The sequence below is a fragment of the Pantoea sp. CFCC18179 genome (assembly GCF_059412405.1).
Map to the genome: position 1 here is coordinate 804,382 of NZ_JBNBPM010000001.1, position 57,671 is coordinate 862,052.

The following is a 57,671-nucleotide window of genomic DNA, read 5'->3' on the forward strand; positions in this document are numbered from 1 at the left end:
TTCAGGGCGAACCAGATGAATGGCGGCAAGAACGGACCGTGCCAGCCACCGAAGAACAGCGTCACAATCAACGCTGAAACGGTGGTGATTGCCACGTATTCACCAACGAAGAACAGGCCGAATTTCATACCGGCATATTCGATGTGGTAACCGTCGGCCAGTTCCTGCTCGGCTTCTGGTTGGTCAAATGGGTGACGGTGACAAACCGCGACACCGGCGATGCAGAAGGTTACGAAGCCGAAGAACTGAGGAATGATGTTCCACAGATGCGCCTGGCTTTCGACGATGGCGTTGAGGTTAAACGAACCCGCTTGCGCTACCACACCCATCAATGACAGACCGAGGAACACTTCGTAGCTCAGCGTCTGCGCGGAAGCACGCATCGCACCTAACAGCGAGTATTTGTTGTTACTGGACCAACCGGCAAACAGCACCGCGTAAACTGCCAAACCCGCCATCATCAGGAAGAACAACAGACCGATGTTCAGGTCTGTGACCATCCAAGTTGGAGAAACCGGGACAATGGCAAACGCCAGCAGCAGCGATACAAAGGCGATAACTGGCGCCAGTGTAAAGATGAAGCGGTCGGTAAATGGCGGAACCCAGTCCTCTTTAAAGAACATTTTGATCATGTCTGCTGCTAATTGCAGCGAGCCGCCCCAACCTACGCGGTTCGGCCCATAACGGTTCTGCCACAAGCCGAGCAGACGACGCTCGGCGAAACTCATGAAGGCACCACAAGCCACTACCACCAGCAGGATAACAATTGCCTTAACCACCTGGAGGATGATGTCGATAACGTCCGGTGTCAGCCAACTCATTGCGCAGCCTCCTGCAGTTTGTCAATTTGCGCGCCTGAGAGGAACGGAGGAACGCCTGGCATACCGAGCGGTAATCCGACCTGCCCTGCTTGCAGAGAAGCCGAGAAACGCACCGGCAAGTGCAGCGTTTCACCAGCACACAACAGCTCAACTGACGCGCCATTGTTCACGCCCAATTTCTCCGCATCAGCCGGGTTAATCACCAAGGTCGCCGGTGACATACGCTGCTGGAAGGTTGGAGAACGCTGCGTCATCTCCTCGCTACCAAACAATTGGTAGTAAGGTGCAACACGCCACTGGCTGCCTTCCACGAAGCTTTCTGGAATCGCGGTGAACCAAGGCAGAGAGCGATCGCTGGCTTCAAACAGACGTACACCTGGATCGCCATGACGCAGTTTGCCACCGACTTCCGCCTGGAATTTGTTCCATGCTTGCGGTGAGTTCCAACCTGGCGCCCAGGCAAATGGAATCTGCGAACGTGGTGCGTTTGGCTGGTTGTTACCTTCCATCGAGAAGGCAAACATGGTGTCGTTATCTTGCGGCTGACGCGGTTCGTGCACGCTAATGTTGGCACGCATCGCAGTACGGCCACTGTTGCGATGCGGTGAACGCGACAGTTTTTGCCCACGAATACGGAAGCTGGCATCTGGCGCAGCATCTTTAATGCCTTTCAGTTGTGGCAGCGCCGCAACCGTGGCATCGATAACGTGATCCAGCAGCGTCCAGTCAATTTGACGACTTTCCACCGCGCTGTGCAGCGAATGCAGCCAGCGCCAGCTTTCCAGCATCACAACGCTGTCATCGTAATAAGATGGATCGTAAACTTGGAAGAAGCGCTGTGCACGACCTTCATGGTTAATTGAAGTACCATCACTCTCCGCAAAACTCGCGGTTGAAAGCACTAAACCGGCTTTCTCCAGCGTGGCGGTGCGCTGATGATCAACCACAATCACATGTGCGGTGTTGTGCAACGCCGCATCAATCGTGGCTTTTGGCGCGTGACGATAGAGATCGTTCTCTAACACCACCAGCGCATCAGCTTCGCCTTTATCCAGCTGATCCAGCACGCTATCCAGCGTTTGACCGCCCATCAAGCCCAGACCAAAGCTGTTTGCAGCGCCCGCCAGCAAGGTAATGCCGACGTCCGCGCCACGCGCTTTCAATGCTTTCGCCACGTTAGCGGCGGCTTCAATCATGGCGGTGCTACCAGAATGCGTACCGGAGATGATCAACGGTTTTTTCGCACCTGCCAGCGCCTGAACAACCACATCCAATTTGCCGTTCAGTTTGCTGTCGAAACCGCTTACCGCTGGCGCGCTTTCATCCAGCGCATTGGCAATCGCAAAGCCAAGACGCGCCTGATCTTCAACCGGTGCGCGATAGCTCCACGCTGCGATGTCATCCAAACGGGTTTCATCAACGTTGGTCACGAACAGCGGATGTTTAGCATGCTGGCCGATATTCAGGATCGCCGCGATTTGCCAGTCAGCGACTTTTTGCGCTGCGGCCATCTCACGTGCTTTACCTTTTACCGCCTGGCGCACAGACAACGCGACGCGCGCGCCGACTTGAGTCAGATCTTCACCCAACACCAGCACCGCATCGTAGCTTTCAATCTCGCGCAGCGATGGCGTGTAGATACCGCCGTCTTGCAGCACTTGCAGCATCAGTTCAACGCGAGCTTGCTCACCGGCTGGCATGCCGGTTGAGAAGTTTTCAGCGCCAACCAACTCACGCAGCGCGAAGTTGCTTTCAATGCTGGCGCGCGGTGAACCGATACCGATGACTTTTTTTGCACTACGCAGCACATCAGCCGCCGCGTTGACCGCTTGTTCAGCATTCAAGCTGATCCAATCATTGCCGCGCAGTTGGACTGGGTGACGAGGACGGTCTTTGCGATTGACGTAGCCGTAACCAAAACGGCCGCGATCGCAAAGGAAGTAGTGGTTTACGCTGCCGTTGTAACGGTTTTCGATGCGACGCAATTCGCCATAACGTTCGCCTGGGCTGGTGTTACAACCCACGCTGCACTGCTGGCAAATGCTCGGCGCGAACTGCATATCCCATTTACGATTATAACGTTCGGAGTGCGTTTTATCAGTGAATACGCCAGTCGGGCAAATTTCAACCAGGTTACCGGAGAACTCGCTTTCCAGCGTGCCGTCTTCCGTACGACCGAAGTAAACGTTGTCATGCGCGCCATAAACGCCCAAATCTGTGCCGTCGGCATAATCTTTGTAGTAACGCACGCAGCGATAACAGGCGATGCAGCGGTTCATTTCGTGGGAGATGAACGGGCCGAGATCCTGGTTCTGGTGGGTGCGTTTGGTGAAGCGGTAGCGACGGAAACTGTGTCCGGTCATTACCGTCATATCTTGCAGATGGCAGTTACCGCCCTCTTCGCATACTGGACAGTCATGCGGGTGGTTGGTCATCAGCCATTCCACCACGCTTTCACGAAACTCTTTCGCTTCGCCATCGTCGATGGAAATAAAGGTGCCGTCTGACGCTGGCGTCATGCAGGACATGACAAGGCGACCGCGCGTATCTTCGGCATTCTGGAATTGCTTCACCGCACACTGGCGGCAGGCCCCTACGCTTCCCAGCGCCGGATGCCAGCAAAAATAAGGAATATCAAGGCCCAGAGAAAGACACGCCTGTAGCAGGTTGTCCGCTCCGTTCACATCATATTCTTTACCGTCTACATGGATTGTAGCCATAGTGAACATGCTTCCGTAAGGCTCGCCCTAAGACGAGCGTTAAACATCTAATTCTTTCCCCCAAGCCCTTACGGCTCAGGGTGAGTTCCGTGTACGGCGGCTGATTACCAGCGCGCTTTCAGCAGGTTCGGCTGAATACCGCCGATGGCTCGGGTATTGCCAAATACCTGCGGCGCAATGCCAGCTTCAAACTCTTCACGGAAATATTTAATCGCGCTCTGCAATGGCTCAACGGCGCCCGGTGCATGGGCACAGAAGGTTTTGCCTGGACCGAGCTGACGGCAAAGTTGCTGCAAGGTTTCGATATCACCCGGCTGACCTTTCTTCTGCTCCAGCGCACGCAAGATCTTCACGCTCCACGGCAAGCCATCACGACATGGCGTACACCAACCGCAGGATTCACGCGCAAAGAACTCTTCCAGATTACGCACCAGCGAAACCATGTTGATCTCGTGATCGACCGCCATTGCTAACGCCGTACCTAAACGGCTACCGGCTTTACCAATACTGGCAAATTCCATCGGCAGATCGAGGTGCTGATCGGTCAGGAAGTCAGTTCCTGCACCACCTGGCTGCCAGGCTTTGAATTTCAAGCCATCGCGCATGCCACCGGCATAATCCTCAAGGATTTCACGTGCGGTAGTACCAAACGGCAACTCCCACACACCAGGATTTTTCACGCGGCCGGAAAAGCCCATCATCTTGGTGCCAGTGTCTTCGCTGGTAGAGATGTTTTTGTACCAATCAACACCGTTCAGGAAGATAGCCGGTACGTTCGACAGCGTTTCCACGTTGTTGACGCAGGTTGGCTTGCCCCATACGCCTGCGCTCGCCGGGAAAGGCGGCTTGGAACGTGGGTTGGCGCGACGACCTTCCAGTGAGTTAATCAGTGCGGTTTCCTCACCGCAGATGTAGCGGCCCGCACCGGTGTGAACGATCAGTTCAAAATCAAAACCGGTGCCGAGAATATTTTTGCCGAGGAAACCGGCTTCGGTGGCTTCAGCAATCGCGCGACGCAGATTAACTGCCGCTTCGATGTACTCCCCACGCAGGAAGATGTAACCACGATAGGCTTTCAATGCGAATGCACTGATCAGCATGCCTTCCACTAACTGGTGCGGCAATTGCTCCATCAACAAGCGGTCTTTGTAAGTACCCGGCTCCATTTCATCGGCGTTACACAGCAGGTAACGGATGTTCATGGATTCGTCTTTCGGCATCAGGCTCCATTTCAGGCCGGTGTTAAAGCCTGCACCACCGCGTCCTTTCAGACCGGAGTCTTTGACCGCCGCGACGATCTCGTCCTGGCTGAACTCTTTCAATGCTTTTTGCGCACCGACGTAGCCGTTTTTGCTGCGATATTCATCAATCCACACCGGCTGCTTGTCGTCGCGCAGACGCCAGGTCAGTGGATGGGTTTCGGCAGCACGAATGATCTGTTTAATGGTCATTGATACTGCTCCAGCAAGTTGGCGATGCCCTCTGGCGTCAGATGAACGTGGGTATCTTCATCCACCATCATGGTTGGGCCTTTATCGCAGTTACCTAAACAGCAGGTTGGTAGCAAGGTAAAACGGCCATCGGCAGTGGTTTGACCCGGTTTGATGTTGAGCTTCTGCTCCAGCGCATCCTGGATGCCCTGATAACCGGTGATGTGACACACCACGCTGTCACAGTAACGAATTACGTGACGGCCAACCGGCGTGCGGTAGATCTGACTATAGAAAGTCGCCACACCTTCAACATCGCTGGCAGGAATACCAAGCACATCGGCAATGGCGTTGATCGCGCCATCCGGCACCCAACCACGCTGTTTCTGCACGATCTTCAACGCTTCAATCGAAGCGGCGCGCGCATCTTCATAGTGGTGCTTTTCGTGTTCGATAGCGTGGTGCTCGGCCTCGCTCAGCACAAAGACCTCAGTTGGGTCGATGGTGTGAATAGCAATTTTTTGATCGTGCATAATTAGCGGTCCACGTCTGACATAACAAAATCGATACTACCGAGGTAAACGATCAAGTCGGATACCAGGCTGCCGCGGATTACCGAAGGAATCTGCTGCAGATGCGGGAAGCTCGGCGTACGCACGCGGGTGCGGTAGCTCATGGTGCTGCCATCGCTGGTCAGGTAGTAACTGTTGATCCCTTTGGTCGCCTCAATCATCTGGAAAGATTCGTTAGCCGGCATGACCGGGCCCCACGAAACCTGCAAGAAGTGGGTGATCAGGGTTTCAATATGTTGCAGCGTGCGCTCTTTCGGCGGCGGCGTTGTCAGCGGGTGATCCGCTTTGAACGGGCCTTCAGGCATGTTGTTCAGGCACTGTTCCAAAATGCGCAGTGACTGCCACATCTCTTCCATTTTCAGTTGCACACGGGTGTACGCATCGCTGATGCCTGCGCCAACCGGGATTTCGAAATCGAAGTTTTCGTAGCCTGAATACGGACGCCATTTACGCACGTCAAAATCTAAACCGGTGGCACGCAGACCTGCGCCGGTGGTGCCCCACGCCAGCGCTTCATCCATGTTGTATGCCGCAACGCCTTGCGAACGGCCCATCAACACGGTATTGCGCAGCGCAGCTTTGTCATACTCTTTCAGACGCTTAGGCATCCAATCGAGGAAATCACGCAGCAAACGTTCCCAGCCTTTTGGCAGGTCATGTGCGACGCCGCCAATGCGGAACCACGCCGGGTGCATACGGAAACCAGTGATCGCTTCAACCACGTCATAAATTTTCTGACGATCGGTAAAGGCGAAGAACACTGGCGTCATGGCACCCACGTCCTGAATGAACGTTGAGATGTAGAGCAGATGGCTGTTGATGCGGAACAACTCGGAGAGCATAACGCGAATCACGTTGACGCGATCCGGCACGGTGATGCCCGCCAGTTTTTCTACCGCCAGCACATAAGGCATTTCGTTAACGCAGCCGCCGAGGTACTCGATGCGGTCAGTGTACGGAATGTAGCTGTGCCAGGATTGACGCTCGCCCATCTTCTCCGCGCCACGATGGTGATAACCCACATCGGGAACGCAATCGACGATCTCTTCACCATCCAGCTGCAAAATGATGCGGAAAGCACCGTGCGCAGACGGGTGGTTTGGACCGAGGTTGAGGAACATGAAATCTTCGTTAGTGGTGCTGCGCTTCATGCCCCAATCTTCAGGCTTAAAGGTCAGCGCCTCCATTTCCAGATCTTCTTTCTGCTTGGTCAGCTCGAACGGATCGAATTCGGTCGCACGCGCAGGATAATCTTTACGCAGCGGATGGCCTTCCCACGTCTGCGGCATCATGATGCGTGTCAGGTGCGGGTGACCATTAAAGGTGATGCCAAACATCTCCCAAGTTTCGCGCTCATACCAGTTGGCATTGGCGAAAATTTTGGTGATGGTTGGAACATTCAGATCGTTTTCAGACAGCGCGACTTTCAACATGATGTCGCGGTTGCGTTCAATGGAAAGCAGGTGGTAGAAAACGGAAAAATCCGCGGCGGGTAAACCGGCGCGGTTAGTGCGTAAACGCTCATCAAAACCGTGTAAGTCATACAACATGACATACGGTTTTGGCAGCTTGCGCAGGAACTCAACGATTTCCAATAACTGTTCACGCTTCACCCATACAACCGGAATCCCGGTGCGGGTGGCCTGAACGGTAAAGGCATCCGGCCCAAAACGGTTACGCAGCTCGCCGACCACTGGATCATCCAGGTGATCACGGGTTTGCCATGAAGGCTGTGCGAGATCTTGCGTGGTTAAATCAGTCATACGTTACTCACCATTCCGGCCTGTAATCAGGCACTCAAAAGAAGGCGTCAGGATGGCGGCGCACATTAAATTGTGATGTTCTGCTGCGGCCGTGGCTCCATCCGTGAACGGGAAGCTTACACTTCGTCTGGCGTTCTCAAGTTCGTGACGGCAATACGCTCACCACGTTTTCTTTCACGCTCTGGCTGCATGTTGGCGCGGTAAACACCTTGATCGCCAACCACCCAAGACAATGGGCGACGCTCTTTACCAATCGATTCGCGCAGCAGCAGCAAAGCTTGCATATACGCTTCTGGACGTGGCGGGCAGCCTGGAATGTAAACGTCAACCGGCAGGAATTTATCGACGCCCTGCACTACTGAGTAGATGTCGTACATGCCACCCGAGTTAGCGCACGCGCCCATCGAAATCACCCACTTCGGCTCCAGCATTTGATCGTACAAACGCTGAATAACCGGCGCCATTTTGGTAAATGGCGTACCGGCAATCACCATGAAGTCGGCCTGGCGTGGCGAGGCGCGCATAACTTCCGCACCAAAACGCGCAACGTCATGTACCGCGGTGAACGATGTGGTCATTTCCACGTAACAGCAGGAAAGGCCGAAGTTATACGGCCAGAGCGAGTTTTTACGCCCCCAGTTCACCATGTCATGCAGGGCATGCTCGAGCTTGCCCATGTAGACGCTGCGGTGAACGTGCTGCTCTAACGGATCGGTAACAATTTCCTGTTTTTGCAGAGGATAACGATCGTTATCGCCGCCTCCGTTCGGGTCTACGCGTGTCAGCGTGTAGTCCATCTTATTGCCTCGCTTTTACTGCTTATGAGGGTTGGTGTGGCTGTGACTGACCGGAGCGGATTTAACTACTACGCGACGACGCGCAGGAGCCCAATCCAGCGCACCAATGCGCACCAGATAAACCAGGCCTGCCAAGAGCACCAAAATGAAAATTGCGGCTTCGACAAAGCCGACCCAGCCGCTTTCGCGGATAGATGTCGACCATGCGTATAAATAGAGGGCTTCGACGTCGAAAATGACGAAGAACATCGCAACCAGATAGAATTTTGCAGAGAGGCGAATATGAGTGTCACCAACAGACTCAATACCCGATTCGAACGGAGTGTCTTTGTGTCGCGCTCGTGCACGACCACCTAACAACCAGCCACCGGTCAACATAAAGGCACACAGGCCAAATGCGATAACGATAAAAACAATAAATGCCCAGTGATGAGCGATCACTTCTGTAGTTGTCGACATACTCTTTGCTTACTCATCAAAAGTGGTAATGGCATCCTGCACTGTTGCAGCAAACTCACCACATCGATTCAAGGGAAGGATAAAAAACCTTATAAACTTTGCTGTCATTAGCATTAAAGCAGCAATTTTATAGGGGTTTTTACTCCTTTCTATAACCTTTTGTCAACTTTGACAAAAGTATCCAAACATTATTTTACACCTGCATCATATTATTAACATTCAAGCCCCGCAGCGCCAGCTAAATCGCTTCAGTTTGTGAGGTTAATTTTAGTGTAGCGGGTATTCACATGCATGGATCGTGCATTTAACAATCATATTTTGACAGGTCTCAACCGAGATTCCCCCCCCTTATCAGGGGTATTTTTTTGATCTAGAGCACATAACTGGGTTTTATGCTGCAAAAAACGGCGATAGTGATGGAAGAATGCGCGTGAAAAGATGGCACGAATTGATAAAATCATTCCATCCTGAATAAAAATGGAACACATTTCATTTTTCAAAAAGATAGGAAAATCATTTTGTGCAAATCACGCCAAAAAGCGTCAGAAAAAGAGCATAAAAAAAGCCTTAGCCGGTAATAACCACGCTAAGGCTCATTTCTATCAATTTTAACAATTCACCGGCATTCCATTTGCGAGGAATTACCGGCTAATGTTCTGCTTACTCTTCGTCGTCCAGCAGCAATGTGCCGTCTGGATTAGCACTCAGATTGTAAGGATCGTTGGTTGACTGCATGGCATTGAAGATTGCCAGCGCTAACTCATTGTCACTGTCTGGATTACGGCACAACAGATACTGCGTGTCCGGCAGCACCGGCAAACCTTCAGCCGCTCCCATCACGCGTAATTCTGGACTCATCATCTCAACAGGACGCGCAGTAACGCCCAGTCCAGCTTTAACCGCAGCACGAACCGCAGCCAGCGTCGAAGCCACATACGAGATGCGCCACGGAATGCCTGCTTCGTTGAGGTGATCAATCGCCATATCGCGATATGGGCTTGGTTCATCCAACAGCACCAATGGAATGGCTTCACCGCGTTGGAAGATATAATCCGCCGCGCAATACCATAACGTTGGAGAAGTACGCAGTACCTGATGCGTGAAATTGCCCGGGCTGGACGTGGTCACAACCAGATCAACTTCACCTTGATTCAGCATTTCCATCATGAACGGGTTGCGCTTAACACGAACATCAATGGCCAGCTTCGGATAAACTGACGTCACGCGATTAAGCAGGAACGGCAGAATGGTATCGGAGGTATCATCAGAAGCGCCGATGGTTAGAACGCCCTGAATGTTGCTGTACATTAAAGAAGTGCAAGCTTCGTCGTTAAAACGAAGGATCTTCCTGGCGTAACCCAGCAGTTGAATGCCATGCTCCGTCAGCAATTTATTACGTCCATGTCTGGCAAACAGCTCTTTACCTACCAATTGTTCCAGACGTTGCATCTGCTGGCTCACTGCTGATTGCGTCCTGCACACCGCAGCAGCAGCGGCTGCAAAGGTATTCAGATCGGCAACGGCAACAAAGGTACGCAGCAGATCGAGGTCGAGATTCAGTATCGGACGATTTGCATTAGTCATGTTTTTTCTTCACTTATAAGATTTTTTAAAACTACTACCCTGGTGTATTACCTGACTTATCAATGAGATAAGAGGTAATGGTGCTTAATGACAGCCCGGTGTAAAGGCTGCCATGAAAAAAATTGTGTCAGGCGGATGCCGACGATCGCACCACTCTGAGATCAGAGCAGCGGCGTCATTATAGACAGCAGAACTTCTGGGCCGAAGACGTATGTCGTACAGGTGCTGGAAGCTGCGTAGTTGTCTATGTGTCCCGCGTAAAATCCCTGCGGGTCAAAAAGAGATAACATCATGTTATGCAGATGCGAAGCGATAAAGTGCATCAAATAATAAATTATACTTAATCATTTTTACGCTTTAAATGGAAATGTTTTTGTTCAAAACATCGCAATTTTTGACCAAAAACCTTTTCAACGTCATCCTGCCATAATGCCGCCCGATTTTTAAGCCCTCTAGGTTCTGAAACTTGAGTACTTGCGTTAAAGTTACAGCCTAAATGCTATTTAACCTGCGTTTTACACTGAGTTAGCGCCGTTAATGGTGCTTAATCCTGCGATTGAAAATCGAATGAGAATGAACTCTATTTGATGACACCAACCACTGCTTAACCATTGCACTGCGATTTTCACCCATTCGACAAATTTTCTTTAACTGTTTCGTTAGGTCGCTAATCTCTTTTTAGGCCAATTATGACTGAATAATTGCTGAATAATGACTTAGACCCGCGCAAGCAGCAATTTACACCCCAAACGCAACGCATCAGTTATTAATACCGAAGTTTATCAGTTTACTGGATTAATGAACCAGACTCTTTCATGTTTAATCAGTTTTACGCTACCTGAAGATTGAAACATTGCTGAACGCGCCAAAACGCAGCGCTGCCCTTCTTTTGTTGAGGTGAGAAGAGTAAATTGGGCAAGTTTGATTTTCGAGGCAGGTTAAAGGACTCTGCCCATTAAGGCGGTAATGATGAATTTTCAAATTGATAAATCCGGCAAGCTGGAAAATGTCTGTTATGACATCCGCGGCCCGGTACTGAAAGAAGCAAAACGTCTCGAAGAAGAAGGCAATAAAGTTCTCAAACTCAACATTGGCAACCCAGCCCCGTTTGGATTTGAAGCGCCTGACGAAATCCTGGTTGATGTGATTCGTAACTTGCCAAGCTCGCAGGGATATTGTGATTCAAAAGGACTGTATTCTGCGCGTAAAGCGATCATGCAGCACTATCAAGCGCGTGACATGCGCGATGTTACAGTCGAAGACATCTATATAGGCAACGGTGTTTCGGAACTGATCGTGCAGGCGATGCAAGCCTTACTGAACAGTGGCGACGAAATGTTGGTGCCCGCGCCGGATTACCCACTGTGGACAGCGGCGGTATCACTGTCGAGCGGTAAAGCCGTGCATTATCTTTGCGATGAAGAAGCTGGTTGGTTCCCAGACCTGGATGATATTCGCAGCAAAATCACCCCGCGCACGCGCGGCATCGTGATCATCAACCCTAACAACCCTACGGGTGCGGTTTACAGCAAAGAGTTGCTGTTAGAAGTTGTTGAAATTGCACGCCAGCACAACCTGATTATTTTCGCCGATGAAATCTACGACAAGATTTTGTATGACGAAGCGCAGCATCATTCCATCGCCGCGTTGGCACCCGATTTGCTAACAGTGACCTTTAACGGTTTGTCCAAAACCTATCGCGTGGCGGGCTTCCGTCAAGGCTGGATGGTTTTGAACGGCCCGAAAAAGCACGCCAAAGGCTATATCGAAGGCTTGGAGATGCTGGCGTCGATGCGCCTGTGCGCCAACGTTCCGGCTCAGCATGCGATCCAAACTGCGCTCGGCGGTTATCAAAGCATCAGCGAATTCATCGCGCCTGGCGGGCGTTTGTATGAGCAACGTCAGCGTGCATGGGAATTGATTAACGACATTCCCGGTGTGAGCTGCGTGAAGCCGCAAGGCGCGCTTTACATGTTCCCGCGTATTGATGCCAAGAAATTCAATATCTTTGATGACCAGAAAATGGTGTTGGATTTCCTGTTGCAGGAAAAAGTCCTGCTGGTTCAAGGCACCGCATTTAACTGGCCTTGGCCGGATCACGTGCGCATCGTGACCTTACCGCGTGTGGACGATTTGGAAATGGCCGTCAGCAAGTTTGGTCGTTTCCTGCAAGGGTACCGCCAGTAAACCTCAATGAGTATACTGTTCGCATTTCGGGGAAGCATCCCCGTTATGCGAACAGGAATCATCCATGACTCGTAGCCATTTTTTCGCCCATCTCTCTCGCCTCAAACTGATCAACCGCTGGCCGCTGATGCGCAATGTGCGCACCGAAAACGTCTCTGAACATAGCTTGCAGGTGGCGATGGTCGCGCATGCCCTCGCTATCATCAAAAACAAAAAGTTTAACGGCAATCTGAACGCTGAACGCATCGCCATGCTAGCGCTGTATCACGATGCCAGCGAAGTATTGACCGGCGATTTGCCCACGCCGGTGAAGTATTACAACGCACAGATTGCGCACGAATATAAGAAGATCGAGAAGATTGCGCAGCAGAAGCTGATTGATATGCTGCCGCCAGAATTGCAGGACGCTTACCGCCCATTAATCGATGAGCATTTGCATAGCGAAAGTGAACAAGCGGTAGTGAAACAGGCTGATGCGCTGTGTGCGTACGTTAAATGTCTGGAAGAGTTATCCGCGGGAAACAACGAGTTTTTGCTGGCTAAAGCGCGTCTGGAGAAAACGCTGGCACAACGTCGATCGCCAGAGATGGATTATTTTGTTGAGGTGTTTATTCCGAGCTTCAGCCTGTCGCTGGATGAGATCTCGCAAGATACGCCTTTGTAAAAAACGGGCCACATAGGCCCGCCGTTTTTATGCATTGAGCGACAGCGTAAATTCGCCACTTGCCTCTTTTATTACCTTCAACGGCTCAAGCGTTGAGACGCGGAATGTGACTTCACCCAAACGCGCGGCATCATCCGGCGCATTAATCGCCACTACTGCGCTGCCAGCGTCTAAACCGGCGATGATTCCCGCTGGCGCATCTTCAACCACCACGCATTGTGTTGCGTCTAAACCCAAACGCTCAGCGCCAAGTAAGTAAGGTTCTGGATTCGGTTTGCCGTGTTGGATGTTTTCCGCGGTGATAAACACTTTCGGCATCGGCAGATTAGCCGCTTTATGGCGTGCATGTGCCACTGGAATCGAACCTGACGTCACAATTCCCCATGGAATTTGCAGTTCATTCAACGTGTTCAACAAAGCTAACGCACCGGGAATCGCCTGTACGCCCTCGGTATCTTCCGCTTCTAATTTTTCCAGCCACAGAAACTCTGCCTGAATAGCCTCTTCCGATTGGCCAGCCATAAAGTGACGTAACGAATTAATCGCTGGCTTTCCGTGGATATAGTGCAGGACCTCTTCCGCCGACAAACCGTGACGCTCGCCCCACAGTGACCATGAACGAATCACTACCGGCAATGAATCAACCAGTGTGCCATCTAAATCAAACAGAAAACCCCTGTACTTCACACGTCGCTCCTTATTCAGGCATTAATAATCTGCGCAATCTCATTTGCGCTGAGATGATACTGACGCGGACAAGTTTGCCACACCGTTAGCATACGTTGGTATTTTTCCCACATTGGCGTTTGCGCATTAAAGCCGTGTGTGCCGGAATCGAAATGGGTATAGCGCCCTTCAATATTCACCATAAAGCGCACATAGCCGAGATAACGCGCTTCGGTTGCCGCATCAAAGCCGAGAAAAGCCAAACGGCGCTCATCAATCGCGCTTGAATCTTTCAGATTCGACCAGGAAACATGCAATGCATGATGCATCTCCATAATGTCGATCAGCTGGCGGCAGGTGGCTTCAGACAGCTCACCAAACTCTTTGTCCAGTTCGCGCAACTGTAAGCCATAACCCCGTTCAATAATGGTTTGATAACGGCGATAACGTTCGGCGTTATCAGGCTCCAGCATCGCCATCATTTTGTATTGATTAGAGAGGATCAGTCGTTGTGCGTGGGTCATTTCCATGGTTTGCTCCCGGGCCAGCAAGGCCGCTTAAGATTTAAACAATGAGGAAATGATTACACAAGGAAAGTGATGCGTGTACGTCCGCACCACTTTTCTTTGATTTGAACCGGGATTTGGCGCAAATTCTCTGGCAGGTAAAAGCGTCAGCGGATCAAAGATCGTCGAGGAAGGTGCGATCAAGCTGCTTAAAGGCACGCTTTAGCACATCGGCCAGCGCCTGATACGTTGGCTTACCATTAACCGGTGCAATGGCCTGCCCCGCTTCTTCCAACTTGGTGCGCACTTCATGGAACCATTGCAGCAGCGTCGGCGGCAAAGGAGTTACAGAGCGTTTCCCCAACCACCACAAACCTTGCATCGGCAAGCTGCAGGCAAACAGCGCTGTTGCAATCGCCGGGCCGAGTTGTCCACCCATAGCGATCTGCCACGTTAAGGTGAAAATCGCCAGCGGGGGCATAAAACGAATGGCGAATCGGGTCGCGTTCACCACGCGATTTTCCGGAAACACCGGCGCCAGGCGTTTATCCGCAGGCCAGGTCTTCATGTACCGCTGTCCGCGCTGGAATAAACCGAACCAGCCGGGATTGTCTGTGTCATTCGCCATGATAGACCTCAACTAAATCTGCAATATTTAAAATAAACCGATAACTACACAACTTTACGTGACATCCTTCAAAACTTTTTGTCTTTGCGGGTGACAATGAGTATTCTGACGCCGTTTTAGCAACATTACCGGAAGCTTCAGCTCAATAAAAGAGCGGTTAGAGCCATGTTTCGCTAAGCGCTTATCAAAAATAAGCGTAAAATTACCAAAATTTTTTGCGCGTCACGGAATTTTTGACTAGCGCATGATGTTTGTCATTAACCTACCAGCTTTCATGGGCTACGCTGTTAGTCTGATTGCGTTATTTTTAGCCACTATTTAACAATAGGTACTTCCATGTCGACGAAGTTAGTTCTGGTTCTGAACTGCGGCAGTTCTTCACTTAAGTTTGCCATCCTTAACCCTGTTACCGGCGATGAATACCTGTCCGGTTTGGCTGAATGCTTCCATTTACCGGAAGCTCGCATTAAGTGGAAACTGGACGGCAGCAAACAAGAAGCTCAGCTTGGCGCGGGTGCCGCACATAGCGAAGCACTGAACTTCATGGTTAAAACTATTCTGGCACAAAAACCAGAGCTTTCGGCACAAATCGCTGCAATTGGTCATCGCATCGTTCACGGTGGCGAGCAGCTGACAAAATCAGTGGTTATCGACGAATCTGTCATTCAGGGCATTAAAGATGCTTCCTCCTTTGCACCGCTGCACAATCCGGCGCATTTGATCGGTATTGATGAAGCGCTGAAAAACTTCCCACACCTTTCCGATAAAAATGTGGCTGTTTTTGATACGGCATTCCATCAGACAATGCCGGAAGAGTCGTATCTTTATGCGCTGCCGTACAAACTGTACAAAGAGCACGGCGTTCGTCGCTACGGCGCACACGGCACTAGTCACTACTACGTGACGCAAGAAGCCGCCAAAATGCTCAACAAGCCGGTTAATGAACTGAACATCATTACTTGCCACCTCGGCAACGGTGGTTCAGTTTCGGCTATCCGTAACGGCCAATGTGTTGACACCTCAATGGGTCTGACGCCGCTGGAAGGTTTGGTGATGGGTACGCGCAGCGGTGATATCGATCCTGCTATTATCTTCTTCCTGCATGACACCTTAGGCATGAGCGTTGATGCGATTAACAAGCTGCTGACCAAAGAGTCTGGCTTGTTGGGTCTGACCGAAGTCACCAGCGACTGCCGCTATGTTGAAGACAACTACGCCACCAAAGAAGATGCGAAACGCGCGATGGATGTGTTCTGCCATCGTCTGGCGAAGTACATCGGCAGCTACACTGCGCTGATGGAAGGTCGTCTGGATGCCGTAGTGTTCACCGGCGGTATTGGTGAAAATGCCGCGATGGTACGTGAACTGGCATTGGCGAAACTGGGCCTGCTAGGCTTCGATGTCGATCACGAGCGCAACCTGGCAGCACGCTTCGGCAAAGCGGGCTTCATCAACAAAGAAGGCACTCGCCCGGCCGTAGTAATCCCAACCAACGAAGAGTTGGTGATTGCTCAAGACGCCGCGCGTCTCACCGCATAAAACACACTTCTCTCCGTCAGCTTAGGCTGACGGAGTTGTTTTAGACAGTCTGCAACACCTGAGAGGTTTCTATCGTGTCACGTACAATTATGCTCATTCCTACCGGTACCAGCGTCGGCTTGACCAGCGTCAGCCTCGGCGTGATCCGTGCCATGGAGCGCAAAGGCGTGCGTCTGAGCGTATTCAAGCCGATTGCCCAGCCACGTGCGGGCGGCGATGCACCAGACCAAACCACCAGCATCATCCGTAAAAGCTCGGCGATCCCTGCCGCTGAACCGCTGCAAATGACGCGCGTTGAATCCTTGCTGGGTTCAAATCAGCAAGATGTGCTGATGGAAGAGATCATCGCCAATTACCACGCCAATACGCAAGATGCCGAAGTGGTGCTGGTAGAAGGCTTAGTGCCGACGCGTAAACACCAGTTCGCCTCTGCGCTGAACTACGAAATCGCGAAAACCCTGAACGCGGAAATCGTGTTTGTCATGTCGCTGGGTAACGATTCCCCAGCGCAGCTGAAAGAGCGTATCGAACTGACGCAAAGCAGCTTCGGTGGCAGCAAGAACAAAAACATCACTGGCGTGATCATCAACAAATTGAATGCGCCGGTGGATGAGCAAGGCCGTACGCGTCCGGATCTGTCAGAGATTTTCGATGACTCCACCAAAGCCAGCATCGCTAACATCGATCCTAAGCAGCTGTTTGCTAACAGCCCGCTGCCGGTGTTGGGTTGCGTGCCGTGGAGTTTTGACCTGATCGCCACGCGCGCCATCGATATGTGCCGCCACCTGAATGCGGAGATTATCAACGAAGGCGAAATCCAGACGCGCCGCGTGAAATCCGTCACCTTCTGTGCGCGTAGCATTCCGCACATGCTGGAGCATTTCCGTCCGGGTTCACTGCTGGTCACCTCGGCGGATCGCCCTGATGTGTTAGTTGCTGCTTGTCTGGCGGCGATGAACGGCGTTGAAATTGGTGCGGTATTGTTGACCGGCGGCTATCAGATTGAAGCGCCAATCGCCCGTCTGTGTGAACGTGCCTTCCAAACTGGCTTGCCGGTGTTCATGGTGAAAACCAACACCTGGCAGACTTCGCTCAGCCTGCAAAGCTTCAACCTCGAAGTCCCAACTGATGATACCCAGCGTATTGAGAAAGTGCAGGAATACGTTGCCAGCTTCATTAATGAAGATTGGGTTGAATCGCTTACCGCCACGTCGGAACGCAGCCGTCGTCTGTCACCGCCAGCATTCCGTTATCAGTTGACCGAGCTGGCACGCAAAGCGGGCAAACGCATCGTGCTGCCAGAAGGCGACGAGCCGCGTACCGTGAAAGCGGCAGCGATTTGTGCCGAACGCGGCATCGCGACTTGTGTGCTGTTGGGTAATCCAGAAGAGATTCAACGCGTCGCCGCAGCGCAAGGTGTTGAGCTGGGCAAAGGCATTGTGATTGTCGATCCAGAAGTGGTGCGTGAAAACTACGTGCCGCGTTTAGTCGAACTGCGTAAGAGCAAAGGCATGACCGAAGTGGTCGCGCAGGAGCAACTGGAAGATAACGTGGTGCTCGGCACCATGATGCTGGAAAGCGGCGAAGTGGATGGCCTGGTTTCAGGTGCGGTTCACACCACCGCCAACACCATTCGTCCACCGTTGCAGCTGATCAAAACCGCGCCAAACAGTTCGCTGGTTTCATCGGTATTCTTCATGCTGCTGCCTGAGCAAGTGCTGGTCTACGGCGACTGCGCCATCAACCCAGATCCAAATCCAGAGCAGTTGGCCGAGATCGCTATTCAGTCGGCAGATTCAGCGAAAGCATTCGGTATCGATCCACGCGTTGCGATGATCTCCTACTCAACCGGTAATTCCGGTGCCGGTAGCGACGTCGAGAAAGTACGTGAAGCCACGCGCATCGCGCAGGAAAAACGTCCTGATTTGGTGATCGATGGCCCACTGCAATACGACGCGGCGATTATGGAAGATGTGGCTAAGTCCAAAGCGCCAAACTCGGCGGTTGCTGGTCGCGCTACCGTGTTCATCTTCCCGGATCTCAACACCGGTAATACCACGTACAAAGCGGTACAGCGCTCTGCTGACCTGATTTCCATCGGACCGATGCTGCAAGGCATGCGTAAGCCGGTGAACGATTTGTCACGTGGCGCATTGGTGGATGACATTGTCTACACCATCGCATTGACGGCGATTCAGTCACAGCAGGCTGAAGGCTAACCTTCCCCCGGCTGATAAAAAAGCATGCACTTCGGTGCATGCTTTTTTTTGCCCACTATTTCACTGGCATAAACCTGTTGCTGCGCTAACACTGATTGATGTCTGCTCGTTCCATCGTAGGGTCGCCATTCATGGTGACCGAAACGCTAACCAGCAAATGTTATCGGCCAATTGCGAGGAATATTATGAACAGTGATGTACACAGCCGCCGTTTGCAGGCCACGCCGCGCGGCGTCGGTGTGATGTGTGATTTCTATGCCGTCAAAGCCGAAAATGCCACGGTGTGGGATCAAACGGGTCGCGCTTACACCGATTTTGCCGCAGGAATTGCGGTGCTGAATACCGGCCATCGTCATCCCAATGTGATGGCGGCGGTGCAGCAACAACTCGAATGCTTCACCCACACCGCGTTTCAAATCATTCCTTATGAAAACTACATCCAACTCGCCGAGCGCCTGAATGCGTTGGTGCCGATTGCTGGTGCCGTGAAAACCACCTTTTTCTCTAGTGGCGCAGAAGCGGTAGAAAACGCGGTGAAAATCGCGCGTGCCGCAACCGGTCGTCCCGGCATTATCGCTTTCACCGGCGCATTTCATGGTCGCACCAACATGACGATGTCGCTTACCGGCAAAGTGGTGCCATACAAAACCGGTTTCGGGCCGTTTGCCAGCCCGGTATTCCATGCTCGCTATCCCAACACCTTGCATGGCGTGAACGTGGCTGCTGCGCTGGAAAGTCTGGAAGCCATTTTCCGCAGCGATATCAGCCCACAGCAGGTTGCGGCGATTATCTTCGAACCGGTTCAAGGCGAAGGCGGCTTTTATAGCGCGCCGCCGGAATTTGTCGTTGCGTTGCGTGAGTTGTGCGATCGCCACGGCATATTACTGATTGCCGATGAAATCCAAACCGGCTTTGCGCGCACCGGAAAACTGTTCGCCAGCGAATACTATGCAGTGCAGCCCGATCTGATCACCATGGCGAAGAGTCTGGCGGGCGGCTTCCCGCTCTCGGCGGTTTCTGGACGTGCGGAAGTGATGGATGCGCCAGAATCTGGCGGGCTTGGCGGCACGTATGCAGGCAGTCCACCGGCGATTGCTGCGGCGTTGGCGGTGCTGGATATCATCGAAGAAGAATCGTTATGCGAGCGCGCAAATCAGTTGGGCGGCAGATTAAAAGCGGCGTTGCAGCGTGCAGATTGCCAATCGTTGGTCGAAGTGCGCGGCTATGGTTCGATGATTGCGGCAGAATTTAATGATGCAGCAGGAAAACCGTCGGCGGAGATTGCCAAGGTCATTCAACAGCAGGCGCTGGAACAAGGATTGATTCTGCTGACCTGCGGCGTGTACGGCAATGTAATCCGATTCCTCTATCCGCTGACCATTCCTGATGCGCAGTTTGATGTGGCTTTGGATTTACTAACGCGCATCCTGCGCGAGCATTAACGGTAGCGAGAGTTTGGTCGCCATGAATGGCGCCCCTACAAATTCATAGGGCGCGCATTCATGCGCAACAGCGAGATTACGCTTCGTTGCTCTGTTTACGGCGTGCCGCATCGCTATTGCGGCTCAGCCACAGTGACAACGCTTTCAATGAATCATCGGTGAACTCATCACAACGCGCGGTAATCTCTTCCGGCGTCATCCAGAAAATCTCATCCACTTCTTCTTCCTGCATCGCAAACGGGCCATGTGATACGCAGCTGAACAGCCCGCCCCACACGCGGCAATGCTGATCTTCGAAGTAGAATTGGCCGTGTTCAGCGAACGGAACGGCAGCGATACCAAGTTCCTCTTCCGCTTCACGACGTGCGGATTCCAGCAGGTCTTCACCGCTCTGCACCACGCCACCGGCTGTGGCATCAAGCATGCCCGGCATGAAGTCTTTAATTTCAGTACGACGCTGCACCAGAATTTTGCCCATGCCATCGTGCACCACAATATATGTGGCGCGATGACGCAGACATTGCGCACGCATCTGCGCACGGCTGGCCTGCGCAATGACTTCGTTCTCTTCGTTAACGATATCAACCCACTCGATACCGTCACCTGCCGTTTGATCCACCATCCGTAACCCTTTTCTGTTTTCGGCGTGCCCAGCACGCGCCTGTTTGCCATGCTTTATTAGAATGAGCGGTAAGGTAAAGCGTTCTTTTCGCCATCGCAAGGCGCATCGTGCTTAGCGTGTTTTGCCCGATTCAGCTAACCACAATTGCACCGATGCACGCTGCCACTGGAACTCAGCATAGTGCTGCAATTTCACCGGTAACGTATCGCCGTGCAGCGCTAAACGATTAATCATCACCGCCAAATCGGTATCGGCAATCGACCATTCGCCAAACAGATTTTGCTGCCCATCCGGCAACATACGCTGCACAGCAGCAATCAGTTTGCTGGCCGCTTGTTCACCTGCCGCCGTCAAAGGAGCAAAGCGTTCACCGGCAAACAGCACTTCGGTAGGACGTTCCGATCGCAGCGCCATCAAGTCACTGCGCAGCCACGCCTGCACTTCACGCGCGTGGGCGCGCTTTTCCCGATCGCGCGGATAGAGTCGCTCAAACTCAGGCGCGGGAAAACGCTCTTCCAAATATTCGGCAATAGCGGAAGATTCCGTCAAGACCACCTCATCAATTTGCAGCGTTGGCACGCGGCAGGTGAGAGACAGCGCACGATACTCTTCTTCCCACTGCGCATTCTGCGATAAATCCACGCGCTTGAGGGTAAAGGGAATGCCCTTTTCGGTCAGCGCAACATACACCGACATGGCGTAAGGACTGAAGAAGGAAGCATCGGACCACAAGGTAATGGTTGGATAATTCATTGGCGCCTCGGGTAAACGTCAGGTGTGCATCATGTTTACCGATTTTTAATTATTAAGGCAATGGTGCGCTGGTCGGATCTTTGATCACTAAGTCCAACGCTGACTGCACCTTTTTATTCATAAGCGTAAGGCCAATCACGCTGCGCGCACGCTTCTCTTCTATGCTGAATCTGAGCGGATAAAAAATTACAAGGAGGCTCAACATGCACTTGCTTATCACCGGCGGCACCGGCCTGATTGGTCGCCATCTGATCCCACGCTTATTGCTGCTGGGACATAAAATCAGCGTGGTGACGCGCGATGTCGCCGCCGCACGCGACAAACTCGACGCCAGCGTGGCGCTGTGGTCTGGCATTAATCAGCAGACCGATTTGAATGGCATTGATGGCGTGATCAATTTAGCGGGCGAACCGATTGCCGACAAACGCTGGACCGAACAGCAAAAGCAGCGGCTGTGTGAAAGCCGCTGGCAAATCACCGAACAGCTGGTATCGCTGATTCATGCCAGCTCGCAACCACCGCAATTTTTAATCTCCGGTTCAGCCACTGGCTTTTATGGCGATACCGGCGATTTGGTATTAACCGAAGACGATCCGGGTCACGATGAGTTTACCCATGAACTGTGCGCGCGCTGGGAGCAGCTGGCGTTAACCGCACAGAGCGATCGTACGCGCGTCTGCTTGCTGCGCACCGGCGTGGTGTTAGCCAAAGAAGGTGGCGCGCTGGCGAAAATTAAGCTGCCGTTCAAACTCGGCGTGGGCGGGCCCATTGGCAGCGGCAAACAGTATTTGCCGTGGATTCATGTCGATGATCTGGTTAACGCCATTTTGTGGCTGATAGATCACTCAGAACTGCGTGGGCCGTTCAATATGGTCGCGCCTTATGCGGTACGCAACGAGCAGTTTGCCGCCACATTGGGCCACGTGATGCATCGCCCGGCCTTTATGCGCACGCCTGCTAGCGCGATTAAATTGATGATGGGTGAATCAGCGGTGTTGGTGTTGGGTGGACAACATGTATTGCCGAAACGCTTAGAAGAGTCAGGCTTTGGATTTCGTTGGTACGATTTGCAGGAAGCGTTGCAGGATGTCGCCAGTTAATCGTTCGGTGCACATGATTGTGCACCGAACCTTCGTAGGATTGCCATTCATGGCGACCGATTAACTGCGCTGCTGCGCAACCTGTGATTTAAGCGTCGCCGGTTCGCGCGTATGTCCCGGCTGCGGCACGCGAATGATAAAGGTCAACACGCCGGCAAACACATACAGCGCGGTATACGCCCACACCACACCGACGATATCGAAGAACGGCAACAGTACAGAAGCAATCGCCGGTGCGACAAAGTTACTTAACCCGGCCGACAGATTATAAATCGATACCGCTGCGCCTTTGTGATGCGGCTCCAAGGTTGGGAATACCGCGGTCATTGGCACGAACGCCGCGACAAAAATCCCCAACATGACCGCCGGAATCAGCGCCACCCAGAAATTATGTCCGGCATACAGCGGCAGGTAGTAAAACGCCAGGCTGGAGATCGCCATACCAAGGCAACCAAACCAACGCACCTGACGGATCCAACCCAATTTTTCGCCGGTGATACCCCAGAAAATATTGGTGAAAATGGTGACGAAGAAGAACACCGCCCAAATTTGCAGCCATTCGGAAATGCTAAAGCCCAGGCGATCAACGAACAGCAGCGGCATGATGATGGCAAAGCCAAACAGCGACAGCGTATTGATGATGCGAATCAGGCAGGCGTAGAACACGTGTTGATTGGTAAACAGAATGGTGACGGCACGCGACATCTCGGTCATTTTATCGCGCAGCGGCAAATTGACGCGAGAACGATCCACCGGCACATTGCGCAAGCTGAAATACGCCAACACGCCGCCGCATGCCACCCAAATGATCGCCAGCCACAAAGTACCGGTTTCGCCGAGCATTGGGATGGTCAGACTTGGCAAATAGCTGCCGACCACGCCGATACCGACGGAATACATCGCCCAGAACCAACCGGTCGCAGCAGCCAGTTTTTCACGCGGCAGCACTTGCACCAGCATCATCATGAACGAGTAGATAAACAGCGGATACGCCAACCCGCGAATGCCGTAGAACAGCACCATCAGCGGATAGTTGCGCATGCCCAAGCCCAGCGACATAAACAGCGTGTGCATTACTATCCACAGCACGAAACCAATCATCATCGCGCGCTGCGGCGTAATCAGTTCCGCCACCACACCCGATGCCCACGCCGCTAATGCCGCCGCTAAGCCATAAAAGGTAAACACCACCGCCGACTGTGCCGGAGTGAAACCCATATCGGTGATGTGGCGCGACAGGAACGCCATTTCGAAGCCATCACCGGCCATGAAAATGGCGATGGCGAGAAAGCCCCAGAACATTTTTTTCGGCAAGCCAAACCAGTAATCATTCGATTGCATCTCATTCATCCTCTGTTTGGAATTATTCAGGCAGCAGCGCACGCGCTTGCTGTTGTTGTGCATAGAGCGTGCGGAACAGATGCAACCGCTGTTGCAGCACTTTGCCACGCGCGGCATCGGGCAAATAGCGCGCCTGCACCGGCGGTTTCAGGCACACTTCGCTCTCCAAGCCGCCAGCGGCCAGCCACGCCAGACGTGCGGCGCCCAATGCGCCCGAAGCGCTGGCGGGATGGGTGACGATCGGCAGTTGCAGCACATCGGCGATCAATTGCGCCCACAAGGTGCTGCGCGCCCCGCCGCCGGTCAGACTGCATTGCTGAATTTGGCGCTGCGCATCGCCCAGCACCGCGAAGCCATCGGCAAGACCAAACGCCACGCCTTCAATCACCGCGTAACCCAACAGCGCGCGCGGCGTTTCGTGGCGCAGGTTGAAGAAGGAACCGGAGGCATCAGGATCGTTATGCGGCGTGCGTTCGCCAGAAAGATAAGGCAGGAAAACCGGTGCGCGACGGCGTTGTTCATCGCTGAGTTGCGCCATCTCTTCCATCAGTTGGCTTTCCGTCACCGACAGCAAATTGCACAACCAGCGCAGGCAACTGGCGGCGCTGAGCATCACGCTCATCTGGTGCCAGCGGCCCGGCAACGCGTGGCAAAACGCATGCACGCCAGATTGCGGATCGGCCAGCAAGCGGTCGTTAACCACGAAAATCACGCCAGAGGTGCCGAGCGAAATAAACGCGTCGCCGGGATTCACCGCGCCGACACCCACCGCCGAAGCGGCATTGTCGCCACCGCCGCCCGCGACACACACCGATGCCGATAAGCCCCACTCGCTGGCGAGATCGGCGTGCAGCGTGGCACTGATCGCACTGCCCTCCACCAGTTCCGGCATCTGATCGCGCGTCAGCCCGGTGATCGCCAGCAGTTCGTCAGACCAATCGCGCTTTGCCACATCAAGCCACAGCGTCCCCGCCGCATCCGACCGTTCACTGACAAAATGCCCGGTTAAGCGCCAGCGCAGATAATCTTTCGGCAGCAACACTTTGTCGATTTGCTGGAAAATCTCTGGCTCCTGCTCCGCCACCCAGCGCAGTTTTGGTGCGGTGAAACCCGGCATGATCATGTTGCCGCTGATCTGCATCATCTGCGGATGTTGCTGACTCAACGCTTCACACTGCGGCGCGCTGCGCGTGTCATTCCACAGAATGCACGGACGCAGCACCTTGCCTTGCTTATCCAGCAGCACCGCACCATGCATCTGCCCCGACAAACCGATGGCGCGAATTTCGCTCCAGGCGGACGCCGCTTGTTGACGTAGCGCAGAAATCACCTCGCCGCAGGCTTGCCACCAGCGCTCAGGATCTTGCTCCGCCCAATGGGCGTGCGGACGCTGGACCGTGAGCGTGGCGTGATTTGAGGCGACAATTTCGCCCTGCGCGTTAATGATCAGTGCTTTCAGTTCTGAGGTGCCGATATCAATGCCGAGATACATGATGCGCTCCTTACACCGCAGCCAGCGTGCGTTCGGGCTGCTTCAGCCATTGCTGCAAATCGGCCACGCTGCGCGTCACCAGCGCATGGAAGGCTTTGTCCTGCGCCAGTTCACCAAACAGCGCGCTATCGCTAAGAAACGCTTCCAACGCATCGGCGCGGGCAAACTGCTGGCGCAAGGCATCGGCTTGCAGCGCGCCATCCTGATATTGATACGGCAATTGGTCATTGGCCCAGCGTTGCAGGAACAGGAAGAACAGCGCAGGCAGCACCGCCGTTGCATGCGGTTCTGCACCGCGTTGATAGCATTCGCGCAGCGTTGGCGTCACCATGCCGGGAATTTTCGACAGACCATCCGCGCCGACGCGCTGGTTGGTGTCTTTGATGTAAGGATTACTGAAGCGCGCCAGTACCACGTCACGATAGTCGGCCAAATCGAGCGGGCTCGGCGACAGCGATGGCATCACATCCTGCGTCACGTAGTCATACGCCAGCTGATAAATCGCCGGTTGGCGCGTGCTGTCGTCAATGTAATTGAGACCAATCAGCGTGCCGGCCCAGGCAATCGCTGCATGTGTAGCGTTGAGGATGCGGATTTTCGCCTCTTCCCACGGCAGCACCGAATCAACCAGCTCAACACCCACCTTCTCCAGCGCCGGACGGCCAGCAATAAAGTCATCCTCAATCACCCATTGAATGAAGGATTCCGCCATCACCGCCGCGCCATCATCTTTACCGGTAGCCGCCTTCACCCGATCAGCCACATCTGGCGTTGGGCGTGGCGTAATGCGATCGACCATGGTGTTAGGTGATGTGGTGTGATCACGCACCCAATCCGCTAACGCGCGATCGCCTTTAGCAGCGAGAAACGCCAGAAAACCGTCGCGAAAACGTTCGCCGTTATGACGCAGATTGTCGCAGTTCAGCAACGTCACAGGCGCGCCGCCCTTTGCCACACGTTGCGCCAGGATACGCGCTAAGGTGCCATAAAGGGTGCGGATATCGCCGTTGATATCGGCCTGCACGTCTTGTTGCGTCAGGTCGAGTTGATGTTCCGACGTCAAGTAATAGCCCGCTTCGGTCACAGTAAAGCCGATTACTCGGGTTTCAGCTTTCGCGCCCTGCTGCACCAATGCACTGATTTCGTTATCCCACGGCAGAATTTTGCGCAGTGAAGTGATGGTTTCATATTCCCGCTCACCTTCTGGCGTCACGGTTTCCAACACGTATTCACCGTTTTGTGCTTGTAGTTGATTGAGCAACGGCACCGCATCGTTGCGGATGTTGCCGAGCGCAATGCTCCAGCTATCGTCACCTTGCTCACGCAACTTATGCAGATACCACGCCTGATGAGCACGATGAAAAGATCCTGCGCCAATGTGCATCCACACTGATTGATTTGTCATAGCCGCCTCAAAATAAACATTTGCCACGATTAAGGGCATTTGCCCGATTGCGTGTAGCATAGTGCGTGCGGCGACGATGATTCTGCGAGCAACGTCACAATTAATACTTTTGCTCTTTTTTGGGGCTTTTGCTCAATTAACACTTTACGACGTTCTCGCGCTAACATGGCGCACCGGTTTTGGCGGAACAGCGTGATGAGCAGAGAAGAGAAAAAACAAGAACTGGCAGCGCGTGCGGCCTGGATGTATTACGTGGCGGGTGTGACGCAACAAGAGATTGCGCGCGCATTGGGATTGTCGCGTCAGGTAGCGCAGCGCTTGGTTTCCAGCGCGCGTGAAATGGGCATGGTCAGCGTCAAAATCGATCATCCAGTTACGCATTGCTTGCATCTGGCACGCGAAATTGAAGAAAAGTTTGGTCTGAATCTGTGCCGCGTGGTGCCATCGGCCAATCTCGACGATGAGGCGATCCAGCAGATGCTGGCGGTGGAAGGCGCGGCGGTGATGTCGCAATACATCAACGAAGAGCAGCCGCAGGTATTCGGCATTGGTTCCGGTAAAACTTTGCGATCAATGATCGATGCGCTGCCGTGGGTTGAACGTCCCCAGCATCAATGCGTCTCGATGATTGGCGCGATTGCGCGTGATGATTCAGGTACGCGCTACGATGTGCCGCTGAAAATGGCGGAGAAGATGCAGGGCAAGTATTACTTCATTCCCGCGCCGCTGTATGCCGATACGCCCGCTGATAAAGCGATGTGGGTTCAGCATCAGGTTTATCAACGCGTGACGCAGCGCGCATTGCAGGCCGATGTGGCGTTTGTCGGTATTGGCGAAGTCCAGCCCGGCTGTCCATTGCATGCCGAAGGTTTTATTACCGATGCACAAGTTGCCGATCTCAACGCACGCGGTGTCGTCGGTGAGATGCTTGGACATTTTTTCAATCAGCAAGGTGAGCGTGTGTTGAGTGAAACCGATGAGTTGCTGACCAGCGTATTGCTTGAAAGCCAGACGCAGCGACAGATTATTGGTTTTGCCGGTAGCGAACGAAAATACCCGGCAATTCTTGCTGCGCTACAGGGCGGTTGGGTCGCGGGTTTGGTGACTGATGAAGATACGGCGCTGAAGTTGCTGCGGGATTGAAGCGGCTGCGCAGCTATGCGCAACCGCGGGCGTAGGGTCGCCATTAATGGCGACCTGGTCAATTACTTTAACGAACCTTTAAGAAACTGCTGCAAGCGCGGGCTTTTTGGATTGCCAAACAGCTCATCCGGCGTGCCTTGCTCCTCGATCTTACCCTGATGCAGGAAAATCACGTGATTGGAGACATGACGAGCAAACTCCATCTCGTGCGTTACCACCACCATGGTTTTCCCCTCTTCCGCCAGCTTCTGCATGATACGCAGCACTTCGCCGACCAATTCAGGATCGAGCGCTGAGGTGGGTTCATCAAACAGCAGCACTTCGGGTTCCATCGCCAACGCACGTGCAATCGACACACGCTGCTGCTGACCACCAGACAGATGCACCGGATATTTGGCGCGCGCACGCTCGTCGATACCCACTTTATCCAGATACTTAATCGCACGCTCACGCGCTTCGGCTTTGCTCAAGCCCAGTACCTGAATCGGCGCTTCGGTGACGTTATCCAGCACCGTCATGTGGCTCCACAAATTGAAGTGCTGGAACACCATGGTCAGACGCGTGCGCAGCATACGCAGCTGCTCTTTGTTAGCGACTTTCAGCTGGCCATCGGTGTCGCGCACCAGATTGATCGGCTGATTGTTGACGTTAATCGTGCCTTCACTCGGTTTTTCGAGGAAGTTAATGCAGCGCAGAAAAGTACTTTTCCCGGAACCGGACGAGCCAATAATGCTGATCACATCGCCGGCATTCGCCTGCAGTGACACGCCTTTCAGAACTTCATGTTCACCGTAACGCTTGTGCAGTTCGGTAACGCTTAATTTATTGTCGGCCATAGTGATACTCAATGCGATGAAGAAGGTTTTACGTGCGCAAGGAAGCGACGTTCGGCTTTACGGAACAGGCTAATCAACACGTAAGAGATAATCAGATACAGCACCGCAGCGATGCCAAAAGCGGTAAACGGCTGATAAGTCGCCGAGTTGATATCGCGTGCGATTTTCAGCAGATCCGGCACCGTGGCAGTAAACGCCAGCGCGGTGGAGTGCAGCATCAAAATGACTTCGTTACTGTAAGCCGGCAACGCGGTACGCAGCGCCGAAGGCAAAATAATGCAGCGATAAAGCTTAAACGGCGAGAAGCCATAAGCACGCGCCGCCTCGATTTCTCCGTGCGGCACGGCACGAATCGCACCGGCAAAAATTTCAGTGGTGTAGGCGCAGGTGTTAAGCGTGAACGCCAGCAGCGTACAATTCAGGCCGCTGCGGAAGAAGGCGTTTAACAGTTCGGTGCCTTTGACGATTTCCAGCGTGTACATGCCGGAGTAAAACACCAGCAACTGCACATACAGCGGCGTGCCGCGAAACACGTAGGTGAACAGCCAAACCGGCGTGGAGATAAAGCGATTTGACGATACGCGTGCAATCGCCAGCAGTACCGCCAGCGAACCACCAATCACTACGGAAAGAATCAATAACCACAGCGTAATCGCGATGCCGGTGAAACGATAACCGTCGGTCCAGAGCAGTTGTTTCCAATATTCCTGAATAATCTCGATCATAGCTCTGCCCTTTTCACACCTACGGTGTAGCGGCGTTCAAGCCACCACAACACGCCATTCGATAGCGTGGTAAACACCAGATAAATCACTCCCGCGACAATCGCGAAGTAGAACGGCTGCCAGGTACTTTTCCCGGCCAGTTGAGTCGCTTTCACCACGTCTTCCAGACCAAGCAGCGATACCAACGCGGTGGCTTTCAAAATTACCTGCCAGTTGTTGCCGATGCCCGGCAGCGCAAAACGCATCATCGCCGGGAACAAGATACGGCGGAAAGTTTGCGAACCGGTGAATCCAAAGGCGGTGGCCGCTTCGATCTGCCCTCTCGGCACCGCCAGGAACGCGCCGCGGAAGGTTTCGGTAAAGTAAGCGCCGTAGATGAAACCGAGCGTGATGATACCGGCGACCATCGGGTCGATATCAAACTGCGCCAGGCCAAGTGCATCGGTGAGGGTATTCAGGGCGATCTGCAAACCATAGAAGATCAGCAGCATGAGTACTAAATCGGGTACACCGCGAATCAGCGTGGTGTAACCTTCAAAAATCATCGCCAGCAGGCGATTGCGGGAAAGTTTGGCGCCAGCGCCAATTAAACCGAGCACCACCGCCAGCAACACCGAGCTGAGCGCCAGCTCCAGTGTGACAAGGGTGCCCTTGAGGATTACATCAGAATAGCCATACAACATGGGTTCAATCCTGTCGTGAGGGTAAAAAACAAACGCTGCCCAACTGACGGACAGTCCTAACCAGGAGATTTGAATCGCAGGATGGATGGCGGCAAGCGTATGAAGCCGGGCAGTTTACATAAGTAAGCGCCCGGAGTGAATACTTATGACCCACCTTCCTGCAATTCAAACAGCACGATCAGGAACAGAACTGTTAGTCGCCGTACACGTTAAAATCAAAATACTTCTTGGCAATCTTGTCGTAAGTGCCGTCTTTACGCATGTCGGTAAAGGCTTTATCAATCGCGGCTTTCAGATCGGCATCATCTTTACGCAGGCCCATACCGGTACCGACGCCGAAGATTTTGTCGTCTTTCACTGCCGGACCGGCAAATGCATAATTTTTGCCCACTGGCTGTTTCAGGAAGCCTTCGCTCGCCTGCACTTCGTCCTGGAACGCGGCATCAATACGGCCAGCATTCAGATCCTGATACACCAGATCCTGGTTAGCGTATGGCGTCACAGTGACACCTTTTGGCTGCCAGTTCTCCTTCGCATAGGTTTCTTGCGTGGTGCCTTGCAGCAGGCCGATGTTTTTGCCTTTCAGCGATTCAATGGTCGGTTGCAGCGTAGAACCTTTCGGCGCGACTAAACGCGCGTTTGCGGCGTACAGCTTCTCGGAGAAGGCGATCTCTTCCTGACGCTTTTCAGTGATCGACAGGGATGAAATGATGGCGTCGATTTTCTTGGCTTTCAGCGACGGGATCAGCGCATCGAAGTCACTTTCCACATAAGTACATTGGGTCTTGATACGCTTACAAATTTCGTTTGCCAGATCGATATCAAAGCCAACCAGTTGGCCTTGCGCGTTCTTGGATTCGAATGGCGGATAAGTCGGGTCAGTTCCGATGCGCACATTTTTCGGCACGGCGGCGAAAACACTCGCGCTACTTGCCATCGCCAGCATCAGAGAAAGAGCCAAAACTCGCTTTTTCATAGGTAACCCTCAAGTGAAGTGCTTATTGTTATGTGGTTCGTGATGTGTTGTTGGTTTGCGCTGAAAGATGTGCACGTTTCATGCCAGTTATGCGAATCGGCTAAAGCATGCGCAAGCGCACTAAATACCGCACCGATAAGCGGCGCAAGCACTTAGTTTGTGAGGGAAATATAACAGCGGTGTGAGGAAGAAAAAGCGACATTGTTAACTTTTGGTGCACAAGATGCACGAAGAGTGATCGCGCACGCGAAATTGCACACAAGCAGTGCATTAATGCACCGTTATGCGCCATTCCAGCGAGTGAAAAGATCTTCAGGTAACTCGATATCGAACTGGTCCAGCACACGATTGATGGTTTGATCAACCAGGTCACCAATCGATTGTGGACGATGATAGAACGCGGGCACCGGCGGCATAATCAGCGCGCCCAACTCGGCAGCGGTGGTCATCATGCGTAAGTGGCCCAAATGCAGTGGCGTTTCGCGCACGCACAACACCAGCTTGCGCTGCTCTTTCAACACCACATCGGCGGCGCGCGTCAATAAGCTATCGCTGTAGCTGTGCACAATGCCCGACAGCGTTTTCATCGAACAGGGCGCAATCGCCATGCCGAGCGTTTTGAACGAGCCGGACGAAATACTGGCCGCAATATCGCGCACGTCATGCACCACATCAGCCATCGCTTGCACATCGCGCAGGCTGTAATCCGTTTCCAGCGCCAGGGTTTGTCGTGCCGCAGGACTGATCACCAAATGGGTTTCCACATCGGCGAGCGGTTGCAGCACTTGCAACATGCGCACGCCATAGATCGCGCCGCTGGCGCCGGAAATACCAATGATCAGTCGTTTCATAATTCAGCCTTACCCGTTCAGATTGCGGCAATGATAGCGGCTCCCTGAACAAAAATACAAAAACAAACAGGGCGGGATTGCGCCCGCCCTGTTGATGCTATGCCACAACGTGGAAATTAACCTTCGTTATGCAGCTCCAAACCTTCGACTTCGGTCTGACGTGCAATGGCTTTGGAATCGTCATTACGCAGCGACTGCAAATACTCAAGGTACTGTTGATCGACATCTTTGGTGACGTAAATACCGTTGAACACCGAGCACTCGAAGTTGGCGATATCCGGATTCTCTTCGCGCACCGCTTCAATCAGATCGTTAAGATCCTGGAAAATCAGCGCATCCGCTTTGATCAGCTGGCAAATCTCGTCAACTTCACGACCGTGTGCAATAAGCTCAGTGGCGCTTGGCATATCGATGCCATAGACGTTCGGGAAACGAATTTCCGGTGCCGCTGAGGCGAGATACACTTTCTTGGCGCCCGCTTCACGTGCCATCTCAATAATCTGCTCTGAGGTGGTACCACGCACGATGGAATCATCCACCAGCAACACGTTTTTATCGCGGAACTCAGCACGGTTGGCGTTCAGCTTACGGCGAACCGCGCTGCGGCGCTGCTGCTGGCCCGGCATGATAAAGGTGCGGCCAACATAGCGGTTTTTCACGAAACCTTGACGATACGGCTTGTCGAGGATGCGGGCGATTTCCAGCGCGATATCGGTGGAAGTTTCCGGAATCGGAATCACCACGTCGATATCCAAATCTTCCCACTCACGCGCAATTTTGTTGCCCAACTTGGTGCCCATGCGCACACGTGCGCTGTACACCGAAATTTTGTCGAGGAAGGAATCCGGACGGGCAAAGTACACGTATTCGAACAAGCACGGATTGGTTTTCGGGTTCTCGGCACATTGACGGGTAGAAAGCTGGCCTTGTTCGGTGATGTACACCGCTTCGCCTGGCGCGACGTCACGAATGAACTCGAAGCCCAGGGTATCCAGCGCCACGCTTTCCGAGGCCACCATGTATTCAGTGCGACCATCTGCAATCACGCGCTTGCCCAGCACCAGCGGACGAATGCCGTTGGGATCGCGGAACGCCACCATGCCGTGACCGATGATCATCGAAACCACTGCGTAAGCGCCGCGCACCTGCTGATGCACCGCCGCCACCGCAGCAAAAATGTTGTCCGCTTCCAGCGGGTAATGCTGAAAACGATCCAGTTCCTGCGCGAAGATGTTCAGCAGGATTTCGGAGTCTGAGGTGGTATTAACGTGACGGCGACCCGTTTCGAACAGTTGCTTACGCAGCTCGTGTGCGTTGGTCAGGTTACCGTTGTGCGCCAATGTGATGCCGTAAGGCGAATTCACATAGAAAGGCTGCGCTTCAGAGGCGCTGGAGCTGCCTGCTGTGGGATAACGCACGTGACCAATCCCGATGTTACCCTGCAAACGCTGCATGTGGCGCGCTTCGAACACATCACTGACCAAACCATTGGCTTTACGCAAACGGAAGCAGTTAATAGCATCGATGGTACAAATGCCGGCGGCATCCTGCCCGCGGTGCTGAAGCACCGTTAACGCGTCATAGATTGACTGGTTTACTGGCATAAAACCGGTGATACCAACAATACCGCACATATTGTCTTTTCCTCATTAGCCGCACGCCCGATGGTGTCACCGGGGTAAAAAACTCGACGTACTTTTCAGGTAATCAAAGAACCACCTGATGATGTAACTGAATTCGGGGATAAGTTGCGACTGTTGCCAGTCGGGGCTTTTCGAGAAGCCGGTGAATGTATCGAGGAAAAAGAGCATAGCAGATACGATCAGTACGCCACGCAACGCCCCGAAACAGACCCCCAACACCCTGTCGGTTCCCGACAAGCCAGTTTTCTCAACCAGCGAGCCGATGACATAGTTGACGATGGCACCCACAATAAGGGTGGCAACGAATAACACCGCGATGGCGATGCCGTTGCGAACCAGTTCGTCACTGAAACCGGTAAACCAGACTGCAAGGTAGGCGTAATAATGACTGGCGACAAAGAACGCGCATCCCCAGGTAACGAGAGATAAGGCTTCACGGACAAACCCACGAATCAGGCTGACCAAAGCCGAAAAACCAACTACCGCAATAATGACGTAATCAATCCAGATCATGAACTCTTCCAGCCCAGTGCTATTGCACCCCTGCATCCAGTTCGGGGCGCATTCTAACAGAAAAAGAAAACGTTTGCGTAGGGTTTTCCGGTTCTGCATCCGTAAAAAGGGCGATGAAAAAAACTTTCCTCGCCCGATGGGATATCAATCTTTTAATTGACTGATATTAAATACTTTTTCAATTACGCTTCGCTAATCATGTGCAATTTAGTCGCGCCTTTTACTGCTATCGGCGCGACTTATCAACGCATTATCTCGCGCTATACGGCTTCACTACGCCGCCCAGACCAGAAATGCTTTGCAGCTCACTTAATGAACTCTGCAACTTGGCCTTAGAGGCATCCGGACCGACATAAATGCGGGTAATCGATCCCTGCACCGGCGTGGAAGGAACGGTAAAGGCACGATAACCGGAGAGTCGCAGCTGCGCCACAATCTCACTCACTTTCGCCGCGTTCTTCAGCGCACCAAGCTGCACCACAAATGCCTGACCCGCAGGCGCTTCTGGCTCACTCTGCTTCGGCGTTTCAGTTGGCTTGCTCTGCTCAACCGGTTTCGGTTGTTCGACCGGCTTCGGTTTCGGTTGTTCTACCGGTTTTGGCTTCGGTTGTTCCACCGGCTTCGGTTTCGGCTGCTCGACCGGTTTTGGCTTCGGCTGTTCTACCGGTTTCGGCTGAACTTGCTGATGTACCGGCGGCGGCGTCACCACACTCGGTTCGGTATTCTGCGCCGGTTGCGTGCTGCCCGTGGTCGCCGTTTTGCCACCTTCCTGATTCTGCGCCGCGCTGGCACCTTCTGGCGGTTGCGACGGTAAAGGTTGCGTCACCGGTGGCACCATTTCGCTATCCTGCTGATCGTCCGGTTTCGGCACCAGCGGGATCGCGGCGAACTCTTCTTTATAATGCTTTTTCTTACCGTCCAGCAGGCCCGGCAGCACGATGACGCCAATCGCCACCAGAATGACCGTACCGACTAAGCGATTTTGAAACTTACTTGCCACTGCCGTTCTCCGCTGTCATCGATTCCATAACTTGCGCTACGGTGTGGAAAGATCCACAGACCAGAATCACATCTTCGGGACGCGCCTGCTGGCGCGCCGCTTGCCACGCAGCATCCACATTGCGGTATGCTACGCCACCTTCCAGATGTGCTATCAGCTCATCCGCTGAAGCACCGCGCGGGCCATCAAGCGGCGCGCAGTACCAATGATTCACCTGCGGGGCCAGCGCCGCCAACGTTCCGGCGATGTCTTTATCATGCAGCATGCCAACCACCGCATGCACCTGGCCGTTGTGAGGCAACTCAGCCAAACGCGAAGCCAGATAATAAGCGGCATGCGGATTGTGCGCCACATCCAGAATCACGCGTGGCGATTCGCTCACGGACTGGAAACGCCCCGGCAAAATCGCCAGCGGCAGATGCTGGCGAATGATCGCCTCACTCACCTGCAAACCCGATGCACGCAGCGCGGTCAATGCCGTTGCCGCATTCGGCAATGGCACTTGCGGTAGCGGCAGATCGCGCAGCTCACCGTGCGCATCCTGCAACATCCAGCTATCACCGGTTTGCTGCCACTGCCAATCACGATTGCGCTGCAACAGTTGCGCGCCCTTCTCAGCTGCTACATCGGCGATGGTACTCGGCATATCGGCTTCACCCACCACCGCCGGTTTACCTGCACGGAACACGCCGGCTTTTTCACGGCCGATACTTTCGCGATCCGGCCCCAGCCAATCGGTGTGATCGAGTGCGATACTGGTGATTACCGCCACATCGGCATCGACGATGTTAGTGGCATCTAGACGACCGCCAAGGCCAACTTCGAGGATCACGACATCAAGATTGGCATCGCGGAACAGATTTAGCGCCGACAAGGTGCCAAACTCAAAATAGGTGAGTGAGATTTCACCACGTCCCGCTTCAATGCTGGCGAAACTGGCGCTGTGTAGCGCTTCATCCAGTTCAGTACCCTGCACGCGCACCCGCTCGGTATAGCGCATCAGATGAGGCGAACTGTAAACGCCCACGCGATAACCCGCGGCCATCAGCAGCGTTTCCAGTGTACGGCAAGTGGTACCTTTGCCGTTGGTACCGGCGACGGTGAAGATAAACGGAGCGGGTTTGAGCAAGTCGAGACGTTCAGCGACGCGTTGAATACGGTCCAGGCCGAGTTCAATGGCCTGAGAATGCAGGTGCTCAAGATAATGAAGCCACGTGGCCAAAGGCGACGTGGCTTGAGGGAGAAGAGAATTGTCCATGTGTCCCGTTTACTGATTTACGGTGCATTGGTAAAAAGGCGCATCGCTGCGCCTTTCCGTTGCCTGTCAGGCTTCGTTGCTCTCCGGCTCAGCCGCGTTAGGCTGATCACCATCCAGCACTGGCGCTGGCAGGTTCATCATTTTCGCCAGCAGGCTTGCCAGCTTAAAGCGCATTTCCGGACGACGGATGATCATGTCGATCGCGCCTTTTTCAATCAGGAACTCACTGCGCTGGAAGCCCGGCGGCAGTTTTTCACGCACGGTCTGCTCGATAACGCGTGGACCGGCAAAGCCGATCAGAGCTTTCGGCTCCGCTACGTTGAGATCGCCCAACATTGCGAAGCTCGCAGAGACGCCACCCATGGTTGGGTCGGTCAATACAGAGATGTACGGCAAGCCGCGCTCCTGCATTTTCGCCAGTGCAGCACTGGTTTTCGCCATCTGCATCAGGGATTGCAGCGCTTCTTGCATACGCGCACCGCCAGAAGCGGAGAAGCAGATCAGCGGGCAGTTGTCTTCCAACGCCTGCTCAACACCCCGTACAAAACGCGCGCCAACCACAGAACCCATTGAGCCGCCCATAAAGGAGAACTCAAACGCCACTGCCACAACCGGCATGCCGTGCAGCGTACCTTTCATGGTGATCAGTGCGTCTTTCTCGCCGGTATCTTTCTGTGCAGCGACCAGACGATCTTTGTACTTCTTGGAGTCGCGGAACTTCAGCAGATCCTTTGGCTCCAGCTCGCTTCCCAGCTCAACCAGCGAACCCTCATCCAGCATGCTATGCAGACGCTCACGAGCGTGCATGCGCATGTGATGGTCGCACTTCGGGCAGACCTCGAGGTTACGCTCCAGTTCGGCGCGGTACAGCACCTGACCACAGCTATCGCACTTGGTCCACACCCCTTCCGGGATGCTGGCTTTGCGCGTTGGCGTGGTAGTGCTTTTATTCAGTATGCGTTCAATCCAGCTCATTGATGACCTTTCTATTTAATGCTGACCTGGTCCAGTCTTCTCGTTACTGCTGAAATCACCTTCAGCAGGCCGTAAATGTCGCTCATTAAACCACAACCCGTTCACGCTGTGGATAAAAATCTGGTTACGGCGTTACTGTGACTTCTGCTGACGCGCCTGACGACGATGACGCCACACTTCAATGACGCCTGGCAGTATCGAAACCACGATAATGCCAACAATCAGCAACTTGAGGTTCTCTTGTACTACCGGCAAATCACCAAACAGGTAACCGGCATAAGAGAACAACAGCACCCACAGCAGCGCGCCCGTAACGTTAAAGAGCGCAAAGTGGCGATAAGACATGTGCCCCATCCCTGCCACAAAGGGGGCAAAGGTTCGCACGATTGGCACAAAGCGCGCAAGTATAATGGTTTTGCCGCCGTGGCGATCGTAGAACGCGTGGGTTTTATCCAGATAGCTGCGACGGAAAATTTTCGAGTTCGGATTGCTAAACAGCTTCTCACCGAACAGACGACCAATAGTGTAGTTCACCGCATCACCGAGGATGGCGGCGATCACCAGCAAAGTCACCATCACATGCACGTTGAGATCGTTGCCAGGCAACGCCGCTAGCGCGCCAGCCACAAACAGCAGCGAGTCGCCCGGCAAGAACGGGGTAACCACCAAACCGGTTTCACAGAACAGAATCAAGAACAGAATGGCGTAGATCCACACGCCGTACTGCGCCACCAACTCCGCCAAATGCACATCAATATGCAGAATAAAATCGATTAGAAAGTGGATGAATTCCATACGTCTCCCCGACGTCCATTAATTAACGGTTAATCTGCAAGGAACAACGGTCCCAACGCAGGCTGAGGTAATGCAAAGTGGGATGGATAATCCACCGCCACCAAATAGAGCCCCTCGGCTTTGGCGGTCGCCGCCGCCAACGTACGATCTTTCGCGGCTAACAGCGTCGCCATCCACTCTTCAGGCTGATTGCCGCAACCTATTTCCATCAGGCTGCCAACAATGTTGCGCACCATGTGATGTACAAAGGCGTTGGCTTTGATATCCACCACCACATACGGACCATGACGCGTCACATTCAGATGCATCACGTTGCGCCACGGCGTACGTGATTGGCACTGCACCGCGCGGAACGAGGTAAAGTCGTTCTCGCCAATCAACACTTGACCGGCGCGCTGCATTTTTTCCACATCCAGCGGATGGTAAAAATGGGTAATGCCTTGCGCCAGAATCGCCGGACGCAGCCGATGGTTGTAAATCACATAACGATAACGCCGTGCGGTGGCGCTAAAACGCGCATGAAACTCTTCCGGCACCGCTTTCACCCAACGCACCGCGATGTCCGCCGGCAGATTGGCATTCACGCCTAACGTCCAGGCGGCATCAGCGCGTGGCGAAGTGGTTTCGAAATGCACCACTTGTCCGGTGCCATGCACACCGGCATCGGTGCGGCCGGCACAAAACACCACCACCGGATGATCCGCCACTTTCGACAGCGCTTTTTCCAGCTTTTCCTGCACGCTACGCACTTCGTTTTGCCGCTGCCAGCCGTAATAACGGCTGCCATCGTATTCAATACCCAACGCCAGCTTAAGCGTCTTACCTTCAGGTAACATTAATAGAAATACTCCTGCACCAGCTTCTCGGCAGTTTTCACTGCCATCAGTGCACCGCCGAAGCGGACGTTGTCGGATACCGACCAGAATTGCAGCTGTTCTGGCATGCCATAATCGTTGCGCACGCAGCCGATGCTCAGCACATCGCTACCAGAAGCATCACCCACTTGCGTTGGATAATCGCTCTCTTCAGTCAGATTGATATCACCGCCACGGCCCAGTTCATCACGCGCTTCTTCCGCTGACAGTGGACGCAGATTCTCAACGTGCACGATCTGCGCATTGCCATAAAACACCGGCGCTTGAATGCTGGTCACAGCAATCGGCAAACCTTCGTCCTGCAACACTTTACGCACCTGTTCAACCACGCGGCGCTCGCTCTCAACGCTGCCGTTGCTGTCAGCTAACAGCGGCAACATGTTGAACGCCAACTGGCGGCCAAAATAGTGGGTTTCCGCCGGAACACCATTGAGTAAACGCGCGCTTTCGCCCGCCAAACCATCTACCGCGGCTTTACCGTGGCTGGAAGCGGCGATCAGGTTAGTTACCTGCAAACGGCTCAAACCGGCCAGATCCACCAGCGGTTTGATGGCGCACAGCAGCTGGCTTACCAGGCTATCCGCAACGGTGATGATGTTGCGATTACGATAATCAGCCAGCACTTGCGGATTGACGTCTGGCACCACCAGCGGCACATCCGGCTCCAGCGCGAACAGATCGCTGCTGTCGATCACCAAACAACCCTGGCTGGCAGCTTCTTCGGCATAGCGCGCCGACGCTTCACGTCCGGCAGTAAAGAACGCCAGTTGTACCTGCGTCCAGTCAAATTCTGCCGCGTCTTGCACGATTACGGTACGTCCCTCAAAACGTTTGTTTTCACCAGCACCGTTTTCACTTGCCAGCAAATACAACTCACCAACCGGGAACTGGCGTTCAGCCAGCAGTTCCAGTACAGCGTTCCCTACTGCGCCTGTTGCGCCTAAAAGCGCGATATTCCAGCCGTCAGACATGTTGGTTTACTCCAGACAATGACACAAAAACAGAAGGCGGTGAAAACACCGCCCGAGATTTAGGATTTTTCCCGCACATTATCGCAGGTGATTGAATTAACTTTACAAACTGGCGCGAAAGCCGAGTTGATTGAGCATCGCCGCCGTCTCGGCATCATCGCAATTTACCTGCAACGATGACCATTCACGACGCTCTTCATATTGTTTGCGCAGGCGATCAAACTCGCCCGGCTGCGCAGCCACTTTACGCAGCGGCGCATCATCGCGGCGCACATCATACACCAGATGCACCAGGCGTTTTAGCGTTGGCTGATCGAGTTTGCCGCGTAACGTAACAGAGCCAAATTCTGGCGCAGGCAACAGGCTATCAAGCGAGACCTGCTGCGGCTGACCGATAAATTCACACCAGGCTTCAAACACTTGCGTGGTACCGCGCGCTTTGCCCTCCAGCGTGTAACCGGCGATGTGTGCGGTAGCAATATCGACTTTATCCAGCAGATCCAGTGACAGATCCGGTTCCGGCTCCCACACATCCAGCACTACGCTGAGATCGTGACGCATTTTCAGCACTTCCAGCAGCGCGGCGTTATCCACCACCGCACCGCGACAGGCGTTGATCAGAATGGTATTGGGTTTCAGCGCCATCAGCAGCGCCGCATCAGCCAGATGCCAGCTTTTATACGGGCCATCTTTGAACAGCGGCGTGTGGAAAGTCAGGATATCGGCCTGCGCGACCAGCTCATCCAGTGAATGGAATGCTTCCTGATCGCCACGATCGGCGCGCGGTGGATCGCACAGCAGGGTTTTCACGCCCCATGCTTCAAGCCGCTTCTGCAATCTGCCACCGACATTGCCGACGCCAACAATGCCAACGGTACGTTCGCGCAGCGCAAAGCCATCGCGCTCGGCCAGCAGCAGCAGTGAAGAGAACACATATTCCACCACCGCAATCGCGTTACAACCCGGCGCCGCCGAGAAGCTAATACCGGCCGCCGCCAGCGATGCATCGTCAACGTGATCGGTGCCCGCCGTCGCGGTGCCAACAAATTTCACTGGCGTTCCCGCTAACAGCGCCGCGTTGACTTTGGTGACCGAGCGCACCATCAGGCCGTCGGCATCTTGCAGCTCGGCTTCTGGCAGCGGACGTCCCGGCACGGCGACAACATCGCCAGTGCGGCTGAACAGTTCACGGGCATAAGGCATATTTTCATCGACGAGAATTTTCACTGCGGCGGTCCTGTCTGCGAAGAATTTTGAGGCGCGTATTTTGCCATAAAGCCGGAGATTAACCTAACCGGCTGCGATAGCGATCGGGCGTGGTGCCGGCCTGTTGCTGGAACATCACAATCAGCGCCGACGCCGAACTGTAGCCCAGTTCATGCGCGATGCCCTGCACGCTGCAACCCTGCTCCAGCAAAGCGATAGCGCGCAAAAAACGTAAACGCTGCCGCCATTCGCTGAACGACATATTCAGCTGCTGCTGACAACGTCGCGCCAGCGTACGCTCGGTGGTGAACACCCGCTTCGCCCATTGTGCCAGTGTGGTGTTGTCGCCGGGATGCGCTTCAAGCGCGCGCAAAATCGGCGCGAGAAATTTGTCATCCGACATCGGCAAATAGCTGTTGTGCACCGGCGCTACACGCAGCCGATCAATCAGCACTTCACATAAACGCCAATCGGCTTGCGTTTGCGGTTGCTCCAGTTCACGGGATGCAAACTCGCTCATGACAGCATGCACAATGCCATCGACATGCAGCAGGCAGGCTTTATCCGGCATATCAGTGCAAAGATCGGCGGCAAGATTGAAGGTGCAAAAACGCGCGTAATTGTGGTTGTAGCTGCTGTGGCGATGGCCGGGCGGGATCCAGATCGGCATATCGGCGGGCGTCAGCAGACGTTCACCTTCCACTTCCATCTCCAGCACATGGCTAGTGACGAATATCGCCTGCCCCCAATCGTGCGCATGCGGCAGATATTCAGTTTTGGCATTGACCTCGTCGTAGCGCATGAAGAAGCGTAATAACGGCGCATCAATCGGCGGTTGATATTCGACTTGAAGATTCATTCTGTCCGGTCACTAACAAATATTGTCCGATTTTAACTATCTAGTTTAAACCGGTCAAACGTAAACTATTCGCGATTATCTGAGGAGCTGTATCATGAATTTACTGTTTCCGCTGATCGCGGTGCTGATCTGGTCGATCAACACAATCGTCAGCAAACTCTCGGCCGGCAGTATCGATCCGGCAGCGATCTCCTTTTATCGCTGGTTGCTGGCGCTGCTGGTGTTAGCGCCATTTTGCCTGCCGGGCGTATGGCGTCATCGTCACACCATTAAAGCCAACGGCTGGCGTTTATTGACGCTTGGCCTGCTCGGCATGGTGCTGTATCAAAGTCTGGCGTACTACGCGGCGCACAGCGTGTCGGCGGTGATGATGGGCATTCTTGGCGCGACCATTCCGCTGCTGACCATTTTGTTAAGCATCGTGGTGCTGCGCCTTGCGCCAACACGCGGCATCCTGATTGGCGGGATTTTATCGTTTGTCGGTTTGGTGTGGCTGGTCAGCGAAGGCAATCCTGCGCAGTTGCTCAATCAACGTCTCGGCAATGGCGAATTGATGATGTTGGCGGCATCAACCTCTTACGCGCTGTACGGCGTGTTGACGAAGCGCTGGGCAATTCCACTGCCGACCTGGCAAAGCCTGTTTGTGCAGATTTTCTTTGGCGTGCTGCTGCTGCTGCCCGGATTCCTGCGCGCGCCGGATGTGTCACTCAATCCGCATAACCTGCCGTTGGTGCTGTATGCCGGATTGTTTGCCTCAATTATTGCGCCATTCTTGTGGATCCTCGGTGTGCAGCGACTCGGCGCCAGCACCACCAGTATTTTCATGAACTTCGTACCGGCCTTTACTGCAATTATCGCAGTGATGTTCCTGCACGAGCAGTTGCATGCTTATCACTGGATTGGCGGCGGAATGACATTAGTGGGCGTGATCCTGGCGCAACGTCTGAAAACACCGCTTCGTAAGCCACGTAACGCCAGCCTGGCGGATCCCGCCGCCTGATTTTATTATCCGGAAAGGCCGCAGCCCCCGTGGATTTCCTGGGGGCTTTTGCTATCATATGGCCTCGTTTTTCCGGCGCACCCGGATCTGACCCGTTTTTCAAGGATTCCGCCATGCAACCTATCAGCGGTCCCGGTGTGCCCGCGGGCGATCGTTCCTCTTTAACGCCAGCGACTGGCCCTGCTCGTCCTGGCGGTCCTGCCGGTGAACAGCCGCTATCTCCTGCCCAACGTACCACGCTGGAGCGCCTGATTGTGCGCATCATGTCGTTGAGCACGCTGAAAGCCCCCGAGCTGTGGGCGGGCGTGCGTCATGAAGTTGGCGTGAAAAATGAAGCAGAGCTGCAATCACGTCATTTCCCGGCGGCAGAACAGCACCTGAATGGTCGCTTGACTCAGGTACAAAACAGCCTTGCCACGCGTCAGTTATTGCAACAGTTGCTGGAAAAATTGCCGCAGGGCAACAATCGCCAGGCGGTGAGCGAGTTTATTCGTCAGCAGTTTAATCAAACGGTGTTAAGTGCGCTGTCGCAGGATCAACTGCGTCAGGTATTGACGATGTTGCAAAACGGGCAGATGACGATCCCGCAGCCGCAGCAAACGCGCGTCTCGGATCGTTCGTTGTTACCCGCCGAGCAGCAATCACTGAATCAGCAGGTTACGCGACTGGCGGCGAAAACCGGTGAATCGCCGGTGAAATTGCTGGCTGATACCTTGAAGCTGGTGAATTTGAAAAGTGGCGATCCGATTCCTTCCCGCCACTTCCCGTTGCTGACGCAATATTTGCAGGTGCGCCAGACGCTAGCGCAGCACAGCGCGCCCACCTTGCAGATGCTGGAAACCTCATTGCGTCAGCCACTGACCCATGATGAGCAGCGTTTGCTGGAGGATTACAGCCAGCAGCGTTTCCAGGCGACGCCGCAAACGGTATTGACGCCAACCCAGACGCAGGATTTGCTTAATCTGCTGTTTAGCCGTCGCGCTGAGAAACTGCATGAACAGCCGCTGGCGGATAGCGAAATTCGCCCGCAGCCGATTTGGTCGCCGTTCATCCAGATGCTGCCAGAGCCGCTGGCGCAACGCCCGGCATTCACGCTAATCGCCGGGCTTTTCCTGTTCATCTTCCTGCTGTGGCTGTTTATCTAGCAGCCGCAGTTGGCAGCGGGCGTGGCATTGGGCCATTCACCCGCTGCTGTGCCCCACGCCATCGGATGACCGTCGCGTTTCCAGAAATCCAGGCCACCAATCAATTCCTTTACCTGAAAACCCAACTCTGCCAGCTTGAGCGCCGCTTTGGTTGAGCCGTTGCAACCAATACCGTCGCAATAGGTGATGTAGACTTTGCTGCGATCAAGGTGCGTGGTGGATTCCGCATTCATGGTGCGATGCGGGAACGACTGCGCACCACAAATGTGCCCGGCTTGATAGACCTCGCTGGAACGCGCATCTATCACCACAATCCCGCCAATGCCCTGCGCCATATCTTCGGCCAAATCCCACGCATCGGTGTAATACGCCAGTTTATGTTGCAGATAAGCCACGCTTTGTTCGGCGCTCGCTGGCGCAAATTTTAATACCGCTGACATCGTATTCTCCCGCTGTGATTTTCCGCCAGTTTACGGCAAAGTGGTCTGCTTACTGATACCACTTTTATCATGGTGATAAGACCATTATGCGCACCTCGTTTTTATCGCTGTTTAGTCATCAAACCCAAGGTGGCCTGCGCGATCGTCTTTGCGCCACCCTGCGCCAGGCCATTGCCAAAGGGCATCTGCGCCATCAGCAAAAGTTACCTTCCAGCCGCCAATTGGCGGCGGATTTGTCACTGTCACGCGTGACGGTGGAAGCGGCTTATGCGCAACTGGAGAGCGAAGGCTATCTGCAACGTCACAGCGGGCGTGGTACCTTTGTTTCGATTCAGATGTCACTCTCTACGCCAAAAGCGAGCGTGGATCGCTCGCCGCGCTTTTCGCTGCGCGGTCAACAAGTACTGGCGACCGGCGGTTGCCAGGATCCGCCTTTTCCGCATGCTTTTGCTGCCGGTTCGCCGGAATTGCGCGCTTTTCCTCATGCGCAGTGGCGCCGCATCAGCGCGCAAGTGCAGCGCACGCAAGGCAGTAAAGTGATGGGTTATGGCGATCCGCTGGGATTACCCGCTTTGCGCCAGGCGGTGGCGGATTATCTGGCGCTGTCGCGTGGTGTGCGCTGTTCAGCTGAACAAATTGTGATGTTGACCAGTTCGCAACAGGCGCTGCAATTGCTGGCGCTGATGTTTCTCGATGCGCAAGATGATGTGTGGCTGGAGGAACCGGGTTATCCCGGCGCGCGCAATGCGTTTCTTGCCGCTGGGGCGCGCTGTCGCGCCATGCCGCTGGATGCTGAAGGTGCTGTGCCGCTCGATGGCAGCGCAAAGCTGGTGTATTTAACCCCGGCGCATCACTATCCCAGCGGCACGCCGATGAGTTTAGCGCGACGGTTACCATGGCTGGCATGGGCAAAACAGCATGATAGCTGGCTGATCGAGGACGATTACGACAGCGAATTTCACTACGACGATCGCCCTGCTCCGGCGCTGCAAGGATTGGAAGCGGATGCGCGGGTAATATGCCTCGGTACCTTCTCCAAAACGTTATTTCCGTCGCTGCGCCTCGCCTGGATGGTGGTGCCGCCGCAATTAGTCGATGCGCTGGGTCGCGCGCGCAGCGTAATGGATGGTCATAGCGCCTTACTGCCGCAAGCGATTACCGCCGAATTCATGCAACAAGGTCATTTCGCCAGTCATTTGCGCTTGATGCGCCAGTTGTATCGCAGTCGGCGAGATTGCTTACTGGAGCAGATCGAAACGCGCTTGCCAGCATGGATCAAACCCTTGCCTGCGGCAGGTGGTTTGCAGTTATCGGTGCAACTGCTGCAAGGCGATGAGGCGCGATTAACCCAGCAAGCTGGCGAAATGGGATTGTTATTGCCGCGCCTGTCGCCGCTGTATGCGGATAACCCGCGACAAGCGGGATGGTTGTTGGGGTTCGCCGCGCTGACGCCCGGAGAAATCATCAGCGCCTGCGACAAGCTGGTTATGCTGCTGTCGCGTGACGTGCAAACGTCCAGGTAACCAAAATCCCCAGCGCGGCGCAGCACGCTCCGGCCAAATAGACTGAACCGTAACCGAGCGCGGTCGCCAGCAAACCGGTTAACGGGCCGCTGGCACCGTAAGCGATATCCTGAAACGCCGAGAAGCCGCCAAGTGCGGTGCCACGAATCTGTGGCGAGACGCGCTTTATCACCTCAACGCCCAGCGCCGGGAATATCAGCGAACAGCCACAGCCGGTCAAAGCCGCACCAACCAGCGCCATCCCGCCAGAACTGGCAAAGGCCAGCGTCAGTAAACCGGCGCTCTCCACCAGCAGCGAAACCATCGCAACTTTAACCCCACCATGGCGATCCGGCAAACCGCCAAAGAACACCCGCACCATAACAAAAGCACAGCCAAAAGCGGTGAGTGCGAAACCGGCATTGCCCCAGTTTTCAGCGGCGAAATAGAGCGACGTAAACGTGCCGATAACAGCGAAACCGGTACCTTGCAGCGCCAGCGCTAATCCTGGCTGGAAGATGATTTTCACTACACTGAACAGAGATGGGCGTTCGCCTCCTGCCACCGGCACTTTGCTGATCCAACTATTGAGCGCCAGTGCCAGCAACGGCAGCAACATGGCGACCGCGCCGAGTGCGGCAAATCCGCCGTGCTGATTTATCAACAAACCCAATGGCGCACCAGCGGCCAGCGATCCATATATCGCCATGCCGTTCCACGACATCACCAAGCCGGAACGTTTGCTGCCGACCAATCCCATGCCCCACGTCAGATTGCCGGTCAGCAGCAAGCTTTCGCCAAAACCGAGCAATAATCGCCCGACTGCCAGCAAACCAAATTTGGCCCACGGTGAAACAGGCAGCAATGCCGCAGCCAGATAAGCCACGCCCACCAGCGCAATGGCGATCATGCCGTGCTGTGTGGTGAGTTTGGCGCCATGTTGGTCGGCACGACGCCCGGCGAAACTGCGCGTTAATAGCGTGGCAAAGAACTGAATGCCGACCGCTACGCCCACCATCACGTTGCTCATGCCCAATTCCTGATGGACATACAGCGGGATCACCGGCAGCGCCAGACCTGCGGTTAAATAGGTCAGGAATACCGCAAAAGAGGTGCAGGCGAGCGGCAAAACGGATGGCGTCTGCGCATCAGCAGTGGTGGTCATGATCGTTCGAACTCCTTGTAATCACCAGACACGCGCGCTTGCTGCGGTAACACAGAAACGGGATATTTGGTTCACATCAAGATGGAATTGATAATTTTATTTCGTAGCCGAGGAGGATGAGTGTAGGTAAGCGAAGGGGGAATTGTCAAAAACAACAAGGGCCGGATTAACCGGCCCTTGAGAATCAGAATTGCCTGGTCACCATAAATGGCGACCCTACGCGATTATGCTGGCAACTTACGCATTGTAAGAGTGGCGTTAGTACCACCGAAGCCGAAGCTGTTTGACATGACAGTGGTCAGCGCTTTTTCAGTCGGCTTGGTCACGATGTTCAGACCTTTACCTGCTTCATCCAGCTCTTCCACGTTGATGCTTGGGGCGATAAAGCCGTGTTCCAGCATCAGCAAGGTGTAAATCGCTTCCTGCACGCCTGCCGCACCCAGTGAGTGACCGGTCATCGCTTTGGTAGCGGAAATGGATGGGCAGTTGTCGCCAAACACTTCGCGAATCGCACCCAGTTCTTTCACATCACCCACTGGCGTAGAGGTGCCGTGAGTGTTGAGGTAATCGATTGGGGTGTCGAGACCTTGCATCGCCATCTTCATGCAGCGCACTGCGCCTTCGCCTGAAGGAGCAACCATGTCTGCGCCGTCTGACGTTGCGCCGTAACCGACGATTTCAGCGTAGATGTGTGCACCACGTGCCAGAGCGTGTTCCAGCTCCTCGACCACCACCATACCGCCGCCGCCAGCGATGACGAAACCATCACGGTTAGCATCGTAAGTACGTGAGGCTTTTTCAGGCGTTTCGTTGTATTTGGTGGACAGCGCGCCCATCGCATCGAACTCACAGGCCATTTCCCAGCTCAGCTCTTCGCCGCCGCCAGCAAACACGATGTCCTGCTTGCCCAGTTGGATCTGCTCAACCGCGTTACCGATGCAGTGTGCAGAAGTGGCGCACGCTGAACTGATTGAGTAGTTCACACCGTGGATTTTGAATGGTGTTGCCAGACAAGCTGAAACGCCAGAACCCATAGCTTTGGTCACGACATAAGGACCTACCGCTTTCAGGCCGCGTGGGCTACGCATCGCGTCAGCACCAAACACCTGATAACGCGGAGAACCACCGCCAGAACCGGCAATCAGGCCAACACGAGGATTTTGCTGATACTGCTCGTCAGTCAGGCCAGAATCTTTGATCGCTTCGGCCATGGAGAGGTAAGCATAAATAGAGGCATCACTCATGAAACGCACGATTTTGCGATCGATGAGCCCGTTGGTATCCAGTTTGACGTTGCCCCATACGTGACTGCGCATACCGGCATCTCTCATCTCTTCAGAGAAAGTGATACCTGAACGGCCTTCACGCAGAGAAGCCAGCACTTCTTGCTGGTTATTACCAATGCTGGAAACAATACCCAGGCCAGTAATCACTGCACGTTTCATTCAATAATCCTCGTTCCACATATTTGGATGTGGTGCACTCTAGCGTACAGTTGTAAGCCGAACAAGTCCGATCAGCCATTTCCTTTTGTAAATTTGCGTCATGTGACGTCAGTCGTTAAACTCGCGCCACTGCCTGAAATATGAGCCTTTCCCGTGAAAATAACCCCGGTTGAACACGCGCAATTAAACTGGAATGAACAGGGTACACCTGTTTCCCGAGCGTTCGGTGACGTCTATTTCTCCAACGATAATGGACTGGAGGAAACGCGCTATGTCTTCCTCGATGGCAATCACATTCCGCAACGTTTCACCGATCACCCGCGCGATTTATTTATCGTCGCCGAGAGCGGTTTTGGGACTGGTCTGAACTTTCTCACCTTGTGGCAAGCGTTTGATCGCTTCCGCAGTGAACATCCCAGCGCCCCACTTCGTCGACTGCACTTTATTAGCTGCGAAAAATTCCCGCTGACGCACGCCGATCTGGTGGCCGCCCACGCGCATTGGCCTGAACTACAACCGTGGGCAGAGCAGCTGCAACAGCAGTGGCCGCACGCGTTGCCGGGCTGCCAGCGCGTGATGTTTAACGGTGGCGAAGTCACGCTGGATCTCTGGCTTGGTGATATTAACGCGCTAATTCACACCTTTGATGACAGTCTTCATCGTCAGGTGGATGCCTGGTTCCTTGATGGCTTCGCACCGGCGAAAAATCCGGAGATGTGGACGCCAGAACTGTTTGCTGCCATGGCGCGCATGGCGCGTCCCGGCGGCACCCTGGCGACGTTCACCGCTTCCGGCTTTGTGCGACGTGGCCTGCAAGACGCCGGATTTACGATGCAGAAGCGCAAAGGATTTGGTCACAAGCGTGAAATGCTGATTGGTGTGTTGGAGCAAGTGCCTGAGTTGCCGCACAGCCAACCGTGGTATGCGCGTCCAAACGCCGCAAGCAAAGAAGTGGCGTTGATTGGCGGCGGCGTGGCCAGCGCAGTATTGGCGATGGCGCTGCTGCGGCGTGGCTGGCAGGTCAACTTATATTGTGCGGATGAAGCGCCAGCGTTGGGCGCATCCGGCAATCGCCAGGGCGCGCTCTATCCGCTGCTTAATCAGCACGATCCAGCGCTGGCCACCTTCTTCCCGGCGGCGTTTGGTTTCGCGCGTCGCCTGTATGATCAATTGCCGGTCGAATTCGAACATGACTGGAGCGGCGTGCTGCAACTGGGTTGGGATAGCAAAAGCGCGGAGAAAATCGCGCAGATGCTCAGCATGCAGCTGCCCGAAGCGATCGCTTACGGCGTCAATAAAGAACAGGCAGAGCAGTTAGCCGGCGTCGATCTCGGCTTCGGCGGGATTTTCTATCCGCAGGGCGGTTGGCTCTCACCTGCGCAACTAACCAGCAACTTGCTGGAGTTGGCACAAACGCAAGGTTTACGCATTCATTGGCTGCATCGCGTTACGCAACTGGCACGTAACGAAGAAAACTGGACGCTGCACTTTAGCGAACAAGCCGCTGTGCAACATCAAAACGTGGTGCTGGCGAATGGCCACGCGTTGTTAGATATCGAACAAAGCCAGGCGTTGCCAGTGTATGCCGTAGCGGGCCAGGTTAGCCATGCGCCGACCAATTCCGCGCTCGGCCAATTGCGCACCGTGCTGTGTTATGACGGTTATCTCACGCCGGTAAGCCCGAACTTTGCCACACATTGCATCGGTGCCAGCTATCATCGCGGTGACACGGCGACCGTTTTCCGTGCCGACGATCAGCAAGAAAATCGCCAGCGGCTGATCAACTGTTTGCCCGACAGCGCGTGGCCGCTGCAGGTCGATATCAGTGATAATCAGGCGCGCAATGGCGTGCGCTGCGCCACCCGCGATCATCTGCCGATGAGCGGGAGCGCGCCGGATTATGACGCAACACTCACGCAGTATGCGGACTTGCCGGAACAGCGCGCCGCCGCAGCCGAAGTGAAAGCCGCGCCGGTGCATAGCAATTTGTTTGTGTTGGGTGCGTTAGGATCGCGCGGTTTGTGCAGTGCCCCGCTGGCGGCTGAAGTGTTGGCCGCACAGATGAGCGGTGAACCGCAGCCATTGGATGCCGCCACGTTGGCGGCGATGAATCCAAATCGTTACTGGGTGCGCAAATTGCTGAAGGGTAAAAAAGCCGGACGCTAATCTGCGGGGCGAGCGATCGCCCCGAGAATTTACGCGGTTTGTTGGCGCGCTTGCAGGAACAGGTTATCCCACATGCTGGTGACCAACACCTGATCGCGCGGTGACAGTTCACCGGCTTCAATCGCTTTGTTCAGACTGTTGGTGACATGAGTTTGCAGGGCTTCTGCGGTATGTTCGCCGCTGAGCTCAATTTCAGCTACCGCTAAGGTCAGATGACCACGCAGATAGCCGCCCGCAAACAACTCGTCATCGCTGGCGTGATCGACCATATCGTCAATCAGGGCCAGAATTCGGGTTTCAAATTCTACGATCATCTCTTCCTCTCTTCTTATAGCCTTCGCGGATTACAGGTCTTCCGGCCAAGGGAATTGCGCCGCCGTTAATGATGGCGTGCCGTAATAATTCGTCAGTGCATCAATGAAACGGGCCGGTCGCGCCGGAATACCCTGCTCCAGATAAGTCATCACTTGCGCATGCACTTTGCGCTGAAACGCGATGCGATCGGGCTCACAATCGCCTTCGAGATTGTCACAACTGACATTGAAGGGAAAGCCTGCCGCCACGCAGAACAGCCACTCCAGCGCCTGCGGTTTCACTTCCACTGCTTCGAACTGACTCTGCGTTTGCGCATCACGTCCGTCCGGGCAATACCAATAACCAAAATCCACCAGTTTGCGACGCGCTTCACCAGCGATGCACCAGTGAGAAATTTCGTGCAGTCCGCTGGCGTAGTAGCCGTGGGCAAACACCACGCGATGCCACGGCGATGTCTCATCCGCAGGAAGATAGATAGGTTCGTCATCGCCTTTAATTAGACGGGTCTGAAAATCGTCAACAAAGCAGCCATCAAAAATGGCAATCAGCTGATCGTAATGGTGTGTCGTACTCATAATATTTTAATCTTTAAAAAAACCGGCGCCATTGTCGCATTGGCAGCCGGTCTTGACGAGTATTGGATTACAACGTGGCGAGCCACGCCAGCAGCGCGCTACCGTGACTATCCCACAATAATTTGGCGCTCATTACCGCAGAAACGATCACCACCATCGGGCGAATCAGTTTCTGACCACGGCTCAACACCAGTCTGGCGCCGAGTCGCGCGCCGATAAACGCGCCAAGCAGCATGATTGCGCCGGTGCCCCACACCACTTTTCCGCCGAACATAAAGAACAGCAGACTGCCAAAATTCGAGGTGAAATTTAGGATTTTGGCGTGGGCGGTGGCTTTGGCCAAATTGAAGCCGCACAGCGTTACAAAGGCCAGCGCGTAGAAGGAACCGGCGCCAGGCCCAAAGAAGCCATCGTAAAAACCAACGCAACCGCCGCCTACCAGCGCATAGGCTAAACCATGCAGACGTTGCTCGCGGTCGGATTCACCAAGGCGCGGCATCAGCAAGAACCACAGGCCGATGCAAATCAGCAACAGCGGCAAGATTTGGCGCAGCACATCAGCTTGCAGATGTTGAATCAGAATGGTGCCGGCCACCGCGCCGAGGAAGGTCATGGCGATGTTCAGCCACTGCTCATTGAGCTTCACGGCACCACGGCGGATAAAATAGAGGCTGGCAGAAAACGAACCGCCGACCGATTGCAACTTATTGGTGGCTAACGCTTGCGCTGGAGAGAGTCCGGCCGCCAGCAATGACGGCACGGTAAGTAATCCACCACCGCCAGCGATCGAATCGATAAACGCCGCCAGCACCGCCACGAAAAACAGCACGCCGAGCACCAGCGGGCTAACAACAAACCAATCCATTTTAATCCTCAAATAACCGCGCTCCTTTGAGCTGTAACTGCGTTGGCTGCGCTCGCCCACACCAGTCACTTACTTAAGTAAGCTCCTGGAGCTGGACGAACTTGCCGCCTTGCCACAACTCAAATTCTCACGGTTATAATAAATGACGGTCTAATAAAGCCTGACATGAAGGCGGTAACGGCGGAGGCGTTTTCTTCACTGGCGGCGTGCTGCCTGGTTTTTTCGGCAGGAACCAGCTATCCAGCTCAGCGCCGCAGCCATCGCCCGGCGGTTGTGCCGCTTGATCCTGACACTCCAGGCTGCCAGCCGGACAACGCAAACGCACGTGCATGTGCGCGCGATGGGCAAACCACGGACGCACTTTATTCAACCAGGCACGATCGCTACCGGCATCAGCACAAAGCTGACGTTTTATCGCTGGATTGACGAAGATACGCGTTACCTCGTCATCTTTAGCCGCCAGTTTAATCAGGCTATCAATTTGCGGTTGCCAGTGGCGGGCAATCACCTGCTTATCATCGGCGGAGACCAAATCCAGCGGCTGCGGCTTCAGCAGTTGCTGCGCCGTCCAGCGACTTTTAGGCAGTTGCAGCCAGATATCCACGTCTAAACCGGTTTGATGGCTGGCATGACCGCTGCTAAAACGACCGCCAGCCGCCATGCCCATATCGCCAATCAGCACTTGTCCCAGTTGCAGTTGATGCACCTGAGTGCTGAGACGCTGAATAAAAGCAATCAGATCCGGATGGCCGAAATAACGCCGTTGATCCTGACGCATCACCTGATAGTTAGGTGAATCCAGCGGCAATTGCTGGGCGCCGATAATGCAGCCGTTGGCGAAGCCGCCAATCGACTGCGGGCTGCCCGCAATCGGCTGATGGATTTGCTGCCACGGCGTGGCGGCAACCGCGGCGGCGCTGCATAACAGCGCGGCACAAGTGATAAGCAAGCGACGCATCATCGGGCTTACCAGCGCGGTACGCTGCTGTTGACGTCACCGTTTTGCGCGCGCTGGCGCAGCAGGTGATCCATCAACACGATCGCCATCATCGCTTCGGCAATCGGTACGGCACGAATGCCAACACAAGGATCGTGGCGACCTTTGGTGATCATCTCGACTTCTTCGCCGTCGCGGGTGATGGTGTTGCCTGGCACGGTGATGCTGGAAGTCGGTTTCATCGCCAGATTGGCACTGATGGTTTGGCCGCTGCTGATACCACCCAAAATGCCGCCCGCATGATTGCTTTGGAAACCGTTGGCGCGAATTTCATCACGATGCTGGCTGCCACGTTGGGTGATGACCGCGAAACCATCGCCGATCTCCACGCCTTTCACCGCGTTGATGCTCATCAGCGCATGCGCTAAATCGGCATCCAGGCGATCAAACACCGGTTCACCCAAGCCCGGCGGCACATTTTCGGCCAGCACGGTCACTTTCGCACCAATCGAATCGCCCTCTTTTTTCAGGCCGCGCATCAGTTCGTCCAGCGCGTCCAGCTTATCGGCATCCGGGCAGAAGAACGGGTTCTCTTCGACGATGCTCCAGTCTTTCAGCTCACACGCCACATCACCAATCTGCGCCAGATAACCGCGCACCACGATGCCATGCTTCATCTGCAAATACTTCTTGGCAATCGCGCCTGCCGCCACGCGCATGGCGGTTTCACGCGCCGACGAACGGCCGCCGCCACGGTAGTCGCGCATGCCGTATTTCTGTTCGTAGGTGTAATCCGCATGGCCGGGACGGAACAGATCTTTAATCGCGCCGTAATCCTGCGAACGCTGGTCGGTATTTTCAATCAACAGGCCAATTGACGTGCCGGTGGTGACGCCTTCAAACACGCCAGACAAAATTTTCACCTGATCCGGCTCGCGGCGCTGCGTGGTGTAGCGCGAGGTGCCGGGACGTCGGCGATCGAGATCGTGCTGAATATCGGCTTCAGTGAGCGGAATGCCAGGCGGCACGCCGTCAACAATGCAGCCCAGCGCAATGCCGTGTGACTCGCCAAAGGTGGTTACGCGAAAAACTTGTCCGATGCTGTTTCCGGCCATCATGGTTCCTTGTTGCGATGTTGCGGGCGAGCGCTCGCCCTCTTATTTAGTCTTTATAGAATGAGAAGTGATGCTGCGCCGCGACAATTTGCTCGCGCGTCAGCATAAACACGCCGTCACCGCCGTTATCAAACTCCAGCCAGGTAAACGGCACGTCCGGATATTGATCCATCATGTGCACCATGCTGTTGCCGACTTCGCAAATCAGCACGCCCTGCTCGGTGAGGTAATCTGGCGCGCAGGCCAAAATACGACGCACCAACTTCAAGCCATCGCTGCCAGCCGCCAAACCGAGTTCCGGTTCGTGGCGATATTCGTTGGGCAGATCATCCATGTCTTCCGCATCGACATACGGCGGATTGGTGACGATCAAATCGTATTTCACCGGCGGCAGATTGCGGAACAGGTCGGCACGAATTGGCGTGACGTGGTTCAGCAAACCATGCTCTTCGATGTTTTGTTCAGCCACCGCCAGCGCGTCGGTTGAGATATCCACCGCATCCACTTCGGCTTCCGGGAACGCGTAAGCGCAGGCAATGGCGATGCAACCGCTGCCGGTACACATATCGAGAATGTGATGCGGTGAATCAGCGATCAAACCGGCAAACCGGTTTTCAATCAGTTCACCAATCGGCGAACGCGGCACTAGCACGCGTTCATCGACATAAAATTCGTGGCCGCAGAACCAGGCTTTATTAGTGAGATAAGCCACCGGAATGCGCTCGTTGACGCGGCGAATCACGCGCTCAACGATGCGATGACGTTCGCTGGCGGTCAGGCGCGCATTGCGCATATCTTCGGGAATATCCAGCGGTAGCCATAGCGTTGGCAGAACCAGTTGGACTGCTTCGTCCCAGGGATTATCCGTGCCGTGGCCGTACCAAATGCCTGCCGCCGAAAAACGGCTGACAGCCCAGCGCAGCATGTCCTGAATGGTGTGCAGTTCATTCACTGCCTCATCGACGAATATCTTGTCCACGTAGCCCTCCGCAGGCCATAAAATCAATCGGCCGATAGTGTGCCACGAAGCCGGGCAGAATTCAGCGCAGCAAGGTGAAAAAGCTGACATTTGTTAACAGTAACGGTTAAGGTATGCCACCGGCTGTTTACCAGCTTTTTCTGAATCCATTACCGAGCCATGAGTAAGAAAACCCCGCTAAGCCAGGACGATCAGGAGATGTTCCGCCAGTTAATGAGTGGAACCCGCAAACTGAAACAGGACACTATCGTGCACAAACCGGTAGTGAAAACGCGCGAAGTGCCGTTGAAACGCCTGCTTTCCGAACAGGTTGATAACAGCCACTATTTCTCAGACGAATTTCAACCGTTGCTCTCCGGCGAAGGTCCGGTGCGCTATGTGCGGGCTGATGTTAGCCATTACGAGCAGAAAAAATTACGTCGCGGTGATTACACGCCGGAGATTTTTCTCGATCTGCACGGTTTAACTCAGATGCAGGCCAAGCAGGAACTTGGTGCGTTGATTGCCGCTTGTCGCCGTGAACATCTGTTCTGCGCCAGCGTGATGACCGGCCACGGTAAACATATCCTCAAGCAGCAAACGCCATTGTGGTTGGCACAACATCCGCATGTGATGGCGTTTCATCAGGCCCCGAAAATGTTCGGCGGCGACGCGGCGTTGTTAGTGTTGATAGAAGTAGAAGAGTGGCAACCGCCAGAATTGCCGTAACACGGCACTTCCCCTAAATAATTCGAGGTGTAGCAAGGCGGCAAACTTGTGCATCCCCGGGAGCTTACTTTAGTAAGTGACTGGGGTAAGCAAGTGCAGCCAACGCAGCTACAGCTTGAAGTATGACGGGGAAAAGGATAGGGCCGCGTTTGCGGCCCATAGAAGAGTTAAATTGCTTTGGCCAATTTTGACGGGCTGACCTGCCACTCCAGCTTGCCTTCACAGGCATCTGCATCAAAGGCAACACAGGCAATCGCGGAGGTCGCGAACATCGGCGGCGCTTCCTGCGGGCAGAGTTCAGAGACTAAATAACCCACCAGCGGCAAGTGCGAAATCACCAGTGCCGACTTAACACCTTTTTGCGCCAGCACCTGTAAATAGCTGGCAACCATCGCGGGATCACCGCCTGGCGTCAGTTCCGGCAATACATCCTGACCATCCGGCAACTTCAGGTTCTCACGTACCGTCGCCAGCGTTTGCTCGGCGCGCAAATACGGACTCACTAAAACCCGATCGATTTCTGGCGTTTTGCCGTTGAGCCAGCTCGCCATTGCTCTTGATTCGTCACAGCCACAGAGGGTGAGAGGTCGAACTGAATCACTCGCTGCTTCCAGAGCTGCGTCGCCATGACGCATGATAAAAACTTGCATAAAGCACCGCTGTTGTTTGTCGATATCGTTCGGTACCACAGCACCAAACGCTTCATTCTGCGAATGAACGGTGTGTTTTACCGCAATGGCTTCGGTATAGTCAACCGGTTGTTTATTAAATAAGCATATCTCAGAATGCGGCTGTGCGGGCCATTTACTAACCCGCTGAATCTGTGCGCCTATTCATGATTGTGCAGAAGTGTAAAAATTCGTTTGCGCTTCTGACATTGCAATCAACGCGTCACAGGGCGCAAAACGATCGCCATGTCGCTGCATTAATGACCTTAATGCTTTGACGATATCGCCGATGCCGCGCTGATCCATATAGCGGAACGGGCCGCCGAGGAATGGCGGAAAGCCGATACCAAATACCGCAGCAATATCGCCATCACGCGCGTTACGAATCACCGCTTCATCCAGGCAACGCGCCGCTTCGTTCAACATCATCAATACACAACGCTCGGCAATCTGTGCTTCGCTCTGCTTCGCCTGCGGTTTGACATGCAGCAGCGTATAAATAGAGGGATCGGTTTTACGTTTACGCGACCAGCGTGATGGCTGATAAAGATAAAAGCCTTTGCGGTTTTTGCGCCCTTTTCTGTCATCGGCGAGAATCGCGCTCACCGCAGGCGGCGCGCTAAAACG

The 57,671-nt window shown here is 54.2% G+C and carries 54 protein-coding genes (2 of these 54 only partly in view); 12 read left to right on the top strand and 42 right to left on the bottom strand.

The features are described from left to right. The 8 genes from nuoH to lrhA all read right to left on the bottom strand — a co-directional run. Positions 1-821: the 5' portion of an NADH-quinone oxidoreductase subunit NuoH gene (gene nuoH, locus ACPUC7_RS03740; protein ID WP_343554859.1), read on the bottom strand. 157 nt of this gene lie to the left of the window's left edge; 821 of the gene's 978 nt are visible here — the first part of the coding sequence; the start codon lies at positions 819-821; its stop codon lies off the left edge, out of view. Next, a complete protein-coding gene (gene nuoG, locus ACPUC7_RS03745; protein ID WP_494921818.1) occupies positions 818-3,541 on the bottom strand; it encodes an NADH-quinone oxidoreductase subunit NuoG in 2,724 nt (907 codons plus the stop codon). Before nuoG ends, nuoH begins: the two co-directional genes overlap by 4 nt. A 104-nt stretch (positions 3,542-3,645) precedes the next feature. Further along, entirely contained in the window at positions 3,646-4,986 is a 1,341-nt protein-coding gene (gene nuoF, locus ACPUC7_RS03750) for an NADH-quinone oxidoreductase subunit NuoF (protein ID WP_343553684.1), read from the bottom strand. A 2-nt stretch (positions 4,987-4,988) separates the two neighbouring features. Next, positions 4,989-5,504 (bottom strand): NADH-quinone oxidoreductase subunit NuoE, encoded by a 516-nt coding sequence (nuoE, locus tag ACPUC7_RS03755; RefSeq protein WP_008105146.1) that lies wholly within the window; start codon positions 5,502-5,504, stop codon positions 4,989-4,991. A 2-nt stretch (positions 5,505-5,506) separates the two neighbouring features. Next, complete coding sequence (gene nuoC / locus ACPUC7_RS03760) at positions 5,507-7,306, bottom strand: NADH-quinone oxidoreductase subunit C/D (RefSeq protein WP_007889320.1); 1,800 nt, start codon at positions 7,304-7,306, stop codon at positions 5,507-5,509. 116 nt (positions 7,307-7,422) lie between these two features. Beyond that, on the bottom strand, positions 7,423-8,103 hold the full coding sequence (locus ACPUC7_RS03765) for a NuoB/complex I 20 kDa subunit family protein (RefSeq protein ID WP_007889318.1): 681 nt from the start codon (positions 8,101-8,103) through the stop codon (positions 7,423-7,425). 15 nt (positions 8,104-8,118) lie between these two features. After that, on the bottom strand, positions 8,119-8,562 hold the full coding sequence (locus ACPUC7_RS03770) for an NADH-quinone oxidoreductase subunit A (RefSeq protein WP_343553648.1): 444 nt from the start codon (positions 8,560-8,562) through the stop codon (positions 8,119-8,121). A gap of 660 nt (positions 8,563-9,222) precedes the next feature. Next, positions 9,223-10,146, bottom strand: coding sequence for a transcriptional regulator LrhA (lrhA, locus tag ACPUC7_RS03775; RefSeq protein ID WP_007889314.1), 924 nt, complete (start codon positions 10,144-10,146; stop codon positions 9,223-9,225). A 969-nt stretch (positions 10,147-11,115) separates the two neighbouring features. On the opposite strand from lrhA, the gene ACPUC7_RS03780 reads away from it, so the two are divergent. Further along, a complete protein-coding gene (locus ACPUC7_RS03780; RefSeq protein WP_343553649.1) occupies positions 11,116-12,333 on the top strand; it encodes a pyridoxal phosphate-dependent aminotransferase in 1,218 nt (405 codons plus the stop codon). Positions 12,334-12,397: 64 nt separating this feature from the next. After that, on the top strand, positions 12,398-12,997 hold the full coding sequence (gene yfbR / locus ACPUC7_RS03785) for a 5'-deoxynucleotidase (RefSeq protein ID WP_494921819.1): 600 nt from the start codon (positions 12,398-12,400) through the stop codon (positions 12,995-12,997). Positions 12,998-13,024: 27 nt separating this feature from the next. On the opposite strand, the gene ACPUC7_RS03790 is transcribed toward yfbR, so the two are convergent. From ACPUC7_RS03790 to yfbV, 3 genes are all read right to left on the bottom strand, one after another. Next, on the bottom strand, positions 13,025-13,684 hold the full coding sequence (locus ACPUC7_RS03790; protein ID WP_494921820.1) for a sugar phosphatase: 660 nt from the start codon (positions 13,682-13,684) through the stop codon (positions 13,025-13,027). Positions 13,685-13,698: 14 nt separating this feature from the next. Further along, the gene (locus ACPUC7_RS03795) at positions 13,699-14,193 is read right to left on the bottom strand and encodes a YfbU family protein (protein ID WP_343553652.1); all 495 of its coding nucleotides are present in this window, start codon (positions 14,191-14,193) and stop codon (positions 13,699-13,701) included. 151 nt (positions 14,194-14,344) lie between these two features. Then, positions 14,345-14,797 carry a terminus macrodomain insulation protein YfbV gene (gene yfbV, locus ACPUC7_RS03800; RefSeq protein WP_494921821.1) on the bottom strand — a complete coding sequence of 151 codons (453 nt, stop codon included), beginning with the start codon at positions 14,795-14,797 and terminating at the stop codon, positions 14,345-14,347. A 336-nt stretch (positions 14,798-15,133) separates the two neighbouring features. Here yfbV and ackA point away from each other — a divergent pair, with 336 nt between their 5' ends. From ackA to ACPUC7_RS03815, 3 genes are all read left to right on the top strand, one after another. Next, positions 15,134-16,336, top strand: a complete 1,203-nt coding sequence (gene ackA / locus ACPUC7_RS03805; protein ID WP_494921822.1) for an acetate kinase — start codon at positions 15,134-15,136, stop codon at positions 16,334-16,336. Between the two features lie 74 nt (positions 16,337-16,410). Further along, positions 16,411-18,555: a phosphate acetyltransferase gene (pta, locus tag ACPUC7_RS03810; protein WP_343553655.1), complete on the top strand. Its 2,145-nt coding sequence runs from the start codon at positions 16,411-16,413 to the stop codon at positions 18,553-18,555. Positions 18,556-18,740: 185 nt separating this feature from the next. Then, a complete protein-coding gene (locus ACPUC7_RS03815) occupies positions 18,741-19,997 on the top strand; it encodes a 4-aminobutyrate--2-oxoglutarate transaminase (RefSeq protein ID WP_494921823.1) in 1,257 nt (418 codons plus the stop codon). A gap of 76 nt (positions 19,998-20,073) precedes the next feature. On the opposite strand, the gene yfcD is transcribed toward ACPUC7_RS03815, so the two are convergent. Next, entirely contained in the window at positions 20,074-20,619 is a 546-nt protein-coding gene (yfcD, locus tag ACPUC7_RS03820; RefSeq protein WP_343553657.1) for an NUDIX hydrolase YfcD, read from the bottom strand. Between the two features lie 111 nt (positions 20,620-20,730). Further along, on the bottom strand, positions 20,731-21,372 hold the full coding sequence (gene yfcF, locus ACPUC7_RS03825) for a glutathione transferase (protein WP_494921824.1): 642 nt from the start codon (positions 21,370-21,372) through the stop codon (positions 20,731-20,733). A 203-nt stretch (positions 21,373-21,575) separates the two neighbouring features. Here yfcF and ACPUC7_RS03830 point away from each other — a divergent pair, with 203 nt between their 5' ends. Further along, a complete protein-coding gene (locus tag ACPUC7_RS03830; RefSeq protein ID WP_494921825.1) occupies positions 21,576-22,472 on the top strand; it encodes a TIGR01777 family oxidoreductase in 897 nt (298 codons plus the stop codon). Positions 22,473-22,532: 60 nt separating this feature from the next. On the opposite strand, the gene ACPUC7_RS03835 is transcribed toward ACPUC7_RS03830, so the two are convergent. From ACPUC7_RS03835 to dalD, 3 genes are read right to left on the bottom strand one after another with little or no spacing between them, the layout of a single operon-like run. Then, entirely contained in the window at positions 22,533-23,813 is a 1,281-nt protein-coding gene (locus ACPUC7_RS03835; RefSeq protein ID WP_494921826.1) for an MFS transporter, read from the bottom strand. A gap of 22 nt (positions 23,814-23,835) precedes the next feature. Beyond that, positions 23,836-25,305 carry a xylulokinase gene (xylB, locus tag ACPUC7_RS03840; RefSeq protein ID WP_494921827.1) on the bottom strand — a complete coding sequence of 490 codons (1,470 nt, stop codon included), beginning with the start codon at positions 25,303-25,305 and terminating at the stop codon, positions 23,836-23,838. Positions 25,306-25,315: 10 nt separating this feature from the next. Then, complete coding sequence (gene dalD, locus ACPUC7_RS03845) at positions 25,316-26,710, bottom strand: D-arabinitol 4-dehydrogenase (protein WP_494921828.1); 1,395 nt, start codon at positions 26,708-26,710, stop codon at positions 25,316-25,318. A 195-nt stretch (positions 26,711-26,905) separates the two neighbouring features. On the opposite strand from dalD, the gene ACPUC7_RS03850 reads away from it, so the two are divergent. Continuing rightward, positions 26,906-27,853 (top strand): sugar-binding transcriptional regulator, encoded by a 948-nt coding sequence (locus ACPUC7_RS03850; protein WP_494921829.1) that lies wholly within the window; start codon positions 26,906-26,908, stop codon positions 27,851-27,853. Between the two features lie 62 nt (positions 27,854-27,915). Here ACPUC7_RS03850 and hisP read toward each other — a convergent pair whose 3' ends face one another. The 15 genes from hisP to ACPUC7_RS03925 form a co-directional block, all read right to left on the bottom strand. Further along, complete coding sequence (hisP, locus tag ACPUC7_RS03855) at positions 27,916-28,689, bottom strand: histidine ABC transporter ATP-binding protein HisP (RefSeq protein WP_343553664.1); 774 nt, start codon at positions 28,687-28,689, stop codon at positions 27,916-27,918. 8 nt (positions 28,690-28,697) lie between these two features. Further along, the gene (locus ACPUC7_RS03860) at positions 28,698-29,414 is read right to left on the bottom strand and encodes an ABC transporter permease (RefSeq protein ID WP_343553665.1); all 717 of its coding nucleotides are present in this window, start codon (positions 29,412-29,414) and stop codon (positions 28,698-28,700) included. After that, positions 29,411-30,097 (bottom strand): histidine ABC transporter permease HisQ, encoded by a 687-nt coding sequence (locus tag ACPUC7_RS03865; protein WP_343553666.1) that lies wholly within the window; start codon positions 30,095-30,097, stop codon positions 29,411-29,413. The genes ACPUC7_RS03860 and ACPUC7_RS03865 overlap by 4 nt, the downstream gene beginning before the upstream one ends. Before the next feature lie 193 nt (positions 30,098-30,290). Continuing rightward, a complete protein-coding gene (gene argT / locus ACPUC7_RS03870; protein ID WP_343553667.1) occupies positions 30,291-31,073 on the bottom strand; it encodes a lysine/arginine/ornithine ABC transporter substrate-binding protein ArgT in 783 nt (260 codons plus the stop codon). 281 nt (positions 31,074-31,354) lie between these two features. Next, positions 31,355-31,924, bottom strand: coding sequence for a UbiX family flavin prenyltransferase (locus ACPUC7_RS03875; RefSeq protein ID WP_494921830.1), 570 nt, complete (start codon positions 31,922-31,924; stop codon positions 31,355-31,357). 116 nt (positions 31,925-32,040) lie between these two features. Beyond that, a complete protein-coding gene (gene purF / locus ACPUC7_RS03880; RefSeq protein WP_008105199.1) occupies positions 32,041-33,558 on the bottom strand; it encodes an amidophosphoribosyltransferase in 1,518 nt (505 codons plus the stop codon). Positions 33,559-33,594: 36 nt separating this feature from the next. Next, complete coding sequence (cvpA, locus tag ACPUC7_RS03885; protein ID WP_008105200.1) at positions 33,595-34,080, bottom strand: colicin V production protein; 486 nt, start codon at positions 34,078-34,080, stop codon at positions 33,595-33,597. A gap of 250 nt (positions 34,081-34,330) precedes the next feature. Further along, the gene (gene dedD, locus ACPUC7_RS03890) at positions 34,331-35,080 is read right to left on the bottom strand and encodes a cell division protein DedD (RefSeq protein ID WP_494921831.1); all 750 of its coding nucleotides are present in this window, start codon (positions 35,078-35,080) and stop codon (positions 34,331-34,333) included. Continuing rightward, positions 35,070-36,338 carry a bifunctional tetrahydrofolate synthase/dihydrofolate synthase gene (folC, locus tag ACPUC7_RS03895; protein ID WP_494921832.1) on the bottom strand — a complete coding sequence of 423 codons (1,269 nt, stop codon included), beginning with the start codon at positions 36,336-36,338 and terminating at the stop codon, positions 35,070-35,072. Before folC ends, dedD begins: the two co-directional genes overlap by 11 nt. A 66-nt stretch (positions 36,339-36,404) precedes the next feature. Next, a complete protein-coding gene (gene accD, locus ACPUC7_RS03900; RefSeq protein ID WP_343553672.1) occupies positions 36,405-37,313 on the bottom strand; it encodes an acetyl-CoA carboxylase, carboxyltransferase subunit beta in 909 nt (302 codons plus the stop codon). 132 nt (positions 37,314-37,445) lie between these two features. Beyond that, positions 37,446-38,108 carry a DedA family protein gene (locus tag ACPUC7_RS03905; RefSeq protein ID WP_343553673.1) on the bottom strand — a complete coding sequence of 221 codons (663 nt, stop codon included), beginning with the start codon at positions 38,106-38,108 and terminating at the stop codon, positions 37,446-37,448. A gap of 29 nt (positions 38,109-38,137) precedes the next feature. Beyond that, positions 38,138-38,944: a tRNA pseudouridine(38-40) synthase TruA gene (gene truA, locus ACPUC7_RS03910; RefSeq protein WP_343553674.1), complete on the bottom strand. Its 807-nt coding sequence runs from the start codon at positions 38,942-38,944 to the stop codon at positions 38,138-38,140. Then, positions 38,944-39,954, bottom strand: a complete 1,011-nt coding sequence (locus tag ACPUC7_RS03915; protein ID WP_343553675.1) for an aspartate-semialdehyde dehydrogenase — start codon at positions 39,952-39,954, stop codon at positions 38,944-38,946. Before ACPUC7_RS03915 ends, truA begins: the two co-directional genes overlap by 1 nt. 102 nt (positions 39,955-40,056) lie before the next feature. Further along, complete coding sequence (gene pdxB / locus ACPUC7_RS03920; protein WP_494921833.1) at positions 40,057-41,181, bottom strand: 4-phosphoerythronate dehydrogenase PdxB; 1,125 nt, start codon at positions 41,179-41,181, stop codon at positions 40,057-40,059. A gap of 58 nt (positions 41,182-41,239) precedes the next feature. Further along, entirely contained in the window at positions 41,240-42,019 is a 780-nt protein-coding gene (locus tag ACPUC7_RS03925) for an AraC family transcriptional regulator (protein WP_494921834.1), read from the bottom strand. Positions 42,020-42,113: 94 nt separating this feature from the next. Between ACPUC7_RS03925 and ACPUC7_RS03930 the strand changes: the two genes are divergently transcribed. Both ACPUC7_RS03930 and flk read left to right on the top strand, forming a co-directional pair. Next, on the top strand, positions 42,114-43,019 hold the full coding sequence (locus ACPUC7_RS03930) for a DMT family transporter (protein WP_494921835.1): 906 nt from the start codon (positions 42,114-42,116) through the stop codon (positions 43,017-43,019). 113 nt (positions 43,020-43,132) lie between these two features. Then, entirely contained in the window at positions 43,133-44,164 is a 1,032-nt protein-coding gene (gene flk, locus ACPUC7_RS03935; protein WP_494921836.1) for a flagella biosynthesis regulator Flk, read from the top strand. Here the strand turns inward: flk and ACPUC7_RS03940 are convergent. Then, entirely contained in the window at positions 44,161-44,604 is a 444-nt protein-coding gene (locus ACPUC7_RS03940) for a rhodanese-like domain-containing protein (RefSeq protein ID WP_494921837.1), read from the bottom strand. The two genes, flk and ACPUC7_RS03940, sit on opposite strands and share 4 nt — an antisense overlap. Before the next feature lie 86 nt (positions 44,605-44,690). Here ACPUC7_RS03940 and pdxR point away from each other — a divergent pair, with 86 nt between their 5' ends. Then, positions 44,691-46,127, top strand: a complete 1,437-nt coding sequence (gene pdxR, locus ACPUC7_RS03945; RefSeq protein WP_494921838.1) for a MocR-like pyridoxine biosynthesis transcription factor PdxR — start codon at positions 44,691-44,693, stop codon at positions 46,125-46,127. On the opposite strand, the gene ACPUC7_RS03950 is transcribed toward pdxR, so the two are convergent. Together ACPUC7_RS03950 and fabB are read right to left on the bottom strand one after the other, a co-directional pair. Next, entirely contained in the window at positions 46,090-47,271 is a 1,182-nt protein-coding gene (locus ACPUC7_RS03950) for an MFS transporter (protein ID WP_494921839.1), read from the bottom strand. The genes pdxR and ACPUC7_RS03950 overlap by 38 nt on opposite strands. Positions 47,272-47,495: 224 nt before the next feature. After that, positions 47,496-48,716, bottom strand: coding sequence for a beta-ketoacyl-ACP synthase I (gene fabB, locus ACPUC7_RS03955; RefSeq protein WP_343553683.1), 1,221 nt, complete (start codon positions 48,714-48,716; stop codon positions 47,496-47,498). Between the two features lie 153 nt (positions 48,717-48,869). On the opposite strand from fabB, the gene mnmC reads away from it, so the two are divergent. Then, the gene (gene mnmC, locus ACPUC7_RS03960) at positions 48,870-50,882 is read left to right on the top strand and encodes a bifunctional tRNA (5-methylaminomethyl-2-thiouridine)(34)-methyltransferase MnmC2/FAD-dependent 5-carboxymethylaminomethyl-2-thiouridine(34) oxidoreductase MnmC1 (protein WP_494921840.1); all 2,013 of its coding nucleotides are present in this window, start codon (positions 48,870-48,872) and stop codon (positions 50,880-50,882) included. A 29-nt stretch (positions 50,883-50,911) separates the two neighbouring features. On the opposite strand, the gene ACPUC7_RS03965 is transcribed toward mnmC, so the two are convergent. The 6 genes from ACPUC7_RS03965 to prmB all read right to left on the bottom strand — a co-directional run bounded on the left by ACPUC7_RS03965 (position 50,912) and on the right by prmB (position 55,668). Further along, positions 50,912-51,196, bottom strand: coding sequence for a YfcL family protein (locus tag ACPUC7_RS03965; protein WP_343553315.1), 285 nt, complete (start codon positions 51,194-51,196; stop codon positions 50,912-50,914). 30 nt (positions 51,197-51,226) lie between these two features. Beyond that, positions 51,227-51,772, bottom strand: a complete 546-nt coding sequence (locus tag ACPUC7_RS03970; protein ID WP_494921841.1) for an elongation factor P hydroxylase — start codon at positions 51,770-51,772, stop codon at positions 51,227-51,229. Positions 51,773-51,839: 67 nt separating this feature from the next. Then, positions 51,840-52,637, bottom strand: a complete 798-nt coding sequence (locus ACPUC7_RS03975; RefSeq protein ID WP_343553317.1) for a sulfite exporter TauE/SafE family protein — start codon at positions 52,635-52,637, stop codon at positions 51,840-51,842. 133 nt (positions 52,638-52,770) lie between these two features. Further along, positions 52,771-53,595, bottom strand: coding sequence for a penicillin-insensitive murein endopeptidase (gene mepA, locus ACPUC7_RS03980; protein ID WP_494921945.1), 825 nt, complete (start codon positions 53,593-53,595; stop codon positions 52,771-52,773). An 8-nt stretch (positions 53,596-53,603) separates the two neighbouring features. Next, positions 53,604-54,689, bottom strand: a complete 1,086-nt coding sequence (aroC, locus tag ACPUC7_RS03985; protein ID WP_494921946.1) for a chorismate synthase — start codon at positions 54,687-54,689, stop codon at positions 53,604-53,606. Between the two features lie 46 nt (positions 54,690-54,735). Further along, complete coding sequence (gene prmB, locus ACPUC7_RS03990) at positions 54,736-55,668, bottom strand: 50S ribosomal protein L3 N(5)-glutamine methyltransferase (protein ID WP_494921842.1); 933 nt, start codon at positions 55,666-55,668, stop codon at positions 54,736-54,738. 159 nt (positions 55,669-55,827) lie between these two features. Here prmB and smrB point away from each other — a divergent pair, with 159 nt between their 5' ends. Further along, positions 55,828-56,376 carry an endonuclease SmrB gene (gene smrB, locus ACPUC7_RS03995; protein WP_494921843.1) on the top strand — a complete coding sequence of 183 codons (549 nt, stop codon included), beginning with the start codon at positions 55,828-55,830 and terminating at the stop codon, positions 56,374-56,376. Between the two features lie 167 nt (positions 56,377-56,543). Here the strand turns inward: smrB and sixA are convergent, their stop codons facing one another. Further along, positions 56,544-57,026: a phosphohistidine phosphatase SixA gene (gene sixA / locus ACPUC7_RS04000; RefSeq protein WP_343553320.1), complete on the bottom strand. Its 483-nt coding sequence runs from the start codon at positions 57,024-57,026 to the stop codon at positions 56,544-56,546. Positions 57,027-57,209: 183 nt separating this feature from the next. Further along, a protein-coding gene (fadJ, locus tag ACPUC7_RS04005) for a fatty acid oxidation complex subunit alpha FadJ (RefSeq protein ID WP_494921947.1) crosses the window boundary here: on the bottom strand, positions 57,210-57,671 show its end. It continues 1,668 nt past the right edge of the window; only the last 462 of its 2,130 coding nucleotides appear in the window; the start codon falls outside the window, past its right edge — the gene reads right to left on this strand; its stop codon occupies positions 57,210-57,212.

Excerpts from the sequence above, each read along its gene's own strand:
- accD (WP_343553672.1), bottom strand. The coding sequence starts at position 37,313 with ATGAGCTGGATTGAACGCATACTGAATAAAAGCACTACCACGCCAACG.
- sixA (WP_343553320.1), bottom strand. The coding sequence starts at position 57,026 with ATGCAAGTTTTTATCATGCGTCATGGCGACGCAGCTCTGGAAGCAGCG.
- ACPUC7_RS03770 (WP_343553648.1), bottom strand. The coding sequence starts at position 8,562 with ATGTCGACAACTACAGAAGTGATCGCTCATCACTGGGCATTTATTGTT.
- ACPUC7_RS03875 (WP_494921830.1), bottom strand. The coding sequence starts at position 31,924 with ATGAAACGACTGATCATTGGTATTTCCGGCGCCAGCGGCGCGATCTAT.
- ACPUC7_RS03830 (WP_494921825.1), top strand. The coding sequence starts at position 21,576 with ATGCACTTGCTTATCACCGGCGGCACCGGCCTGATTGGTCGCCATCTG.
- ACPUC7_RS03915 (WP_343553675.1), bottom strand. The coding sequence starts at position 39,954 with ATGTCTGACGGCTGGAATATCGCGCTTTTAGGCGCAACAGGCGCAGTA.
- ACPUC7_RS03925 (WP_494921834.1), bottom strand. The coding sequence starts at position 42,019 with ATGAATCTTCAAGTCGAATATCAACCGCCGATTGATGCGCCGTTATTA.
- dalD (WP_494921828.1), bottom strand. The coding sequence starts at position 26,710 with ATGACAAATCAATCAGTGTGGATGCACATTGGCGCAGGATCTTTTCAT.
- aroC (WP_494921946.1), bottom strand. The coding sequence starts at position 54,689 with ATGGCCGGAAACAGCATCGGACAAGTTTTTCGCGTAACCACCTTTGGC.
- yfbR (WP_494921819.1), top strand. The coding sequence starts at position 12,398 with ATGACTCGTAGCCATTTTTTCGCCCATCTCTCTCGCCTCAAACTGATC.
- nuoC (WP_007889320.1), bottom strand. The coding sequence starts at position 7,306 with ATGACTGATTTAACCACGCAAGATCTCGCACAGCCTTCATGGCAAACC.
- truA (WP_343553674.1), bottom strand. The coding sequence starts at position 38,944 with ATGTTACCTGAAGGTAAGACGCTTAAGCTGGCGTTGGGTATTGAATAC.
- nuoE (WP_008105146.1), bottom strand. The coding sequence starts at position 5,504 with ATGCACGATCAAAAAATTGCTATTCACACCATCGACCCAACTGAGGTC.
- ACPUC7_RS03795 (WP_343553652.1), bottom strand. The coding sequence starts at position 14,193 with ATGGAAATGACCCACGCACAACGACTGATCCTCTCTAATCAATACAAA.
- ACPUC7_RS03850 (WP_494921829.1), top strand. The coding sequence starts at position 26,906 with ATGAGCAGAGAAGAGAAAAAACAAGAACTGGCAGCGCGTGCGGCCTGG.
- purF (WP_008105199.1), bottom strand. The coding sequence starts at position 33,558 with ATGTGCGGTATTGTTGGTATCACCGGTTTTATGCCAGTAAACCAGTCA.
- ACPUC7_RS03860 (WP_343553665.1), bottom strand. The coding sequence starts at position 29,414 with ATGATCGAGATTATTCAGGAATATTGGAAACAACTGCTCTGGACCGAC.
- folC (WP_494921832.1), bottom strand. The coding sequence starts at position 36,338 with ATGGACAATTCTCTTCTCCCTCAAGCCACGTCGCCTTTGGCCACGTGG.
- flk (WP_494921836.1), top strand. The coding sequence starts at position 43,133 with ATGCAACCTATCAGCGGTCCCGGTGTGCCCGCGGGCGATCGTTCCTCT.
- ackA (WP_494921822.1), top strand. The coding sequence starts at position 15,134 with ATGTCGACGAAGTTAGTTCTGGTTCTGAACTGCGGCAGTTCTTCACTT.
- smrB (WP_494921843.1), top strand. The coding sequence starts at position 55,828 with ATGAGTAAGAAAACCCCGCTAAGCCAGGACGATCAGGAGATGTTCCGC.
- ACPUC7_RS03965 (WP_343553315.1), bottom strand. The coding sequence starts at position 51,196 with ATGATCGTAGAATTTGAAACCCGAATTCTGGCCCTGATTGACGATATG.
- ACPUC7_RS03975 (WP_343553317.1), bottom strand. The coding sequence starts at position 52,637 with ATGGATTGGTTTGTTGTTAGCCCGCTGGTGCTCGGCGTGCTGTTTTTC.
- ACPUC7_RS03835 (WP_494921826.1), bottom strand. The coding sequence starts at position 23,813 with ATGCAATCGAATGATTACTGGTTTGGCTTGCCGAAAAAAATGTTCTGG.
- lrhA (WP_007889314.1), bottom strand. The coding sequence starts at position 10,146 with ATGACTAATGCAAATCGTCCGATACTGAATCTCGACCTCGATCTGCTG.
- hisP (WP_343553664.1), bottom strand. The coding sequence starts at position 28,689 with ATGGCCGACAATAAATTAAGCGTTACCGAACTGCACAAGCGTTACGGT.
- nuoG (WP_494921818.1), bottom strand. The coding sequence starts at position 3,541 with ATGGCTACAATCCATGTAGACGGTAAAGAATATGATGTGAACGGAGCG.
- ACPUC7_RS03905 (WP_343553673.1), bottom strand. The coding sequence starts at position 38,108 with ATGGAATTCATCCACTTTCTAATCGATTTTATTCTGCATATTGATGTG.
- ACPUC7_RS03970 (WP_494921841.1), bottom strand. The coding sequence starts at position 51,772 with ATGAGTACGACACACCATTACGATCAGCTGATTGCCATTTTTGATGGC.
- ACPUC7_RS03865 (WP_343553666.1), bottom strand. The coding sequence starts at position 30,097 with ATGTTGTATGGCTATTCTGATGTAATCCTCAAGGGCACCCTTGTCACA.
- yfbV (WP_494921821.1), bottom strand. The coding sequence starts at position 14,797 with ATGGCGAATGACACAGACAATCCCGGCTGGTTCGGTTTATTCCAGCGC.
- fabB (WP_343553683.1), bottom strand. The coding sequence starts at position 48,716 with ATGAAACGTGCAGTGATTACTGGCCTGGGTATTGTTTCCAGCATTGGT.
- ACPUC7_RS03765 (WP_007889318.1), bottom strand. The coding sequence starts at position 8,103 with ATGGACTACACGCTGACACGCGTAGACCCGAACGGAGGCGGCGATAAC.
- ACPUC7_RS03950 (WP_494921839.1), bottom strand. The coding sequence starts at position 47,271 with ATGACCACCACTGCTGATGCGCAGACGCCATCCGTTTTGCCGCTCGCC.
- ACPUC7_RS03780 (WP_343553649.1), top strand. The coding sequence starts at position 11,116 with ATGAATTTTCAAATTGATAAATCCGGCAAGCTGGAAAATGTCTGTTAT.
- mepA (WP_494921945.1), bottom strand. The coding sequence starts at position 53,595 with ATGCGTCGCTTGCTTATCACTTGTGCCGCGCTGTTATGCAGCGCCGCC.
- argT (WP_343553667.1), bottom strand. The coding sequence starts at position 31,073 with ATGAAAAAGCGAGTTTTGGCTCTTTCTCTGATGCTGGCGATGGCAAGT.
- cvpA (WP_008105200.1), bottom strand. The coding sequence starts at position 34,080 with ATGATCTGGATTGATTACGTCATTATTGCGGTAGTTGGTTTTTCGGCT.
- yfcF (WP_494921824.1), bottom strand. The coding sequence starts at position 21,372 with ATGAATTATCCAACCATTACCTTGTGGTCCGATGCTTCCTTCTTCAGT.
- ACPUC7_RS03940 (WP_494921837.1), bottom strand. The coding sequence starts at position 44,604 with ATGTCAGCGGTATTAAAATTTGCGCCAGCGAGCGCCGAACAAAGCGTG.
- xylB (WP_494921827.1), bottom strand. The coding sequence starts at position 25,305 with ATGTATCTCGGCATTGATATCGGCACCTCAGAACTGAAAGCACTGATC.
- ACPUC7_RS03815 (WP_494921823.1), top strand. The coding sequence starts at position 18,741 with ATGAACAGTGATGTACACAGCCGCCGTTTGCAGGCCACGCCGCGCGGC.
- ACPUC7_RS03930 (WP_494921835.1), top strand. The coding sequence starts at position 42,114 with ATGAATTTACTGTTTCCGCTGATCGCGGTGCTGATCTGGTCGATCAAC.
- pdxR (WP_494921838.1), top strand. The coding sequence starts at position 44,691 with ATGCGCACCTCGTTTTTATCGCTGTTTAGTCATCAAACCCAAGGTGGC.
- yfcD (WP_343553657.1), bottom strand. The coding sequence starts at position 20,619 with ATGGTGGATCAAACGGCAGGTGACGGTATCGAGTGGGTTGATATCGTT.